Origin of the sequence: Larkinella fluvii (assembly GCF_051857545.1) — a bacterium.
Lineage (GTDB): Bacteria > Bacteroidota > Bacteroidia > Cytophagales > Spirosomataceae > Larkinella.
Genome location: NZ_JBPZHB010000001.1, coordinates 980,418 through 1,038,088, shown reverse-complemented (window position 1 = coordinate 1,038,088; position 57,671 = coordinate 980,418). Strand labels below are relative to the sequence as shown.

Sequence of the window (57,671 nt, the reverse complement as noted above, 5' to 3'; positions counted from 1 at the left end):
CCAGAAATACCTGAAAAAAGAACTGGGGGAAGGGGTGAATTACCGCATGGAACTCCAGCCGCTCAGGTCGATTCACCTCCACTCGCAGCTCGACTATGAAATCAGCCCGAACGGCAACGCGCGGACGGTGTCCATATTTGCGGTCGTGGCGGCCCTGATTCTGCTGATTGCCTGCATCAACTACGTGAATTTATATACGGCCCGTTCCCTGAAACGGACCCGTGAGGTCGGTGTTCGGAAAGCGATCGGCTCATTTCGGCAGCAGCTCATCGGGCAATTTCTGACCGAGTCAATGCTCATGACGTTCCTGGCAGGTTTGGTTAGTACGGGCGTGGTGATGATCGCCTTACCTCTTTTCAATCAATTGGCCGATAAGTCGCTGTCGATTCCCGATGGACCGACTACGGTCCTGGTGGTTGGTGGCCTTTCGCTCGCTCTGGGTGCGTTGAGCGGTCTCTATCCCGCCCTGATGCTGTCGGGTTTTCGGCCTACAGCGGCTCTGCGGGGGCAGGTTGGGTCCCAATCGGGCAGCAACTTTTTTAAGCAATCGCTGGTCGTGTTTCAGTTTGTGGCCACGATTGCGCTGATTGCCTGCTCCGGCATTGTGTACCGGCAAATGGAATTTGTGATGCACAAGGATTTGGGGTTCAACAAAGAACAGGTGCTCACCTTTCACATCAGCAGTGACGAAACCCGCCAGCGCGTCGAGGCACTCAAAGAGGCTCTGCTACGGAACCCGTTGATACAGAGTGCGTCGGCCGCCAGCAATCCGATTGGTAACAATAACATCGGTGGTAACGGGATGTTTTTTGAGCAAAACGGGGCGATTGCAGCCAGTACGCAGGTTGTCCAGAAATTTTCGGTCGATTCGGACTACCTCAAGACCCTGGAAATTAAACTGCTGAACGGACGAAACTTCTCCGAATCGTTCAAAAGCGACCTGTTCGGTGCGGTTTTAGTCAACGAAACGCTGGTGAAGCAACTCGGCTGGAAGCAGCCCGTCGGCAAGCGGGTAAAATACTACATCGATCAGGAAAAGCACACCGCCGAAGCCCGGGTGGTGGGCGTTGTCAAGGATTTTCATACCTATTCGCTTCAGCATAAAATCGAGCCGCTGGTGCTGCAGATGCCCGCTCCTTTTGAGAAAGACAATGTCTATGTTCGGATTCAACCCACGAAAGTAACCGAAGCCCTGGCCTACATCCGGTCGGTCTACCAAACCTTCGATCCGGCCAATACGCTTGACTTTCATTTTCTGGATGAAAACTTTTCGCAGCAGTACAAAGCGGAACAGAAACAGGGCCAAATCCTGCTGACCTTCACGATTCTGGCGGTGTTGATTGCCTGTCTGGGGCTGTTTGGTCTGACGGCTTTTGCCGCCGAGCAACGCACCAAAGAGATTGGCGTTCGTAAAGTGCTTGGTGCATCGGTTGCCAGTATCGTGCTGTTGTTGTCGAAAGATTTTTTGAAACTGGTATTCATCGCCATCGTCATGGCTGCACCCCTTGCCTGGTATGCCATGAATCAGTGGCTGCAGAGCTTTGAGTACAAGCTTGAACCTGCGTGGTGGGTGTTTGCGCTGGCGGGATTGCTGGCCATCGCCATTGCCTTCCTGACGGTGTGTTTCCAAAGTGTGAAAGCCGCCCTGACCAACCCGGTGGAAAGTTTGCGCAGCGAGTAATTCAGAATCAAAGACGGATTTGCCCCGGAGGGGCTTCCTGTTTATAGAAAAAGGTGCTGAATAACGAGAAGCTCCGGAGGAGCGTTCTGTAGAAGAACGCTCCTCCGGAGCTTCCATCTGATCTGATCGCTACAAGACTATTAACAGAACGCTCCTTCGGAGCTTCCATCTGATCCGATCGCTACAAGAGACTATTAACAGAACGCTCCTCCGGAGCTTCTATCTGATCTGATCGCTACAAGAGACTATTAACAGAACGCTCCTCCAGAGCTTCTATCTGATCCGATCGCTACAAGACTATTAACAGAAGGACTCGCTGGAGCCTGATTAACTGGAACTGGAACTCGCATTCATACAATCATCGAAAACGCCGGGAGTTGACGAAGCCCGATCGGACATACCGGTCGGGCTTCTTGCTGTTACGATCCCGATTATTATCCAGTTTTAACGCGGAAAAGTCCGGAAAATTTGTAATTTTTGTAGTTCGAAACAGTACATTCCCTTTTCGACTCTTTATAAGGAGTCGAAACCCAGAAACCTGAACCTTTACTTATGAAACCTCAACTCCTGGTGGTTGGCGGGTTGGCCGTGGTGGTTGCGCTTACGCTTTCTTCGTTCCTCGGAATCTTCGAGGATAAGGTGGATTTTAATACCCAGATCAAACCGCTGCTCAACAAAAACTGCATTGCCTGCCACGGGGGCGTCAAAAAGGCGTCGAACTATAGCCTGCTCTTCAAACACGAAGCCCTCGCACCGGCCAAATCCGGGAAACTGGCCATTGTGCCGGGCGATGCCGATGCCAGCGAACTGATCCGCCGGTTGACGCTCACCGACCACGATGAACGGATGCCGCTGGAAGCGCCCCCGCTGAAACCGGAAGAAATCGAACTGCTGCGGAAATGGATTGACCAGGGCGCCGAATGGGGCGATCACTGGGCGTACCAAACCGTTGAAAAACCGGACGTTCCGAACATCGGCACATTCTGGTCGCGACTCGGCATCGTTGAAAACGACGAACTGAACTGGGCGAAAAATGAAATCGACCATTTTGTTCTGGATAAATTGAAACCGGAAGGGCTGAAACCATCGCCCGAAGCCGACAAAGCCACGCTGATCCGCCGGGTTTCGCTCGACCTGACCGGTTTGCCGCCAACGGAAAAAGAAGTGGCTGATTTTGTCGCCGATACTTCCCCGAATGCCTACGAAAAGGTGGTCGACCGGCTGCTGGCTTCTCCGGCTTACGGCGAACGCTGGACGGGCATGTGGCTCGATCTGGCCCGCTACGCCGACACGAAAGGGTATGAACGCGATCCGGGACGGACCATCTGGCGGTACCGCGACTGGCTCATCAAAGCCTTCAATCAGGACAAACCGTTCGATCAGTTTACCGTCGAACAACTGGCCGGTGATTTATTGCCCAACCCGACGGACGACCAATTGATTGCGACCGGTTTTCACCGCAACACGATGACCAACGACGAAGGTGGAACGCAGGACGAAGAGTTTCGCGTGGCTGCCGTAATGGACCGCGTCAATACGACCTGGGACGTCTGGCAGGGAACCACCTTTGGCTGTGTGCAGTGCCACACCCACCCCTACGATCCATTTGTCCACGAAGAATATTACAAGTACCTGGCGTTTTTCAACAACGCCCGCGACGAGGACGTGACGACCGAAACCCCGACCCTGCGGTTTTACAAAAAGGAAGATTCGCTAAAAGTTCAGGCCTTGAATAGCTGGCTGAAAGGGCATGTGAAGCAGCCCCGGCAGGCGCAGGACGTAATGAAATTCGTCCGGATTACCGAACCCAAAATCAACTCGCACGATTTCGATCAGTACGTCAACGCGTCGCTGATTGATGCCAAATTTTTCGGGGTGCAGGATGGCGGTTCGGGGCGGATCAAAAACATCGACCTGACGGGCAAAAACCGCCTGATTATGCAATGGGGAACAAAGGCCAAAAACGCCGTTCTGACCCTGCACCAGGACAGCCCGACCGGCCCGGTTTTGATGAACTCGCCGACGCCTACCGGCCGCGACACCACCATGATTTTTGCGCTTCCGCCGGTTTCGGGTCGCCATGATCTTTATCTGACGCTGAGCAGCCCGGAAACGCCGAAAGATTGGGTCCAGATCAGATGGGTATCGTTTCAACCCGCACTGCCCCATCAACCCGCAACGGAATTAGGCGAGATGGATCTGAAACTGGCGGAAATTTTGAATACCCGGCCCGAATCGACGCCCATCATGCAGGACGGAACCGGTGATCTGGCCCGGAAAACCCACGTTTTCGAGCGGGGCAACTGGCTGGTGAAGGGCAAGGAAGTGAAACCCGACGTGCCGAAATCGCTTCCGCCAATGGCAAAAGAATTGCCTAAAAACCGCTTAGGCCTGGCAAAATGGATGGTGAGCCGCGAACATCCGCTGACGGCGCGGGTGGCCGTCAACCGGTTTTGGGAACAGTTGTTCGGAACCGGAATTGTCGAAACCGTCGAGGACGTCGGAACCCAGGGCATTCAGCCGACGCACCGCGAATTGCTGGATTGGATGGCCGTTGATTTCATGGAAACCGATCACTGGAGTGTCAAGAAATTACTGAAGAAAATCGTGGTTTCAGCGACGTATCGCCAACATTCCGAAGTATCGCCGGAGTTGCTGGCGAAAGATCCCTACAACAAATTGCTGGCGCGTGGGCCCCGCGTCCGGCTGGCCGCCGAGCAGGTTCGGGATCAGGCGCTGGCGGTTACCGGCCTGTTGAGCAACAAGTTATACGGTCCCAGTGTGATGCCGCCCCAGCCCGACGGCATCTGGCAATCGCCCTACAGTGGTGAATCCTGGAAGCTGAGCGAAGGCGAAGACCGCTATCGCCGGGCGTTGTATACGTACTGGAAACGGACGGCTCCGTATCCGTCGATGATTACCTTCGACAGCCCCAGCCGGGAATTTTGCCAGCTCCGGCGGTTGCGGACCAACACGCCATTGCAGGCACTGGTGACGCTCAACGACCCGGTGTATGTGGAAGCCGCCCAGCGGTTGGCCGAAACGATGAAACTGCGCGGAAAAACGCCCGAACAGCAGATTCAGGCTGGGTTTCGACTGGTGATGCTGCGGGACCTGACGCCGAAAAAACTGGCGGTTTTGACCCGATTGTACCGCAATACCGAAACCTATTATCGCCAGCATCCGGAAGATGCCCACCAACTCTTGTCCTGCGAAGATGCGACGCCCCAACTGGCGGCTCTGACCGTGACGGCCAATACGATGCTGAATCTGGATGAAGTGATTACGAAAGAATAAAATCCGATGAACAAACTCCTCAAAGAACTCCAGGAAGCGGCTTTGCAACGCGAAACCCGGCGGCATTTTCTGCACACCTGCACCACCGGTCTGGGCGCGATGGCCCTGGGGTCGACCCTGACCAGTTGCGGTTTTTTCGGTGGCAAGGAAGAGAAAACGGCACTCAGCGCGTCATCCGCTTCGGCTGAACCGATGACGCCACGCCCCTCGCAGTTTTCGCCGAAAGCCAAGCGGGTGATTTACATCCACATGGCGGGGTCGCCCTCGCAACTGGAGTTGTTCGATTACAAACCGGAACTGGTGAAATACCACGGCAAAGACTGTCCGCAGGAATTGCTGGAGGGCAAGAAATTCGCCTTTATCCGGGGCGTTCCCAAGATGCTCGGGCCGCAGGGCAAGTTTGCACAACATGGACAGTCGGGTGCGTGGATTTCCGATTATCTGCCGCATTTGCAAACCGTGGCCGATGAGATCACGTTCATCAAGTCTATGCATACCGACCAGTTCAACCACGCCCCGGCGCAGTTGCTGATGCACACCGGCGCGGCCCGGCTGGGGCGGCCCAGCATTGGCTCGTGGGTGACCTACGGGCTGGGGTCCGAAAATGATAATTTGCCGGGATTCATCGTGCTGGCGTCGGGCGGAAAACAGCCGGATGCGGGCAAGTCAGTTTGGGGCAGCGGTTTTTTGCCGACGGTGTACCAGGGCGTGCAGTGCCGCACCGACGGCGACCCGGTTTTGTACGTTTCCGATCCGAAGGGCATGAACCGCGACATTCGGAAGCAAACCATCGAAGCGATCAACGACATCAACCAGCAGCAGTACGACGACGTGAAAGATCCGGAAATTCTGACCCGGATTTCGCAGTACGAAATGGCGTTCAAAATGCAGATGTCGGTGCCCGATGCGATGGACATCAAAAGCGAACCCGAGTACATTCTGAACGCCTACGGTGTTGACCCGAACAAAGGGTCTTTTGCCCGGAACTGTTTGTTGTCAAGACGATTAATTGAGCGCGGAGTACGATTTGTCCAGCTTTTCGACTGGGGTTGGGACACCCACGGAACCAGCAAGGACGGTTCGATTGAAACCGGTTTGCGGGACAAATGTACGACTTCGGATCAGGCGGTAACGGCCTTGCTGAACGACCTGAAACAACGCGGTTTGCTCGACGAAACGCTGGTGGTTTGGGGCGGTGAGTTTGGCCGCACACCCATGCAGGAAAACCGAGACGGTCAGACGTTGCCGTTCATGGGCCGCGACCATCACCTCGATGCGTTCACCGTCTGGATGGCAGGGGGTGGGGTCAAACGCGGTTTCAGTTATGGCGAAACCGACCCGATTGGCTATTATGCCGTGAAAGATAAAGTCCACGTACACGACCTACAGGCTACGATTCTACACCTGCTCGGCTTCGACCATTCCAAGCTGACGTACCAGTTTCAGGGGCGACCCTTCCGGCTGACGGATGTGGCTGGGAAGGTGGTCAAATCGGTTCTGGCGTAATCACTTAGGGTATAGGAACGCGGATGGAACGGATGAAATAGATCAAAACGGATTTTAATCTGTTTCATCCGCGTTCCTATCAATCTGGACTCCAGACTGAAAAAATTAAATTATTTATAGGGGTAAGATAGACACAAAGCCAAAACGCGGTATCATTGTGTTGAAAATACACATTAAGATTACGCCAGATACTTCACCCAATCGTCTATTTTATCGGAATCAACATGAATCGCAGAAACTTTCTTGGAACCTCCTTAGGACTCAGCGCGCTCACCGTGCTTGGCCTGAACGCCTGTTCGGCAAAAGCCAAAACCATAGGCTTGCAACTGTATACGCTCCGGGATGACATTCAGAAACAGGGAATCGAAACCGTACTGGCGGAGGTGGCCAAACTGGGGTATAAAGAAGTGGAAAACTTTGGCTATGGCGGTGGGAAATTCTTCGGAAAAACACCGGCCGAGTACCTTAAAATACTGAAAGACAACGGCTTGTCGGCTCCGAGTGGCCATACATTGACGGCGCGTTCAACCCAAATGGGCCCGATGGACGGCCTGACTAAAAACTGGCAGCAGGTGGTGGACGATGCCAAAGCTGTGGGTCAGGAATACATCATCATTGCGTATCTGGCACCCGACGAGCGCAAACCGGACGACTACAAACAACTGGTCGATCTGCTGTCGGCAGGGCAGGAAACGGCGAAAAAAGCCGGGCTGACGCTGGGCTACCATAACCACGATTTTGAGTTTACGGAGCGCGTGGACGGACAGATGCCGTATGAGTTGATTCTGAAAAATACGACGGTGCAGATGGAAATGGATTTGTACTGGATTTCGAAAACCGGTCAGAAACCCGCTGATTATTTTGCCAAATATCCCGGTCGTTTTCCCCTCTGGCACGTGAAGGATATGGCGAAAACACCGGAGCAGGAATTTGCGGAAGTAGGCACCGGTTCCATCGACTTTGCCGCTATTTTTGAAAAAGCCGAAGAAGCCGGTTTGAAGCATTACTTTGTAGAACAAGACATCTGTAAACGCCCTCCGCTGGAAAGTATCAAAATCAGCATCGACAACATTCAGAAAGCAAGCTGGGGTTGACATTGAGTCAGGGTCATGGTCGCGTAGCGACCGAATGTTTGTAGAAAAACGACGGGTTAAATCGCCCGCTGGTCGCGTAGCGACCGAACAAAACAGGAGCCTTTGTTTGATCGCTACGCGACCAGTGGACATCATAAGGCCATTTTAAGCTACAAACATTCGGTCGCCACGCGACCAAAAAAATACTCAAACTTTCTAAACCTTGATCGGTTCATGAATGAACCCCACCGCACATGATCCGTCATACCGTTGTCTTTAAACTCAAACATCCGGCTGGTTCGCAGGAGGAACAGAATTTTTTGAACGAAGCCCGGAAGCTAGTCGCGATTCCCGGGGTGCAACAGTTCGAGTGCCTGAAACAAATTAGCCCGAAAAACCCGTACGACTTTGGACTGTCGATGGAATTTGCCGGTCAGGAACAGTACGACGCGTACAACAACCACCCCAATCACGTCCATTTTGTGGAGCAGTTTTGGCTGAACAATGTTGCGGAATTCCTGGAAATCGACTATCAGATTTAATTCCTGCTCCAAAATTACGGTTCAAAGCAAAAAAAGCCCGGACAATCTGTCCGGGCGGTCGTTAATAGAGATGGTAAAATGGAACCGGTTCGTTCAGGCACTGTGCACAAAACACGTCATAATCTGTACAGAACCCGCAGCACATAAAGAGACGAAGGACCATTTCCTACTGACCGGAAATAAAAAACCGATACCGTGTTGGATCAGGTGAGAGAAGTAGGGGTCAGCTCTCCGATTTTTGAGTAGGATAACCCATTTTATAGAGTTCGTATTTCCGGTATTTTTCCATTCTCTTCGTCGAAGTATTGGCAAATTCAACGATTTATCCCAAGTTTGCACTCAGAAGCCAGCGTCACCACACTGGCTCTGTTTTTGCAGAATAAATCTATTTATTATATAGAATTAGTAGCTTGAAAGTAGAGTTACCAAACCGCTTTTTTTATTCACATTTATCTTTCAAATTGCATTAAAAGAAGGGCAATCGATTGACGATGCAACATACCGACGCTGAACTCTGGGAATTGTTTCGTACGGGCTGTCCGGAAGCCTTCGAAAAGTTATACCGGCGGTTCTATGCGGTTTTGTTTCGGTATGGACGAACGTTCACCCACGACGATAAACTGGTCGAGGATTGCATTCAGGATTTATTTCTGAACCTGCACCGGTATGGCAATAACCTGAAACCCATGACCGACGGGGTTGCTTTTTATCTGCTGGCATCATTACGGAACATGCTGTTCCGCCAGTTGACCCTTCTGAACCGACTGCGGGATGCTTACCCCCTGCCGGAAACCGGAGCGCAGGTCGAACTGTCGGTGGAAGATGCCCTGATCATCAGGCAACTGTCGGATCAACAAATTCAACAACTCAACCAGGCCCTGGAGCAGCTTCCCGAACGCCAGCGCGAAGCCATCGTTCTCAAATTTTATTCCGGTCTGTCTTTCGATCAGATTGCGCAGGTGATGGGCGTAAACCACCAGTCGGCCAAGAACTTCATCCAGAAGGGGTTGCAGGCGCTGCGTCAGCGCATTGGCCCGGCCATTCGTATCTCCCAGATCCTCTATGGAAGCCTCATCCCGCTTCTGCCGTATTTTTTCAAAAAATCTTCCAAACGGTAGGGTACTTTTTGCCTGAGCCAGACTGTATTCCAAAAAAGCAGGAAAGCTTTGGCAACGGAATACGAATTATTCTCTCCCGACGACTGGGTTTTTGATACCGCCTTCCGGCGTTGGGTGTTGAATCCATCGGCAGCAGAAGACCGGTTCTGGCAGCAGTACATCGCTGCGAATCCGGCCCAGCGGGAAGCCATTGCCCACGCCCGGATTCTCATACTGTATAGCCAGCAGCCGCCCGCCGTGCCTGCCGAACAACTCGATAATTCATGGCGGTCTTTACAAAACCGTCTGTCTGAGCCGGTTATCCGTCCGCTGTGGTCCCGTTCTTGGCTTTCAGTGGCGGCTTCTGTGGCCGTAATCCTGTTGTCTGGTCTGGCCTGGTGGCTGTACCAGAACACGCCAGAAACCTACCAGACGGCATACGGCGAAACCCGGCAGCTTACGTTACACGACGGAAGCCGGGTGACGCTCAACGCCAACTCCAGCCTGCGACTCGCCCGAAACTGGAAACCGGAGGCCGCGCGCGAAGTATGGCTGGAAGGGGAGGCTTTTTTCTCCGTGACCCACCAGCAAAACCACCAGAAATTTGTCGTCCACGCCCGCCAGCTCGATGTGCAGGTGCTGGGAACAGAGTTTAACGTTTTTACCCGCCCCAAAGCCGTTAAGGTGGTGCTGGAATCGGGAAGTGTGAAACTCAGCCAGCCCGACAAAGCGCCGGATCAGGGCATTACGATGAAACCGGGGCAGTTTTTTGAAGTAAAAGCCGACGGTACCCAGCAGTGGCGAACCATCCGCCCGGAACCGTATTCGGCCTGGAAAGAAAAACGGCTGGTGCTGGATCAAACTACCCTGGCCGATCTGATCGAAATCCTGCAGGATAACTACGGTCTGACCGTTCAGGTACAACAGGAAGAGCTGCTGCGGCTCCGGGCGTCGGGATCGATGCCGCTCACCGACGCCGACGATGTGCTCATCCAGATTGAAAGACTTTTCTCGCTGACTATCAAACGTTCCGGAACCACCGTCACCCTCCATAAGCTCTAATTCCTAACTCTTATCGTATGAACCTAAGACGCACTACTCCTAAACTCTATTTTATGGATAGAACAACTCTATTTTGTTTGGTTGTAATTGGGCTATTCATCCGGCAACCGGTCAGCGGTCAGGTGCTGGCGTGGAATCCCAACCGGCAACTGCCGGAGAAATCAGCCAGCCAGATGCAACGGCGCCTGCTGACCTCCGTGCTGAAAGACATCGAAAACCGGTTTCAGATTTCCATTGCCTATCGGTCGGACTTGCTGGACAACCGCACTGTAGAACTCAAAACCGACCGGTTTTCGAGTGCCGAAAAGGCGTTGAAGAAGGTGCTGGAAGGGCAACCGCTGCGCTACGAAAAAGTGAACGACGGTTTTTACCTGATTGCGCCCCTGTCGACCGAGAAGAAGGAGAAACCCCAAAACCCGGTTCCGGCTTCCAGCCCGATCAACGGAAACGATCGTTCCGGTGAAGCCTCTCAACTGGGTGGCAGCGGCATTTTCGCCCCGATCAGTCAAAAAATCGCGGCTGCGCTGGTGCCGGTAACCGGTCGCGTGATCGATCAGAACGGCCAGGCCATTCCGGGTGCCACCGTGCTCTACAAGGAAAATCCGAACCTCGGCACTTCCACCAACGCCGAGGGCCAGTTCAGTCTGAATCTGCCGGAAGTTCGGGGGAGTCTGGTCGTTTCGTCGATCGGCTTTCTGAGTCAGGAAGTCGCATTGGGGCAGCAAACGACTTTTACCATTACGCTGGAAGCCGACACCAAGGCGTTGCAGGAAGTCGTCGTTGTCGGCTACGGTTCGCAACGGTCGCAGGATTTGACGGGTTCGGTGGCGGTGGTCGACCAGAAAGCCATTCGCAGTCTGCCGGTTTCGACCATCGATCAGAAAATGATCGGGCAGGTGGCCGGGGTGCAGATTCAGCAGCCGTCGGGTGCGCCGGGGGGCGGAACGTCCATCAAAATCCGGGGCAGCGGTTCGCTGGGTGCGGGCAACGAGCCTTTGTATGTGGTGGACGGAATGCCGTATTCGGCGGGTATGAACCAGACACTCAACCCGTTGCTGTTCATCAATCCCAACGACATCGAATCCGTCAGTATTCTGAAAGATGCGTCGTCGACTGCCATTTACGGTTCGCGCGGGGCCAACGGGGTAATCCTGATTACGACAAAAAAAGGCAAATTCGACCGGACCGAGGTCAGTGTTTCGTCCATGCGCGGGGTGCAGCAAGTTCCGCAAAAAGGACGCCCCGAAATGCTGAACGAACGCGAATTTGCGGAATTGCAGCGGGATAAAATCGGTATTGTGGTTCGGCAACGCGAAAGACGGGCGGCTACGATCGACGACTATCCGCAGGAATACCGCAACCTCGACAACCTGACCGGCAAGGGAACCGACTGGTACGGTTTGCTACTTCGGCCAGCCGCCATCGAGGACCACAACGTCAGCATTCAGAAAGGCTCCAAAGAATCGCGGCTGAGTTTCAGCATGGGCTATTTCAAACAGGACGGCGTTCTGAAGCACACGGGCGTGGAGCGGTACAGCAGCAAACTGGGCATCGAGTCAAACCTGGGCAAACACGTCAAGGTCAGCGCGATTCTCCAGCCCACGTTTATTACCCAGAAGCGAACCAACACCAATTCCAGCCGGGAGGATATTCTGGGCGTGAGCCTGTGGGCCAATCCGTTACGGTCGCCCTATGACCAGAACGGCAACCTGATTCCGTACATCGTTTCTCCCCAAAGCAAATACCATTCGGCCTGGAGTTTCGCCAATCCGCTGTTTACGTTGCGGGAAACCATCCAGACCGAAAAGGATTTTCAGAACCTCGGATCGGCCTTTATCGAGTGGGAAATCATTCCGGGTCTGAAAGCGAAAACGTCCCTGAACACCATCTGGTCGACGGCCAAATACCAGCAGTACATCCCCGCCACGGTCGGCGCTTCCAACACGCCCCCGATCGTCGGCACCGGACGCTCGAACAACAGCCGCAGTGAGCGGTTCGACTGGCTGATCGAGAACACGCTGACCTACGATAAAACGATTGGCAATCACCGGTTCGATGCATTGTTGGGCTACACGACCCAGAAAAGCACGTCGACGGGCGTTAACCTCACCGCCAATCCGTATACAAACGATCTTATTCAGACCATCAATGCCGCGCAGACCATCAGCGCCTGGGGCGAAACCGTCAATCAGTGGGCCATGATTTCGTATCTGGGCCGCATCAACTACGGCTTCAAAGACCGATATTTACTGACGGCCACTTTCCGCTCGGATGGTTCGTCGCGGTTTGGGAGCCGGAACCGCTACGCCCTGTTTCCGTCGGTCGCGGCCGCCTGGCGGGTTTCGGAAGAGAATTTCCTGAAAGGCAACCGCGTCATCAACGACCTGAAACTGCGGGCAAGCTACGGGCGAAGCGGCAACAACAACATCGGTAATTATTCACACCTGGCGTCGATCAATGCCGAATCGTATGTCTTTGGAACCACGCAGGTGACGGCTTCCAGCGTGGGTTTGTCCAATCCATATCTGAGTTGGGAAGTATCGAATCAGGTAGATGTCGGTGCAGATCTTGAATTGTTCCAGAACCGCCTGTCGCTCTCGCTGGATTATTACTACCGGAAAAGCACGAATATGCTGCTCAACGACGTGATTCCGGCCATTACGGGCTACAACGCCCAGACGGTCAACAAGGGAAATGTCCGGAATACCGGGATCGAAATTGCGCTGGGCGGCACCCCGGTTTCGGGCGCGTTCAACTGGGATGTCAACCTGAACATGGCCTTTAACCGAAACAAGGTGCTCTCGCTCAACGACAACGGCGACCGGATTCTGGCAGGCAGCAACGACAACAATCCCACGCACGTTTCGGTAGTGGGCAAACCCATCAGTCAGTTTTTCGGGTATATTTTCGATGGGTTGTATACGGCCGCTGACATTGCCAATCCGGCCATCATCAAAACTCCACAGGTCTATGAGGGCAACGTCAAATACAAGGATGTGAATGGCGATGGCGTGATTACCGACCTGCTGGATTATACGATGATCGGCAGTCCGCACCCCAAGTTCATCTTTGGCGTTACGAACCGGTTTTCCTACAACCGCTTCGATCTGAACGTCATTGTGAGCGGGCAATATGGCGGGCAGGTCATGAACGGCCTGCGGCAGACCGTCGACAACCTCCAAGGCTTTTTCAACGTCAGCAAAGAGTGGACGGCCCGCTGGCGAAACGCCGATACACCGGGCGACGGCCAACACTACGGCATTCCCATTCTGACGCCCAGTCTGGGCCACCGGGTTTCGAGTTTGTGGGTCGAGGATGCGAGCTACCTGCGGATCGGCAACCTGACGCTGGGGTATTCGCTGCCCGAAAGCTGGGTGAAAAAAACCGGGTTTGTCAACAACTGCCGGTTTTACCTGACCAGCCAGAATCTGGCTACGTTCACCAAATACAAAGGTGCCAATCCCGAAGGGCAGTCGGTGACGGTCAACAACACGCTGGCCCCCGGCTTCGACATGTCGTCGTATCCGCTGTCCCGCACGACGTCCATCGGGATTAACCTGACATTCTAAAAACCAGTTTACGGTTTTCGGTTTACAGTTTTCGCCGGGCCGTCGCTACGGTGGGTTGACTGCATACTTTCCTTCTTCCACAGTTTAAAAATGTGGTGGCTAACCGTAAACCGAATACAGAAAACCGTAGACGCTAAACCCACTAATTCACAAAATGGTATGAAAAAGATAGTGTATGTGCTGGGCCTGTTTTTCCTGTCGGCCTGCTCCAACGATTTTCTGGAGATTTATCCGGAAACCGCCCTCAGCGAAGGGACCTTTTACAAGTCGGAAACCGAATACATTCTGCTCGCCAACGGCTGTTACGTACCGATGCAGACGTACGAAAAAGTGGAACACTGGGTGATGGCCGAACTCATTTCTGACAACGGCAGCTTTCAGTACAGCACCGTGACCGGCGAAGCGTCGAAGGGCGTGATCGACCAGTTCATTCTGGCCTCCAACAACGTTGCCTACGCCAACTTCTGGAATTTTTCGTACAACGGCATCACGCGTTGCAACAAACTGCTGGCCGAAATCGACCGGACGGGCGTAACCTGGTCGAAGGAATCTTTCAAGAAGCGGTGTGCCGGTGAAGCCCAATTTCTGCGGGCTCTGTATTATTTCAACCTGGTGCGACAGTTCGGGGGCGTTCCGCTGGTGCTGACCCCCATCGAATCGCGGGAAGCTGTCGGCATCAAACGGTCGACAGAAGAGCAGGTGTACGAGAACATCATCAGTGATCTGAAAGCCGCCGTCGAGAATTTCAACGGAGCCACCGACGTCAAAGAAAACGGACGCGCCAACGAAGGAGCGGCCCTGGCGTTGCTGGGAAAAGTGTATCTGACGCAACGCAAGTATGCTGAAGCCGCTGCGGCCCTGAAAACCGTGATCGAATCGGGCAAATACAGTTTGTTGCCCAATTACGCGGATGTCTTCAATCCATCGAGCAAAGATTTTAAGGAGACGATTTTTGCGGTGCAGTATTCCGAAAACAGCGCGGCATTGTCCAACCGGTTTCTCTTCTGGTTTGCGCCCTGGACCTCGGCGGGGGCCATTACCGGGCGTCCCGGCATCAGCCTGGTCGGTGGGGGCTGGAACCAACCTACTGACGATCTGATCAATGCGTTCGAAGCGGGCGACAAACGCAAGGAGGTGTCGATCAAATTCTGGAATGGCGCGGACTGGGACGGCGTCGTGCGGCCCATTCCGTATTGCGCCAAGTACAAGGCCCCGCTTTCGTCGCCCGTCGATCGGAGCAGCGACAACATGCCGGTGTTGCGGTATTCGGACGTGTTGCTGCTGTATGCCGAAGCGCTGAATCAGCAGGGCAACACCGCCGAAGCGATTCCGTACGTACAGCAGGTTCGCAACCGGGCCGGGTTGACGCAGTCACTGGCGGGTACCGGCAAAACCGCCCTGGAAACGCTGATTGCCAAAGAACGCCAGGTGGAGTTCTGTTTTGAAAACCAGCGCTGGTACGATTTGAAACGAACGGGCAAGGCGGTGGAAGTGATGACTGCACACGGCCAGCGCGAGAAGGCGAAAAAATCGTTTCTTTACAATACCGCCTACGAAGTGACGCCCACCAAACTGCTCGCTCCGATTCCGGAAGAACAGGTCCTGGTCAATAAAATTAACCAGAATCCGGGGTATTAAACACGTCAAAAAACCTGACAATAGAATGAAAAGAGCCCTGCAACTCCTTGGTTTCCTTCTGATTGGCGTGAGTCTGCTCTATTGCACGACCCGGCCGAAAACCGCGGTAAAAACCGAAAAACCCAATGTGATCTTTATCTTCTCGGATCAGTGGCGGGCCGATGCCGTGGGCTACGCGGGCAATCCGGATGTAAAAACGCCCTACGCCGACCAACTGGCGAAGGAAAGCGTCAACTTCAAAACCGCCATTGCCACCATGCCCGTTTGTACGCCCTACCGGGCGACGTTGCTGACGGGGCAGTATCCGCTCAAGCACGGCGTTTTTTACAACGACAAACCGTTGCCGAACGAAGCCCTCACGATGGCCGAAATCTTCAAAGAGAATGGCTACCAGACCGGCTACATCGGCAAATGGCACATCAACGGACATAAAAACGGCGAACACCCGTATAGTGCCCGCGACAAGCCGATCACCCGCGACCGGCGGCAAGGTTTCGATTACTGGAAAGTCCGGGAAGTGTCGCACGATTACAACGACTCGTTTTATTTTGATGAGAACGATCGGAAACACCAGTGGCCGGGCTACGACGCGTTTCCGCAGACCGACAGTGCCATCGGGTTTATCAAGCAATCCAAAGAGAAGCCGTTTCTGCTGGTGTTGTCGTGGGGACCGCCCCACAATCCGTACCACACCGCTCCCGAAAAATACCGGGCGATGTATGATCCGAAGACGCTGACGATCCGGCCCAATGTGCCGAAAGCCATGCAGGACAGCGCCCGGCGGATTTACGCGGACTACTACGCCCACTGCACCGCTCTGGATGATGCGCTCGGCAAGCTGCTCAAAACCCTGGACGAGCAGGGCATTGCCGACAACACGATTCTGGTATGGACCTCCGACCACGGCGACATGCTGCTGACGCAGGGCGTACTGCGGAAACAACGCCCCTGGGACGAATCCATCCGGGTGCCGATGCTGGTGCGGTATCCGAACGGATTCGGGAAGAAAAGCATTGAGATCACCAAACCGATCAACACGCCGGATATTCTGCCGACACTGCTGGGGATGGCGGGGTTGAAAATTCCGGCGACCATCGACGGCAAAGACGTTTCGAAGGGTATTCTCAACCCGGCAGTTTACCCCGTTGATGCCGCGCTGGTGGTGCTGCCGGTTCCGTTTCACGAATACAATTTCCAGAACGGGGGCCGTGAATACCGGGCCGTTCGCACCGAGCGGTATACCTACGCCCGGCGGCTGGCCGGTCCCTGGCTATTGTATGACAACCAGACCGATCCGTATCAGTTGAACAATCTGGTCAACAAAGCCGAATACGCTGCGCTGCAAAAGCAACTCAACACCCTGCTGGACCAAAAACTGAAGGAAACCAATGATACATTTTTGCCGGCCGACGAGTATATGAAGCGCTATAATTACACTTATGATAACAAGGATAGTTTGCGGCCGCCGTCGTATTATGCAGAAATTCGTCCCAAGTGAAATTAACGTCTGTTTCGATGAATAAAACACTGTCAATAGTCGCCGGAGTGCTTGGAATGGCCGGTTTGGTTCTGATGGGAGCTTCCTTTATCCCTCATCTATCTGAGAATGTGAGGGCAAAACCGCCCGAAAAACCCAATATCATTTTCCTGCTGACGGACGACCACCGCTGGGATGCGCTGGGCGTGATGGGCAATCCGATCATCCGGACGCCAAATCTGGATGCGCTGGCGAAGGGCGGTGTGCTGTTTCCCAACGCCTACGTCACCACGGCGATCTGCTGCGTCAGCCGGGCCAGTATTCTGAGCGGACAGTATGAATCGCGTCACAAGATCAATGATTTTGTAACGGATTTTTCGCCGGAAGCCGTTGCCAATACGTATCCGTTACTGCTCAAAAAAGCCGGGTATAAAATCGGGTTTGTTGGGAAGTATGGCGTGGGCGATAACCCGCCCGAAGACCAGTACGACTTCTGGGCCTGTAACCGCAAGGGCCAGCCGCCGTATGAATACACCAACCAGAGCGGGAAGAAGATTCACCATACCGACAGCGTGGCGCATGGCGTGCAGAACTTTCTAAATGATTTTGCAGGGAAAGGGCCGTTCTGTTTGTCGGTGAGCTTCAAGGCCCCGCACGAACTGGATGGCAACCCGCCGACGTATCCGGTGCAGGAACGGTTCAAGGCATTGTATGAAGATGCCAAAATGCCGGTGCCGGAAACCGCCGACCCGAAATACTGGGCCAGCTTCCCGGACTTCTTCCGAACCGACAAAAACATTGGCCGCGAACGCTGGAAACCGCTGTTCTCCACCCCCGAACTGCACCAGAAAACCGTCAAGGATTATTACCGGCTGATCACGGGCGTCGATGAGGTGGTTGGCAAGCTGAGGGCGCAGTTGAAGCAACTGAAACTGGATCAGAACACGATCATTGTTTTTATGGGCGACAACGGTTTTTACCTCGGCGAACATGGCATGGAAGGCAAATGGTTTGGCCACGAAGAGTCCATCCGGGTGCCGCTCATCGTCTATAACCCGGCTTTACCCGCCAGCCGGAAAGGAACCAGACCGGCCCGGATTGCGCTCAACATCGACGTCGCCCCCACCCTGTTGTCGTTCGCCGGGGTTCCGGTTCCGAAAACCATGCAGGGAACGGACTTGATGAAGCCGAACGCGCCCGCCCGAACGGATTTTTTCTACGAACACACGTTTATGGGCAGTCCGCGGTTGCCGAAAGTGGAGGGCGTGGTCACGCAGGATTTCAAATACATGAAATTCATCGAGCACGGTTATGAGGAGTTGTATTCGATCAAAGCCGATCCGCACGAAACGAAAAACCGGGCGACCGACCCCGCTTTTCGCAAAAAACTGGACGAATTGCGAAACCGCTATCAGGTTTTGAAAGAAACCGTTCAATGAATACGCGTCGCCCGGATCTTTACTGGGTTTTCCAGTGAAGACCCAGGCGAATGCGGAACAGGGTGCCTTCGCCCGTTTTGGTCTCAATTTCCAGGCTGGCCCGCAGGAGTTCGCACAATCGTTTGACAATCGACAGGCCGATGCCTTCGCCTTTGGCGGTTTTGGGTGCCTGAATGACGGCTTTTTCCCGGGCGTCGGCTTCTGGAGTTGGCACGCCAAAAGCGGCACTGGACTCTGGGATAGGGGCCAGCGCCTGCGAATAGGAACCGGCATCCTGGTTGGGAAGGCCCGGCCCGGAATCCTGAATGCCGATGAGCCAGCGGTAATCGCTTTCGCGAACCCACGACACCGATACCCAGCCAGATCGGGTATGTTTCAGGGCATTTAGAACCAGATTTTGTACAATGCGCTGTAGCTGAAGAGGATCACTTTCGACCAGCAACTCCGCCGGGCCGTCGGCTTTCAGCATCAGGCCTGCTTCTTCGGCCAGCGGCTGGTAGCTGTCGATCAGTTGATGCAGGAGTTGTCCCGCGTTGAACGACTGAATGTTGAGGGATTCCTGACCGGCTTCCAGCCGGGCCAGATCCATCAATTGAATGACCATCTCCCGCACCGTCGTCAGGTTGCGATTCAGCATTTCGAGCATTTGTTTCCGCTCCGGCTCCTCCGCTTCCACCAGATTTAAGTACGAAGCGGCTCCCTCGATGATGCCAAAACTGCCCCGCAGGTCGTGAGAGGCTGTTCGCAGCAGATCGCCCCGCTGACGTGTCAGTTCGTTCAGGTCGTCGAGGGCTTGCTGCAGGAGTTGAACCCGGTTGCTGGCGTCCAGTCGTTGCAGTTCCGTATATTGCCCGACGCTGCCGCTGATGCTGAGCGTTTTGAACCAGGATAAGTATTCATACGATTCGGCGACCCAATCCATTTCAGGTGCCGGGTGGCGTTGCCAGTAGTGACGCAGTTCATCCAGCAGCACCTGATTCAGGTGATGGATTTCCGTCAACAGTTCCTGCAACGTATACCCTTTTTGCCAGCGGTGCAGACCATGCTCCTCCGACAACTGCTTAATATCTGCATTCAGAGCGAGTTGCCGCAGCCGCTGATCGAAAACGTTGAGAATAAAAGGAACCTTGTTGTTGAACTCTTCCCGGCTTAAACTGGCGATGGTGTTGCAGGCCGGATCGTTTTGACAGGCTGTTCGCCAGGTGTTCAGGATGGCTTCCCGCCGGGCGGTCAGGTAGTTTGCCAGTGTAGCCAGCGAAGGATCGATCGGGGTATTCATAACGAGCGGGACAGGTGAAACTTCCGTTGCCTGAATAACCCGTTCAGGAAAGAATGGTTAAAAAATGCAGGTTGATTCGGGGTTTGGCATAGGCGGAAACGTTGCTAACTTTTTGAAAACAACTCCGGCCCGCTTCTGTTGATACGCCAACTAGTCGGGCTGTTGAAGCGGTTTATTTCAGAACCGACAGTTTGTAAATCTTAACAAAACAACGTTTAAAATCATGGCAAAGGCAAAAGGAAACGGAGAAAGCGAATTGAAGGAATTGTTTGTCGATGAGTTGAAAGACATCTACTGGGCGGAAAAACATTTGACCAAAGCACTGACCAAAATGGCAAAATCAGCCACGTCGGACGAATTGCAAACCGCCTTCGAAAAACACCTGACTGAAACCGAAAACCACGTAGCCCGGCTGGAGCAGGTCTTTGAGGCTGTGGGTGAAAAAGCATCGGCCAAAAAGTGTGACGCGATGGCAGGGTTGATCGAGGAAGCGGAAGGGTTGATCGAAGACACCAAAGAGGGAACGCTAACCCGGGATGTGGCCCTGATTTCGGCAGCACAAAAAGTGGAGCATTACGAAATTGCTTCCTACGGAACGCTGAAAACCCTGGCCGGTGTGCTGGGCTATCCGAAGGCCGCTCAACTGCTGGAAGCAACCCTGGCCGAAGAAAAGAAAACCGATTCCTTGCTGACGGAAATCGCCGAAGGCTCCATCAATGAGTCAGCGAAGACGGAGTAGTTAATTTTTTGAAAACGTGCAGGCAGGACTGGTAGTAAGCCGTTATTGTAAACCGGCTTACTACCGTTTTTTTTGTTCCGGAAAACCGGGTGTTCTCCAAAACGGCGCATAGATGAATGGTGTATCAAGAGGATGAAGACTTAAACGGCAATGAGCCGTTACGAACTCCCATTTAAAGATCGAAACATTCCATTACGGTCATTGCTTATTATAGAGGTGCTCATCCCGGCACGTCCGTTTGCCGACCAGCCTGGCGGTTGACAAGCGGTTCTTGGAACGTACTTTATCCGCAGGCTTTATCTGATACTCATGACTAATCCGGTTGCTACCTATCGCATCCAGTTTCACAGTGGATTTACCTTTAGCGATTTTGAAAAAATACGGCCGTACCTGAAGAAACTGGGTGTTGGTACGCTCTATGCCTCGCCCGTTTTTGAATCCGTACCGGGTAGCCAGCACGGCTACGATGGGGTCAATCCGCACCGCATCGACCCGGAAATCGGCACGGAAAAGCAACTGAAAGCGCTCAGCAAAAAGCTACGGAAGGAGGGCATCGGCTGGTTGCAGGACATCGTTCCCAACCACATGGCGTTTCATCCCAACAACCCGTGGCTGATGGACGTGCTGGAAAAAGGCCCGTTGTCGCGGTTTATGCCCTTTTTCGATACCGTCTGGACGAGCCAGCTTTTTCACGGACGGCTGGCGGTTCCTTTTCTGGGTGCGCCCCTCGACGACGTCATCAAAAACCGGGAACTCAAGGTTGCTTACCAGGACGGACGGCTGGTGCTGCGGTATTTCGACACGGCCTATCCGTTGCGTCTGCGGTCGTACCCAACGGTTTTGCAGGCGCTGGATGAGCAGCCGATGCTGGAATCGGTTCAGCAACTGCTCGACCAGATCCGCCCCCTTCAACTGGTGGAAGAACCCGAAGCCTACGCGCTGGGCATGAATGAGTTCCGGCAGCAGCTCGCGTCCTTACAGAAAAATCAAGTCGTTAAAGCCTACATCAAGTCGCGTCTGAGCGCCCTCAACCGCGACCCGCAGCGACTCCGCCAACTGGCAGACGAGCAGGTGTATCAGTTGAGCCACCACCAGGAAACCGACCGCCGGATCAATTTCCGGCGGTTTTTTACGGTGAGCAGTCTGATTGGCCTGAACGTGCAGAATGACGCGGTGTTTTCATCCGTTCATCAGGGAATCAAGGACCTGGTGGTCGAGGGCGTGTTTACCGGGTTGCGCGTCGATCACATCGACGGACTGTATGACCCCGGCCCGTATCTGGAACAACTCCGCGAACTGGCCGGAGAAGAAACGTACCTGATCGTCGAAAAAATTCTGGAACCCGGCGAACCGCTGGAAACCGCCTGGCCCATTCAGGGAACCACGGGCTACGAGTTTCTGGCTCAGGTCAATAACCTGTTTACGCAACCGGCCAGCGAGCCGGTTCTGACGCACTTCTACCAGCAGCTCGTTTCCGATGCCACGCCCGTTCACCAGCAGATTCTGAACAAAAAGGCCTTCATTCTCGCCCATCACATGAAGGGAGAACTGGATAATCTGTACCGGTTTTTCCTGGAACTGAATCTGGTGGAAGAAAATGCGCTGGCTGTTCTGCCGCCCGACAGTCTAAAGGCGGCCCTCGGCGCATTTCTGGTGTATTGTCCGGTTTACCGGTATTATGGCAACTCGTTTCCGTTGGAGGAGCGGGAGGCTACCGCCGTGCAGGCGATTCTGACCGACCTAAAAAACCAGAAACCGGAGCTGGCCACGGCGGTCGATGTGCTGGAAGAAATTCTCCTGCAAAAACCGGCCGATGGCGACGATGCCTACAACCAGCGGGTTTCCCATTTGTACCGGCGGTGTATGCAGTTTACCGGCCCGCTGATGGCCAAAGGGGTGGAAGACACGCTGATGTATACCTACAACCGGCTGATCGCGCACAACGAAGTGGGCGATTCACCGGAAACCTTCGGGTTGTCGCCGACCGATTTTCACCGGGCCATGCAGGAACGCCGGCAGCAGTGGCCGCTGGCCCTCAATGCCACCTCGACGCACGATACCAAGCGCGGAGAAGACGTCCGGGCGCGGCTGAACGTGCTGACGGATTTGCCCGACGAATGGCTGAAAACCGTACAGGAGTGGCAGCAGCTAAACGCCAGCTTGAAGCAGAAGGGCGCGCCGGATGCCAACGACGAATATTTCATTTACCAAACCCTGGTGGGGGCCTTCCCCATGCCGGACCAGGACGACGACGATTTTGAAAACCGGCTTCAGGACTATCTGGAAAAAGCCTTGCGGGAGGCCAAACGGCATTCGAGCTGGAACGAGCCCGACGCTGCGTATGAGGAAGCCACCCGGAATTTCGTTGCGCAATTGCTCAACCGGAAACGACCTTTCTGGAAAAGCTTTCAGAAATTTCACCGGCAACTGGCTGATTTTGGAATTGTTAACTCGCTGGCGCAGGTTGTTCTCAAGGCCACCTGCCCCGGTGTTCCCGATGTGTATCAGGGGTGTGAGCTGTGGGACCTGAGTCTGGTCGATCCCGACAACCGCCGACCCGTCGATTATGACCAGCGCCGGCAATGGCTGGACGAACTGACCAATCCCGATTCCGCCCCGTCGGATGCGCTGTTGAGCGATCTGTGGGAAAACCGGTATGACGCCCGAATCAAGCTCTGGTTGACCCACGCCTTGCTCACCGCCCGAAACCAGGAATCGACCGAACTCTTTGCCGAAGGAGACTACATTCCGCTGGCGGTGGAAGGGCGATACCGGGAGCATGTGCTGGCCTTTGCGCGCCGGCACCGGCAAAACTGGCTGGTGGTCGCCGTTCCGCTGCACCTGGCCGAAATGAGCCGCCAGCAAAATAAAAGCGTTCCGGCCCTCGACTGGAAAGACACCCGGATCGTTCTGCCGCCGGAGGCACCGGATGAATGGAAGCACATGCTGCTTCCGACCAGCGGCAAAACAACGGACGGCATCGCACTGAAAGAGGTTTTTAAAATACTGCCGCTGGCGGTTTTGAAACTACAACCGGCTTTTACCGACCGGAGTGCGGGCCTGCTGCTGCCCGTTACGTCACTTCCCTCGGCTTTCGGCATTGGTGATTTGGGGCCGGAAGCGCGGGCTTTTGCCGATTTTCTGAGCCGCAGCCGACAACATTACTGGCAAATTCTGCCGCTCAATCCCACGGAACCGGGCGCGGGCCATTCGCCCTACAGCACCTATTCCAGCATGGCGGGCAACACCCTGCTGCTGAGTCCGGAAGCCCTGGCGCAGGACGGTTTGCTGGATTGGGACGCATTGCGCACCCACCAGCTTCCAACCACCGGGCAAGTGGATTATGCCGGCGCCGAGCGGGTTCGGCATGTTCTTCTAGAGAAGGCCTACCGGAATTTCTCCCAACTGAAAGCCAGCCCGTTGCAAAGCCGGTTTCAGGAATTTTGCCGGCGCGAAGCCCACTGGCTCACCGGTTTTGTGCTGTATATGGGCCTGAAACAGAAATTTCAGGGGCAGCCGTGGTATGAATGGCCGGAAGAATACCGTCTGCGCCAGCCGGAAGCGTTGCGGGCGTTTGAAGAGGCCCACCATGACGAATTGGAAAAAGTGCGCTGGTTGCAGTTCATTTTTGACCGGCAGTGGCAGAACCTCAAAGCATATTGTAACCAGCGGGGCATTCACCTGCTGGGCGATTTGCCGTTTTACGTGAGCTATGATTCGGCGGATGTGTGGTCGCACCCGGAACTGTTCAGTCTGGATGAATCGGGGAAACTGATTACAGTGGCCGGGGTGCCACCGGATTATTTCAACGCCGACGGTCAGCTTTGGGGCATGCCGGTTTTTCGCTGGGACCGGCTCAAAGAGCGCGGCTACGACTGGTGGATTCGGCGGATTCGGAAAAATACGGCGTTGTTCGATCTGGTGCGCATCGACCACTTTCGCGCGCTGTCGGAATACTGGGAAATTCCGGCCGGGGAGAAAACCGCCATCCGGGGCGAGTGGAAACCGGGGCCGGGAGCCGATTTTTTCCGGGTTCTGCACCAGGAACTGGGCACCCTACCCCTGGTGGCCGAGGATTTGGGCGACATCAGCGAAGGGGTTTATCAGCTACGCGACGCGTTTCAGTTGCCGGGTATGAAGGTCGTTCAGTTTGCTTTTCAGGAAGCGTTGCCGCTCTCTCCGCACATTCCTCACCAATACACGCCCAACTTTATTGCCTATACTGGCACGCACGACAACAACACAACCCGGGGCTGGTACCGGCAAAGCCTGAGCCCGACCGAACAGAAAACCGTAGCGGAATACGTCGGGAAGCCGGTTTCCGAAAAAACCGTGCATCTGGCGTTGGGACAACTGGTGTATGCCTCGGTGGCCAGAACAGTGATTCTGCCGGTGCAGGACGTGTTAGGGCTGGACGAAACCGCCCGGATCAACACCCCGGCCGCCACCGCCAACAACTGGCTCTGGCGGCTGCTGCCGGGACAGTTGACCGACGAAGCCGAAAACCGGCTCCGGGCGTGGGCGACGCTCTATAACCGCTGGTAAGCCTGTACCTGCCAGCGGTTGACTGGCTTCATTGATGGAAATACAACCTTGTGACCACAACGGACACAAATGTTTCCATTATTTTCAATTCAGCTCTGTAGGAATGCTTTTTTACCGCTTTTCGAGTAAGTTTGTGCTCAGGCGTCGGTGACGAATGATCTTTCTTCGCTTTCACCCTACAAAGTTCATTCGCCGTGTCTTTTCGATGGGACTTCAAAGCGTTTCTTACATTAAATAACCGCCGAATTACTCGTTGGGCTTATCAAACCCATCAGCAAACCAGCAGGCATCCGTTTCCTCGGTTCGTTAGTTTAAGTCAGTAAAGGAAACTTTTAGCATCTGCATGAAGCAGCATCCAAACGCTGTAGGAACAGACAGCAAAAGTGCAACCTAATTATCAGACACAAGTCCTCTACCATTGAAATGACGCATAAAATTCTGATTTCCTTATTCCTCTGGCTTAGTTCCCTTCCACTTTTTGCCCAAACAGCCGGCGATTCCATTCCCACCGAACGACGGTTTCCGCTGACATCTTTTATTGTGCCGGCCACGCTGGCAGGGGGCGGAGCAGCATGGCTCGGCCACCCTACGCGGGAGCCCTTTCGTTCGACGGGTCACGTCAGTTCGGCGGATGACTACCTGCGTTTCGGGCCGTATGGCCTGCGAGTCGCGCTGCAACTGGCGGGCGTGAAACCGGCGGTCAACCTGGGCGACGAGATTGCCGTGACGGTTTTGTCGAACGTGGCCATGGGGGGGGTCACCGAGGTCTTTAAACGCACGATCAACTCCACGCGCCCCGACGGCTCCGACCGCCGATCGTTTCCGTCCGGTCACACGGCCGTGGCCTTCACGGGGGCGGAATTACTGCACCAGGCGTATAAACACAAGAGTCCGTGGATCAGCATCGCGGGCTATGCCATGGCGAGTGCCACGGCGGTGCTTCGGGTGGCCAACGAAAAGCACCATTGGGCCGATGTGCTGGCCGGCGCCGGCATTGGGATTGCATCCGTAAAGATAACGTATGCGGTTTACCCCGTTATTAAACGCAAGTTACAACGCCACCGCAAGCACTCGACAAGCTAAATACAATCACCTGTTAATCAATTAATTGGTTAAGTATTTTAAATGAGTAACCACCTGTCAATCACCGGTTTTCAGCATTACGTCCGTATTAAATTCGTTTTTCGTTGAACACATTTGTCGGTTTGTCCAAAAATGAAAATAAATTTGCGGTTCGCGAGCAAAAGGCAGACGAATATTTTTTTGCACATAGGAAATTTAAAATAGACTTTTAATATGAAGCGCTTAGCTGTTTTTACTTCCGGCGGTGACGCACCTGGCATGAATGCCTGTATTCGGGCGGTTGTCAGGGGAGCGGTTTACCACGGCGTCGAAGTTTTCGGCATCCGTCGGGGGTACAACGGAATGATCAACGGCGATATTTTTCCCATGACGTCCCACTCGGTGAGCAACATTGTTCAACGCGGTGGAACCATCCTCAAATCCGCTCGCAGCAAAGAGTTCATGACCCCCGAAGGCCGTCAGAAAGCGCACGCTCAACTGGTTAAACACGGTATCGAAGGCCTGGTGGCCATCGGCGGAAACGGGACGTTTACCGGAGCTTTAAAGTTTTTTGAAGAATATCAGATTCCCACCGTTGGCGCACCGGGCACCATCGATAACGATCTGTACGGTACCGACTATACCATCGGTTTCGACACCGCCGTTAATACCGCCCTGGAAGCCATCGACAAAATTCGCGATACGGCCGATTCACACGACCGGATTTTCTTCATCGAAGTGATGGGACGCGACTCGGGCTACATTGCCATTCAGTCGGGCATTGCCGGTGGCGCCGAAATGGTGATGGTGCCGGAAGTGCTGACGCCGATTTCGGAAGTAGTCGAGACGCTGAAACAGGGCTGGAGCCGTTCCAAATCCTCCTCCATCATCATTGTGGCCGAAGGCGACGAAGAAGGCAATGCCGCCGAAGTAGCCGAAAAAATCCGCTCGCAGGTGGGCGTCGACGTCGACATGCGCGTGACGACCCTGGGCCATATCCAGCGCGGAGGCATTCCAACGGCCTACGACCGCATTCTGGCCAGCCGCCTGGGTTTGGGAGCCCTGGAAGGCTTGTTAAACGGGGAGAAGAACGTCATGGCCGGCGTTGTCAACAACCAGCTTCTCTACACGCCCTTCATCGACACGATCAAACTGCCCAAACCGATCAACGAGGATTTGCTGCGGATGGTGCGGATTCTCAGCGTTTAGAGATACCCTGCAACCCGGTACGCCGTGTAGCCCACCAGTTCGTGGATCAGCCAATAGGAGCTAAACAGGGCTTTTTCGGAAGGCAGCAACAGGTGGTTGGGCGCAAACTCGCGTGGTCCGCCGATGAAAGCCGCCGGGTAAGGGGTTACGGTAATGTGCTGTTTCGAGAAACAGCCGATCGCCCGGCGCATGTGCCAGGCCGACGTGATCAGCACGTATTCATACCCGTTGAACCGTTTTTGAAGTATTGGGGCTGAGAAAAGTGCGTTCTCATGCGTGTTGCGGGACCGGTTTTCAAGAAGCACGTCCTGCGCCGGAACGCCCGCCAGCATCAGAAATTGCCGCGTTAGCTGGCCTTCGTTGGCAACGTCGCTCCGGAAAATACCGCCAATGCCTCCGCTAATCAGGATTTTCTGTATCTGCCCGGCTTTATACAACAGCAACGCCTGCCCCATCCGGTCGGCCTGATCGCCCAGATAAATGCGGTTGCGTGGCTCCCCATCGACTTTCATCATCCCCCCCGTCAGCACCACCCCAATGCGGGGACGCGTCGGTGCGGGCAGCGTAACCGGCGGAATCTCCCACCAGAGCGAGATCTCATTGGAAATAAACCCATTTCCGGTAATCAGCAGCAGCACAATGGCCGCAAGCAGGGCTTTTCGTCGACGGGCATGATTTTTGGTGAGGAACGCTACCAGTAAAAGGATGGTCAACAGCCCCAGGGGCATGAGCAGAAAGGAGAATACTTTGGAAAGAAAGTAGAACATCGTGTATGCGAAGGCCAACGCCCCAATCGTTATAAGTAGTATCTTTGTATGACAAACTCTGGTCAACCAACCACGCAATTCATGAATCGACGGTTCTGTTTTACGGCGTTCCTGCTGCTCCTCTCTGCCCCGTTTGTGCGGGCGCAATCGTCCGAAGGTCACCTGGTTACGGCCAAAATCAAAGGACTGGCCAACAAAACCGCTTATCTGGCGCATTTCTACGGTCAGACGCAGTTTACGCCCCGCGACACCGCCACCGCCGACGCTGAAGGACGTCTGGTGTTCGACGGGCCGAAAGAGCTTCCCGGCGGGTTGTATATGATTGTGGTGGATGCCAAACCCGTTCTCCAACTGGTGATTGGCGAACAGCGGTTTTCGATTGAGGCCGATACGGTAAACGTCATTGAATCCATGAAAGTGACCGGTTCCCGCGAAAATGAGCTTTTTTACGGGTACCAGAAATTCCTGAGCAAAAAGTACGGAGAAATCAGTGCTTTGCAAAAAAGCGGGGGATCGGCCAGCCAGATTGCCGCCGGTCAAAAAGAAGTGGAAGCCTACCGCAAAGACTTCATGGCGAAAAACGCCAATACGCTGACGGTTAAACTGTTCCGGGCGGCCGAAGAACCCGAAATTCCGGAAGCGCCGAAGCTGGCGAACGGACGCCCGGATTCGAATTGGGTTTTCAATTATTATCGAAATCATTATTTCGATGGTTTCGACTTTTCGGACGAGCGATTGCTACGGACTATTTTCCTGCAAAGCAAAATAGATCGTTACCTCAAGGAACTGACCGTGCAAACCGTCGATTCGCTGATTCCGGCGGCTGATTACCTGGTGAATAAAGCGAAAGCCAACAAAGACATTCTGCAATACACGATCTGGTACATTACCAACCAGTATGAAGAGCAAAAGAAGGTGCTGAACACCGACGGTTTGTTCATTCACATGGCCGAGAAATACTGGTTAACCGGGGTAATGCCCGTTAGTGATACGTCAACGCTCACCAGCATGCGCGACCGGGTGAAGATTTTGAAACCGCTGCTGGCCGGCAAAACCCTGCCCAACGTGAGTTTGAAGGATACGCTCGGGCGGTTTCAGCCGTTGCACAATGTCAAAGCGGAGTATACCATTGCATTTTTCTACGATCCTGAATGCGGCCACTGCCGGGAGTCGGCCCCCGCGCTGAAGAAATTCTACGATAAACACAAAGCCAAAGGCGTGCAGATTTACGCGGTAGCCATCGGCAAAACCGAAGCGGTCTGGAAGAAATTTATCCGGGAATTCAAATTGCAGAGTCTGCTGAATGTCTACGGGCCGAGTGCGCCCGTCGATTACAAAACGAAATACGACGTGTATTCCACCCCGACGGTGTATGTGCTCGACAAAGACAAGAAAATCCTGGCCCGCCGATTACCCGTCGAAGATCTGGAAGGCTACTTCAATTTCCTCCAACAGCAGAAAATGACCAAAAAACCGGCCCCGATGAAGGATGCCAAGGCGAGTGTAAAGGGGAAATGATTGACGGTTTACGGTTTTCAGTTTACGGTAGTTGACGCATTGCTACTTCGTTATTCAATATTCGGTATTCATTATTCGATATTTTAAGAATGCATCAGCCATCGAAACCCTGGCCCGGCGAAAACCGTATACCGAAAACTGAAAACCATTACTTCATCTTCGTCCGTTTCACCAGATAGCTCGTCAGGATCTGGTCGAATCCTTTGGCGATATCGGCCTCGATGAAGTCGATCCGGTACTGACCGCAGCGGAGTTTGAGTTCGTGGTAAAAATTCTTGATGGCCGTTTGATAGTTGTCGCGCACCTGGTTGGGCTGCACTTTCACTTTTTCGCCGGTTTCCAGGTCGATGAATTCGTAGGGCCGCTCGTCAAAACTGAAATCTTCCTCGGTTTTCTTATCGATGACGTGAAAAATCAGCACTTCGTGGAGGTTGTGGCGCAGGTGTTGCAGGGCTGAAAACAGGTGGTCGACATCCGAAACATTCTCGAACATGTCGCTGAAAATCACCACCAGCGAACGTTTGTTGATTTTTTCGGCCAGTTGGTGAATTACTTCGGCCGCCGACGTTTTCCGCAGCGGGGGCGGTTGTTGCAGCAGCGTGTTGAGTTGCTGGAATATTTTATGAACGTGCGAAGGCGTCGATTTCGTTTGCGTCTGAATGTCAATTCCTTCGGCGAAGGTGGTCAGGCTAACGGCATCTTTCTGGCGTTGGAGCAAATAGGCAATGCAGGCAGCGGCCAGAATGCTGAACGTAATTTTCCCATAGCCCGGTTCGGGGTAATACATCGTCGACGAGGTGTCGAGCAGCAGGTGACAGCGCAGGTTGGTTTCTTCTTCAAACCGCTTGACAAACAGGCGTTCCGATTTGGCAAATACTTTCCAGTCGATGTAGCGGGTGCTTTCGCCGGTGTTGTAGAGCCGGTGTTCGGCAAACTCGACCGAAAAACCGTGGAAGGGCGATTTGTGCAAACCGGTAATGAATCCTTCCACCATTTGGCGGGCCAGAAACTCCACATTACCGTACTCCCGGACTTTCAGTAAATCTACTTGCGTTGCCATAGTCGTAAAAATACAGATCGCGGCCGGATCATCAAAAGGATTCGAAGGGTAGTTTAGGCATCCGGCACATCAAATTTGCCTTGTGTCTGAAATGCGCCTGGCGCAAACTACGCTTTGATTCAGTGATCCAACCGCGATATGAAAACGTTTCCCGCGCTTAAATGGTATCGATGGGGGCAAGCAACGGTTCTAAACGGTTCGTAAGCGGAAACAACACGGCGGTGGCAGGCTCGGTTATTTTCCGGTTATGACCGACAACCCGGATGGCCACATTGGCGATGCCGGTTTTAACGATTCCCAGGGTTTTCGCGGCTGCATAGGCCAGATCGATGATGCGGCCTTTGCCGTGCGGCCCCCGGTCGTTAATCCGAACGACAACGGATTGGTTATTGGATAAATTGGTCACTTCGACCATGGTGTTCATGGGCAGAGAAATGTGTGCCGCCGTCAGTTTGTCGTTCTGATAACGTTCTCCGCAACTGGTTTTTTTCCCATGAAAGCGTTTTGAATAGAAAGAAGCCTTTCCTTTCTGTATGAGACCCGACTGGGCCTCCGTTGATTTCATGCCGCCGAAAAGCAGCATGATCGTGACGATTATACTCATACAGTTTGAGGTTTGGTGGAAAACAAAAAAAGGTTGAGCGCCAGACACTTACGCCCCACCTTTAGCAGAAATTTAACAATTCCCTCATTACAAAGATAACAGCAACTGCTTAAGAAGCAAACTGTTTTCTTTCTTTATTCTAGTGTTCTCTTAAACCTGTCCAGTTTGGGCCGTACGCTATGAAAATTAATTTGAGGCAATATTTTTGCTAGTTATACTAATCCGCTTATTTTAGCGTTTAAATCACCTCAAACCACCAGAGATTGTGGAAGAAAAAGAGAAAGAAAAAATCTTTTCCAAGCGCGTCAGAGCTGGAAAACGTACCTACTTCTTTGACGTCAAATCCACCCGCGCCAACGACTATTATCTGACCATTACCGAAAGCCGCCGACATCCGCAGGGCGACGGTTTTATTTATGAGAAACACAAAATGTTTCTCTACAAAGAAGATTTCGACAAGTTCTCTGATGCGTTGCACGATACGATTCAATATATTAAATCCGATTTGATGCCTGAATTCGACTTCTCCCAGTATGCCGTGAAAGACGAACTGGAAGATGTGGGCGGCAGCGAATTGAAATGGGAATAACCCCTCTATCTCTTCTTCCACAACTTAGCCTCTGATCCCCGGAGGCTTTTTTGTTTTTCGCCCCTGAATGTCCGAACTTTGCGAGACAATTGTGAATGAGTGAATGAGCGAATGAGTGAATAACCTGCCGGATTCTTGTCAAACTATTCACTCATTCGCTCATTCACTCACTCACTCATTCAAAATTAAAAATACATGAGTCTTCAATGCGGTATTGTCGGGCTGCCTAATGTTGGGAAGTCCACGTTGTTTAATGCCATTTCGAGCGGAAAGGCCGAAGCTGCCAACTATCCGTTCTGTACCATAGATCCCAACGTCGGCGTCGTAACGGTGCCTGACGAACGGCTGGACACGCTGGAAAGCCTGGTGAAACCCCAGAAAGTGGTGCCAACCATCATCGAATTTGTCGACATCGCCGGGCTGGTCAAAGGCGCGAGCCAGGGGCAGGGTCTGGGCAACAAGTTTCTGGCCAACATCCGGGAAGTCGATGCCATCGTCCACGTCATCCGGTGTTTTGAAGACGATAACATCGTCCACGTCGAAGGGCGCGTCAACCCGATTTTTGACAAGGAAATCATTGACATCGAGCTTCAACTGAAAGACCTGGAGTCGATCGACCGGAAACTGCAACGCACTGAAAAAGCCGTTCGCGCCGGTAGCGACGCCAAAGCCAAAGCCGAACTGGAAATTCTGATTCGCTACAAAAAAGCACTGGAAGCCGGACAGAACGCCCGCGCCGTGGATGTGACGCCCGAAGAACGATTTGCCGCCGTGGGCGAACTCCAACTGCTGACCGTCAAACCGGTAATTTATGTCGCGAACGTCGACGAAAAATCGCTGCCGGGCGGCAACCAGTATTCCGATCAACTGAAAGAAATGGCGAAAGCCGAGGGCGCGGAAGTGGTCATCGTGTGTGCTGCCATCGAGGCCCAGATTGCCGAAATTGAAGAACCCGACGAACGCCAGATGTTCCTGGAAGAATACGGTTTGCAGGAGTCCGGTCTGGATCTGCTCATCAAAGCGTCGTACCGCTTACTAAATTTAATTACTTATTTTACGGCGGGTGTGAAGGAGGTTCGCGCCTGGACGATTCAGCGCGGCTGGAAAGCCCCGCAGGCGGCTGGCGTGATTCACTCGGATTTTGAAAAACACTTCATCCGCGCGCAGGTCATCAAGATTCCGGACTTTGTTCAGTACAAATCACAGGCGGCCGTCCGGGAAGCGGGCAAACTGTCGGTCGAAGGCAAGGAATACGTCGTGGCCGACGGCGATGTGATGGAATTTCTGCACAGTGCCTAACGAAGGAGAAGAGCGGGCCAAATCCCGCTCTTCTCCTATACAATCTCCGCTTGATGCCTGCTGCTACTTCCGCTTGTTGTAGCCAATCCGTCGATAGCCCACCAACTGATCGGCCCGCGACGCCGGGGGGCGGTGGTAGACCAGAATTTCGTAGTCGTTTTCCGTGTCCGAGTAATTCCCCTCGATCAGGGTTTCGTTGCCCGTGAGGTTCATCCCGGAGCGCGACACGGGCGGAGGAATGCCTTTCACGGAATAATTATAGTTATAAACACCTTGCTTCAGTTGAATATCGGCCCGGTAGGCGCGTAAATCCGGCACGTAGCTCATCCGGTTGAGATCGTCTAAATGCCAGAAATTGAACGCACTGTTCACGAACAATTCGGCATTCGGAACCTCATCCATGCGCAGCGTAAAAACCGTCGTGATGTAGTCGGCCTGCGTGGCTCCAATGCGGGTTTCGAGGTGATCGATCACGTATTGTCCGTTAAAATCGTCGGTTTGAACATACGCGCCCACACTTCGAATGCCGTCGGCGTTCACAAAAACCGTGTTGCGGTCTTCCCGGCGATCGATCCGTTCGATGTAATTGCCACGCGACAAAACCGTTCGGGTGTCGAAATACCGGTACTCGTTCCCACCCGGAAACGTGTTTTTCAGATCGAAAAGCCGGTATTCCAGCAGGTTGTCGAACGCCCGGACGTTGGTCGGCCGCAGGCCCGTGATCACACGGTCGTCACGAAAATTCTGGCGAATGACAATTTTCAGGTCGTCCTGGGGCGAAATGAGCGGATAGCCCCGGTAACTGATTTCGAAATTGATCTGCTGGTCGGTAAAGCGAAACTGCGGATCGTTGGCAAACTGTGCTGTGGCGGACACGCCCACGCGGTTGAGGTAGGTACTGAACCGGCGGCTGAAAAAAATCTGGTTCGGATTCCGCTCGTTATAGACCACCAACACGTAATTCCCCGGCAATTTGACCTTCGGCACCGGAAACCGGTAGTGGTAATACGGTATTTTGGTGTTCTGCGAAATCTGATAATCCTGAATGGGATAGTCGTTGTATTCGTACGTAAACTCGATGTCATTCAGAATCGACCGTTGCCAGTCGGCGTTGCAATGCACGAATTTGGCGCGAAACGGGCGAAAGGTAGCCGTCAGATCGTCAAATTCCAGCATGAGCTGCGTCTCGACGGATTGATCGATGATGGGTGGATTGAGCGTTTGCGCCGGATCGGTTGGATCGTTGCCGAGTACCGGATACAGCAGCACGGTTTTGATGGCTGGATCGACAATCCGATCGTCGGTCGGCAGATTTTGGGCGGAAGCCTGAACCAGCGTGATGCAATGTAGGAGCAGGAAAAGTCGGAAAAATGAAAGCATTTAGAATAGATAAATCGGTATAGGTAGGAACGAAATTTTAGGGAAAGGCAGTATAAAAAACATTTCAGGATGTATTTTTGAACTCAGCAAGATGTAACTCAGGCGAAGATGGTCAATTACGATACAAAAGAGTGGGTCCGGTTTCTGATTAATTTCCCCAAAGCCGACACCGTCCGCAAGCTGATGCCCTTTTTAGGCCTGATGACGCTCTATTCTTTTTTGGTGGCCTTCATTCTCCTCTACGTCTTTAATATGAAAGACAATTCGGATTTGAGGCACATTTCGGTGATGCACTCACTTCTGGGCTTTGTTATTTCGATGTTGCTGGTTTTCAGGACCAACACCGCCTATGACCGCTGGTGGGAAGGGCGCCGGATGTGGGGGGCGCTCACCAACAACAGCCGCAATCTGGCCCTGAAACTGGAACCCCTATTGGATCAGGCGGCCACCGATGAGCGGGACTTTTTTCGCGTGATGATCCCCAACTTTGCCTACGCGATGAAAAACCACCTGCGGGCGCATTTTGTCGAAAAAGAATTTACGGAATGTTCGCTGTTTCCCTTATCTGCACTGAACCGGCACGAGCACATTCCTTCCCAAATTTCGGCGGCTCTTACCCGCAAAGTCTATGAACTTCAGCGAAAGGGCGTCTTTTTACCGGAACATTTGCTGTTTTTGAATGGCGAATTACAAAGTCTGATGGACATCTGTGGCTCCTGCGAACGGATCAACAAAACACCGATTCCGTTTTCCTACAGCTCGTTTCTAAAAAAATTCATCTTCATTTATTGCATCACGCTCCCGTTGGGCTACGTTTTCAGCCTGCATTACTTCGTCGTCCCGTTTGTCGTGTTCATCTTCTACGTTCTGGCCAGTCTGGAGGTCATTGCCGAAGAAATTGAAGACCCGTTTGGGACAGATGCGAACGATTTGCCCGCCGAAACGATCTGCAAGAACATCCGGCAATCGGTTCGGCAACTCATCCCGGTTCCGGAATCGGTCAAAACGCCCTCCAATTCAGGCCTTCTTTGAGTTGGAGCTTTCTTACAAAATGAAGTGTCTTACACCAGCATTTTTTCTGATTTTATTCGACCTGATCGATGGCAGGACGAGATAAGTAATATTCATTAAAAGCTTCCTGAACAATAACGCGTTGTCCTGATTCCAGTCGGGGCAAAATTACGGTATTGAAATTGACCGCGTTCAGCATCACAAACCGACGTAGCAAAGTATGTTCAAAAGTAGAGTTGACTTTGTTCGCATCCATTTGACGAAAGCAAATCTGTAAGGCATCCCGTAACTTTTCAGGAGACAAAACATTTTCCACTAAAAGCGCAAACATCGCGTTGATGCTATTGATGAAATCGTCTACGATCTGTAACCGTTTTAATTTCAGATCTTTTCGGTTCAGATTGCATATTCGAATCGTTTGTTCTCCTCGTTGATGGACTCCATCAATGCCTGTTAATCGTAATCCTTCACCGCTCGGGTCTATAATTACTCCCAGAAATTCAAGTGGTTCATCAATTTCCGGGTGCAACAGGTATGGTTTTTCGCCACTTAATTCGTCAGAATGAGCGAGAGATTTAGCCTTGTTTAATTTTCCGTCTGTTCCAAAAGACGGTTTTGAAACCCGTATTCCCGATACGGGAAATTGGTTGCCTTTTCCACCTGCCGTATTGCAGTCATGGCACGAAGGAACCAGGTTCGACCATTCATAACACAACCAGTAATAGCCATTCACTTCACCTTTTACAGCTTTCTTCGGTCGGTAATGTTCAATTTCAGCCTTACAATACGTTTCACAATAAGCGCACTTTTGAAAATAGTACTCATTGAGTTTATCCCGAACCCGTGATTGGATTCTGCCATCTGCGTCTTTGTAAACGTCTTGATAATAACTTTCTGAAATTTGCAGCGGATCGGCTTCCCGGCTCAGCTTTTCCAGCAAGTCCAGCGTACGTTGATCCGTAAGAATGGCTGGTTTGTCATCCAGATTTTTCCGCACCAGACGCATTCTATTTCTCTTTAATAAGCTTCAGTAATTCCTGCTGGTTTTCCGGCGAAAGGAACTGGTTGATTTGACTCCGTAACTCCCGGTTCTCGGTCACTTCATCATACGTAGTTTCGGAATGGATCATCCGATCCGGTTCTTTGCTATCCGGAATTAGGTCCTTAAACCCGAAAATTGGGGACGACAGAATCGCATTCGGTGTCAAAACGGAAAAGTCCACATCCAGCCGATCTACTTCAATGCCTTTGTCATCGTTTCGGGTAACGTGCAACAAAACCGTATCTTTTGGTACGCCGAGCAAAGGAATTGGGCTATGTGTAGAAGCAATGAACTGAATCCGGGGGAAGTGTTTCGAAAGAACTTCAGGTAATAATTTCTGGTAGGTTGGATGAAGGTGTAATTCCAGCTCGTCAATGATAACAATTCCTTCCAACTCACTAAAGTTATCTACATTTTGCTTTATAGACAACCGATAAATTAAGTCGCCAATCATGGCGATGATGTTCTTAAAACCGGATGCTAATTGACTGAATAACAAACCAGCCGTTAACGATTTCCCTTCTTCATCCTTTTCAAAATATCGAACCTCTGGTATTTTATTTTTTACTACAATATCTATATTCAACAATGCAGGAAGTAGTTCTTTAAATAGACTAACGGCCTGATCGAAAGCAGGTTTGTCGGTATAATAACTATCTTTCAAGTATTGTTCAACATTAAGAAGAAGCCCATCTGAATTGAATAAGTGATAAGTTGTAGGAGCCTGTTGTTCAATCATTTCTTTCGTTACAGATGCGCTAACCTGCAAACGTGACGAGCCATAAGTAGCCAATTCGTTGGTCAACTTAAGGGGAGCAGCATCCAGACGTGGAGTACGCGAATTGGTTTCTACTACTGTGTCATTTGCATAGTACTCAACGCCGATAAACGAACTATCGGTCACTAATTCGGCCCCACTTTCATCCTTGTTACCATACAATCCAGCGGCAATCGCTTGCAAAACTGACGTTTTTCCAAAACCGTTTTCGCCCGTCAAGATGATCCATCGCATTGAAGCAGGTAAATCATCAATTACCAATTGTTTGATTCCTTTGAAATTTTGAACCCGTAAGGATTTTATAGCAAGATTTTTTTTAATGATAATTACTTGTGGAGAATAGAACGGTTCTGTTTTCAAGTAGTCTTCAAACTGCTGGCGGTTTAAGAAGTAATAACTATATTTTGTATCTATTTTAAGGGGGTAAACAAAAATATTAATTTCAGGCCTTATTGTGTCAAGGAAATAATCTAATTTTTCCTTAAAATATGTTGAATTAACAATTTCAAAACTAAATTCAAAAGAATAACCTATAATATGCCCATCTATCAGATGAAGTTCAGGATAGGTACTAACTTGGTCAGACAAATGTAATGCAAGCCTCCGCGACACAGAATTTTCTGTTTCATCAGATGCATTATTGAACTGAGCTATCAAGAAAATTCGTTCTTTCTCGTCTATTATCAAGTAGGTAATTGGAGACTCGCCCCAATTACCATAAAATGATAATTTAATGAACTCTTTTCCTATTAATTCTTCATAAAGTATAGAAGTATCTTGAACAACTTCAACTGTAAAATAAAACTCCCTTCCAGCTTCTTTCTCCTGAGAATGCCGTTCCAGTAAGAACTTTACCACTTGCTCCCGTATTTCCAGTAACGTGCTCATTGGATTTCGTTAAGTCAGTGCAAGTACAGTACAAAAGAAGCTGGGCGGTATCGAGCCTACCCCAGCTTCTTTTCCAATTTTTCCGCTTCCAGCATCACATCCTCCCACTGCGCCTGAAACGAATCGAGTTGCGTACCAACCCGTTTGTAGTCAGCGGTTTTCGACTGAAAAAGCTTTCCGTCGGCCACCACTTTCGGCTCGGCCATTTCGGTTTCCAGTTGCTTTTTCTGTTTTTCCAGCCGGGCAATCTGCTGCTCAAAATCTTCGGCCTGCTGCGTCGCTTTTTTCAACGCCCGCTGCCATTCCTTGCGCTCTTCGTCATTGGCGATACTCTTGCCGTTGGCAGAACCGTTAGACCGGTTTTGCCCATTCTTATCGGCCGGTTTGCCGGTTTCGGCCAGTTTACCATTCGAATTCGCAGCCGGTTGCGGAGAACTGGCGGGCGTCTCGACCGGATTCGACTTCCGTTCTTCCATCCACCATTCGTATTCGTCGTAGGTGCCGGGGTATTCCTTGATCTGCTCGTCTTCGATGTACCAGATTTTGTTGGCAATCTGCGAGACGAAATACCGGTCGTGGGAAACCACCACAAACGTACCTTCGTACTGGTCCAGCGCCTGAATCAGAATATTCACCGACTGCATGTCGAGGTGGTTTGTCGGTTCATCCAACAGCAGGAAGTTGGCCTGCGACAGCAGCACTTTCGCCAGCGCCACCCGCGATTTTTCGCCCCCGGACAGCACCTTGATTTTCTTGAAAACATCGTCGCCCGAGAACAGGAAACAGCCCAAAACCGTCCGTAATTCCGATTCAGATTTGGTTGGATTGGCCGATTTCAGTTCCTCCAGCATGTTATCTTCCACGTTCAGCGACTCCAACTGGTGCTGGGCGTAGAAGCTGAACGAGACATTATGACCCAGCCGCCGTTCGCCCTTCGTGGTCGGTTCAGTTCCCGCAATAATCCGCAGCAACGTCGATTTCCCTCGCCCATTGGCACCGATCAGGGCCACGTGATCACCCCGTTCGAGTCGGGCGGTGGTGTGCGTCAGGATTTTTTTCTCGTCGTAATTTTTCGTTACCTCATCGAGGTGCAGAATGTGCCGACCGGGTTGCGTCGAAAAGTTAAACCGGAAGTTGACGCGGGCATTTTCATCGATCACCGCATCGACCCGATCCATTTTTTCGAGCATTTTCACCCGGCTCTGGGCCTGCTTGGCTTTGGTAGCTTTCGCCTTAAACCGCTCGATAAACCGCTCGGTTTGCCGGATTTTAGCCTGCTGATTTTCGTAGGCCCCCTGTTGAATTTCGTTGCGGAGCGCCTTTTCTTCAATGTAGAACGAATAATTCCCCGCGTAGAAATTCAGCTTGGCACCTGAGACTTCCACAATGCTATCCACCACATTATCAAGAAATTCACGGTCGTGGGAAACCACGATAACCGCGCCTTCGTAGTTCAGAATGTATTTTTCAACCCAGACAATGGAAGGTAAGTCCAGGTGGTTGGTCGGTTCATCGAGCATGAGCAGCGACGGTTTTTGCAGCAGCAGTTTTGCCAGCATCACGCGCATCCGCCAGCCCCCGGAAAACAGCCGCAGCGGTTTGTCCAGATCGTTGGTCGAGAAGCCCAGCCCTTCCAGGATTTCTTCGGCTTTCGACTGGATCGTGTAGCCGTCCAGGGCCGCAAATTCGTCCTGCGCCCGCGCCAGTTTGTCGATCAGTTCGTCGCGGTAGTTGACTTCCATCTCGTGTAGCAGTCCGTCGATCCGTTTTTGCAGGTGGTTCTGGCGTTCAAAAGCCTGCATGGCCACCGACAGAATCGAGTCATCGGTTTGGTAGGAAAGCAAATCCTGGTTCAAAAATCCGATGGTTACATCGCCCGCTTTGGAGATACTTCCGCCGTCGAGTTGGTATTCACCCATGATCAACCGCAGCAGAGTCGATTTTCCGGTTCCGTTGAGGCCAATGAGACCAATTTTCTGACCGGGCTTGATGTGCATCGACGCATTTTCGTAGAGCGCCCGGCTTCCGAGATAATAAGACAGGTTTGTAAGAGAAATCATACCGGCAAATTTACGCATTTTTGCCGCGTTTGCTTGCATGGTTTGTGAAGAACCCGCTATATTTGCACCCACAAAAACGGTAAAAAATCGTTTTTGCCTCCTTAGCTCAGTTGGTAGAGCGACGCATTCGTAATGCGTAGGTCGCAGGTTCGAGTCCCGTAGGAGGCTCAGTTTTCAAATAAGGGTTAATCAGTTTTCGAGCGTAAAGCCTCAAAATCAACTGATTAACCCTTTTTCTTTACCGAAAGAAATACAGAATAATCAAGTAAATCCGTGTATTAACTATAAGTCGTCAGTGCCTGGCAATCCACGTCGGACAGTCGTTAAAGTGGGAGGATGTCGTTGCGGGATGAATCGGCTAAAAACGTTACATTTAACAGTGCTTGGACGCATTCAACGGGGCCGCCCGGCGGTGGATAACGGCAGTCATCTGCAAAGGTGGCCTATATTGGCTACCGGATGTTCCCACCCGGATTGAGACCACTGGGAACATGAACCGGGATAGTCTTATTAAAACTAGGATCTGTCAGGGATTTTAGAAATGAAATAAGTTGCTCCTGCTCGAAGTCGCGCAAGGCAACTCGCTGTATTTTTACATCCAATTGCTGCACTGGCACATGCGGATTTTGCGAAATTGGCTCGCCGATATCGTCATAAAACTTTAGCACCTGTTGCAGAGTCTGAAAAACCCCATTGTGCATATACGGAGCTGTCATTCCTACGTTTCGCAACGAGGGAGTCCGGAAGGCATAGGTTCCCCCAGCACCCGTGTCAGAACTGGCCAGTTGGGTATTATCAGGCACCGACATCACGTGCAGTTGGTAGTCGGAAAACATCGGTCCTGAATGGCAAAGAGGACAGCCTTCGTCCTTGAAGAGCTGCATTCCCTGAATTTGTTGTTCAGTAAGGGCCGCTTTATCCCCTTTTTGGTAGCGGTCGAAGGGTGAATTCATCGCAATTAAGGTACGTTCGAAAGCCGCAATGGCTATGCTGATGTTTGCCGCAGTAATGGCTTTGCTGGTCCCGAAGACGGTCTGAAACCGTTGTCGGTACTCCGCAATCGTTGACAAACGCGCCACCAGGCTGTCTAATGTTACGGCTTCACCAAAGGCATGACCGCGCATTTCCTCAAAGCCAATGATCGGGCTGATCACCTGATTCTCCAGACTTTGAATACGCGAATCCCAAAACATCGGCGCAGTCAACGGCTCATACTTTCCGTTAACATCCATACCATTAAAGGCCGTATTGAGTATGGTTTGCGAGTTTCGCTTCGTCAGGAGCACGTCATTGGGCCGCACAAACCGGCGGTTTTGTCCATAGCCCACGGCATTGGGACCCAGTGACAGGTCCAATCCATCAGTATAGGCATTGTTGGGGTGATGGCAGGTGGCACAGGCGACGTCTTTACCGCCTGACAGAATTGGGTCCCAAAACAGTGCCTGGCCAAGCGCAGCTGTATCATTAGTAATTGTGTTACTGATTGGAGTGCTGGTTGAACCGGGCTGAATAGGTGTACTGACTGTAGGACCAATGGCCGTACTGCGATCGTCTTTAGAACAGGCTTGGATTACGACGGTGAATAAAACAACTACCGTGAGCAGGGCGTATAAATTATTGCTCATAAGTAAAGCGGCTAAAATATAACTAACAGAATTTTGATCTGACCAAAGCTATTTCCTTTGCTTTTAAGCCATGTTCATTGGATCAAGCTAAGCACAATAAACGCCATTTTACGCATAGCATCCTGAATATTCATTTGCGTGTTAACAAAAATAACGAAAGGCGAATGAAAAATACATTGTCGAAAAAAGTAGGGCTAGTTAGTAATCTTCAAATCGGTGAAATAGCCTTCAGTACCCACATCAACCCACAGGCCGATACCACCAGATACACCAGCGCCGTGTTTTAGATCCTTTACGATCAAAGCGGGTTGCTTCGCATCGTTCAAATACAATTCCGCTTCTTGACCCTGGACAACAATTTTCAGGGCAATCCACTCATTCAGCGCCATGTCGGCATACGATTCATACCGTTCCGGGGCTTCTTTCCGCAAGCGATCAAACTTGTAATCAGGATACGAATAATATTGAATGGCGTGGTTGCGCCTGACCTGATCGTCGGACCGGCCGTTGGTGGGACGGATATAGATGCTTTCGTACCGGGAATTGGTTTCGTTGATTCGGAACGCAAGGCCGATAAAGCCCCGGGCCAGTTCCGGTGCATTGTTCAACAGACGGCTCAATACCTTTACTTCAATCGTGCCGTTGGTGAACGGTAAGTCCTTTATTCTGACAAAGGTAGGTTCGTCCACAGCCTTCACGGTCGAGTCTTTGACAACCCGCAGGGCCTGCTTCCCCAGGATGGAACCGACCGACATTGTCACCTGATTGGGCATCAGGTTGGCTTGATCCAGTTTGATGACCTGCGCCTGTACGCTCAGGCTACTCAATAGCCAGCCGCTTACCAGGGCAAATAAGCTACGTCTCATACCATTGGAGTTAGGTGATCGGAAGAAAATAAAATTCGTTACGGCAGAACCACCAATTTACCGGTTCCCTGATTACGGTCCATGAATTGATGGGCGGTCACGATTTGATCGAGCGTAAAGGTACGGCTGATGGCCAGCGTCACGTGACCGGCTTCGACCCGGCGAATGAAATCCTGAAAAACGGGCGTCGAACTCGTGATCTGACCACTGTCGTAGGTAGTGAGCCGAACCGTAGCGGGAATAAATTCCATGGGCGCAAATTCGGGAATTGTCCAGTTTTCAGCCAGCATACCACTCATGCAGCCCAAGCCGCCGGGCTTAAGACACTGCAACGAGTCATGCAGGGTCGATGTCCCCACCAGTTCCAGCACTTTATCGATACCCTCCGGAAAAATAGACCGTACGGATTCGCTAAGACGCCCTTCATCGATCAGTACATGCGTAGCGCCATTGGCCCGTAAGGCACTTTCTTTCTGCGGGTTGCGGGTTGTGGCCAGCACCTTCAAGCCCGCCAGACTGGCCAATTGAGTTGCCAGCATGCCGACGGATGAACTCCCCCCGCGAATGAGCAGCGTTTCACCCGTTTCGATGGCCAGGGCAGGATAGAGCGAACCATAGGCCGTTTGGAACATTTCCGGTATGGCCCCCAGGATTTCCCAGGGAAGGGTGCTTTCAAACGGATGCAGCAGTGCTTTGGGAAGCAGCGTGTACTCGGCGTAACTCCCATCGAAATCCCGACCCATTCCACCCATCAGGGCCAAAACCTGTTGCCCTTTTGGGTACGCTCCGGACGGGTCAACTTCCACCTGACCAACACACTCAATGCCCAGCACCCGGGGAAACCGGACATGGGGCGATAAGCCTTTCCGGGTCATCAGCTCCGAGCGGTTCAGGCCAAAGGCTTTTACCCGAACCAATACATGCTCTTCACGGAGCGTGGGGATCGGACGCTCCTCAATGCGTAGCACATCAGGTCCACCAGGTTGATACACAACGGCCGCTTTCATGCTTTTTATTTAGTTAAAGAGTATCATCTCCCTATCTCAGATTCGGGCCAGGGAAGCCTGATCGTCCGCACGGCTGGAAGATTGAACAGCCTGATCGGGTTTAACTGACCCTGCAAAATTCCGGCGAATCCCGTGAATGTACCAATAAGGTTTCTTAAGAAATAGGCTTAAGAAAGTTTAAGAATGGCGTTGGGCGGTAGCGAGGTCTTTTCGGATTTTACTCAGAAACTCCGGAGTAATGCCCAGATAAGAGGCAATTTGTGTATTGGGGAGCCGCAAGGCCAGGGCGGGGTATTGTTCCAGAAAGGTGAGGTAACGTTCCTGGGCGGTGGAGCTGATCGTTTGCAGGACGCGGGTTTGCAGTTCCACATACTTGTTCTCAATAATGACTTTGAAAATGCGGTCTAGTTTAGGAATGTTGGTATAGAGAAAATAGAGATCCTGTTTCTCGATTTGGAGAATGCGAGATGGCTCAATCGCTTCAATAAAAAGACCGCTGGGTTTCCCCGAATGAAAGCTGCCAATATCGGCAATCCAATTCGTTTCAGCCGCGAATTGGATCGTATGGTCGACACCTTTGCGATCGACCGCAAACATGCGAAAGCAACCGTCCAGGACAAACGAATAGTGTTGACACGGAAACCCTTCCTGAAGGATGGCTTGCCGACGTTTGATTTGCCGTTGCGAAACCCGGCCTTCAAAAAGCTGCACTTCTCTTTCAGTCAGGGGTAAGTAGGCTTCAAAATGCTTTATGAGTAACTGGAATGACATGCTCAAGGGAGTAGTTTAATGGAAAAACAACCGGGCCGGAGAAACCATCTGCCGGGTTGCACCATTCGTCCCGTAGGGATGATCCATTTTGTAGCAACCACGTCCGCAGAAAACCCGAAAAGTGTGTCAAGTTAGCGAATTCCAACTTGACACACGCACGGCTTAAATCCTGCAACGTACATTAGTTGAGTGCGATCAACCGACCCGTCACAGCAGGCTGTTGGGTAGCAAGCACCAGGTTGTTGACCTTGGTATCAAACCCGTCGGTAACGACCACCTGATAGGCTCCATCGGGTAACGCATCGATATCCATCTTGATGCGTGCTATTCGTTGCCGCCGTCCGACGCGCTGAACGAAAAACTCCTTTCCGGTGCTGTTGACCAGCCGGACTTCAACGATACCGCCGACCAGTTTATCGACCGCGACGCGGATTTTACCCTCGGTATCGGTGTAGAGACTGCTTTGATACGATTGCACTTTTCCGGTGGGTTTCGGTTGGCTGGCATTGGTTACTGCGAAAGAAACCGTCAGGCTCGTGAACAGGAAAGCTATGATCAGGGATTTAGTGAGCGTTTTCATGGCGTGAGAAGTTTAATTTGGTTGTCCGTTTTGGATAAACCAAAGGTCCGCTTCCGGGCAAAAAAAACCTGTCCCAGATGAGTCAATCCCTGCTACTTTTGGGAAATGTCCTATAAATCGGGTGATCGGCTTACTGTTCGAGCGAGTTGGCCAGATTAGCAGAAGCGTTCAGCATCCCCATGAGTGTGTCGTAAAACCAGACGGTGTAGGCTTTGACGGTGCGGAAATACAAATCGAAATTGCCTTTGTTTAAGAAAAGCACAAACCGATCAAAAGGAACAGCCTCGCCCTGGTCAATGGCGTAGCGAACCACGGCTTCAACAACCGGGATGAACCGGCCGGGATCGGCGGTGGCAAACCGTTCGTTCCAGTAGACAAGGTGGCTCCCCTGGATAAACCCGAAGTCGGTGAAGGTTCTCAGGAATTCGTTTAACGCGTCTTCAACTGGTAACTGAATCATGATTTGGTAAAGCCGTTGTTGGTTAGTGCGTCCCTGAAAGTTTGCAAAATGCCCGAAAAGCAAAGTCCGGTGGATTCTGCCATGCCTTCGCCAAAGCCGGTGCTGACATTTGCCCGAGAAATTCAAATTAATACAAAAAAAGTGCCAAAATATGCGGAGACAATGTACAAGGGATCCCCGATTTCACGGGTACGCAAAAACGCCCGATCAGAATCCGGCAAACGCGTAGCATTTCTTACCTTTATTTGGAAATTGGGTATGATCCTGATGGCCTAAACCCCTATCCAGTTTGTTTCCTGTGCGCGATTTCCACCTTAAAATAGGCTTTTTTCTCTCTCTGGCAGTCGCCATGCTGGTGTCTGTCCCACGGTTTATTCGACTGGAAAACAATGACTTTACCCATTATGCAGCGACCATGTCCTACACGTTCGCCCATGGTTTCAGTTGCTGGGTCTTTCATCAATATGTGCTCAACCAACCGCGCATCCTTTCTTTCTTTCGTCCCCGCTGGATCGTCGGCCCGGGAAGTGTTCTCTTTACACTGGCTCTTTACTTGCCGTATGATTACCTGATGGCCTCTGTATTTAATCTCAGTGTACTCTGGAAGGAGATCCCGGCTTCCAGACGTTTGGCCTGGGTTCTGCTGCGCGGCAGTGTACTGTCTTCCTTCATGTTTTTTGTGGCCTATTACCTGAAACAAAATCAGGAATCACAGGCGGCTAAATTGGAAAACGAGCGTCTCAAGCAGGAAAATCTGAAAGCCCGTCTGGAGGTTTTGAAGCAACAGATTAGCCCACATTTTCTGTTTAATTCCCTGAATACGCTAAAAAGCATCAGCCAGGAAGAACCGGTGAAGGTCTTCACGATTCAACTGGCCCAGGTATATCGTTATCTGCTTCGTCATACGACCGCCGATGTGGTCATGGTACAGGATGAACTGGCCTTTGCAGAAGCGTATTTGTCCATTCAGAAGGCCCGGTTTGGGGATAGCATCCGGTGCGATATCGCCATTGCACCCTCCGTGTATCTCCGGTCTGTTTTGCCCTTCGTGATCCAGCTTCTCCTTGAAAATGCGATTAAACACAATACGGCCACGTTGCATAAGCCCTTGTTCATCCGCATCTCCAGTGAAAAGGATAGCCTCATCGTCAGCAACAACCGGCAGCCTAAACATACGGTGGAGCCGTCGACGGGATTGGGTTTAAAAAATATTCAGATGCGTTATGAGACGATTGCCCGGCAGAAAATCGATATTATCGCCGATGAATTCACCTGGACCGTTAAAATCCCGTTGCTGAGGGTATGAGAGTAATCGTCATTGAAGATGAACTCCCGGCCGCCCGCGAACTAACCGGTTTGCTCGCCCGCTTGCGCCCGGACTGGACAGTCGCTGCGATTCTGCAGTCCATCGATGAAGGAATCGGCTGGTTGAACGACAATCCGCAACCGGATCTGATCTTCGCCGATATCCAACTGGCCGATGGCCTTAGCTTTCAGATCTTCTCAACCGTTGCCATCACATGCCCGGTTATTTTCTGTACGGCTTTCGACCAGTATGCCATTCAGGCGTTTGAAACCAACGGCATCGATTATGTTCTGAAACCCGTTGAGCCGGAGCGACTGACGACGGCCCTGAAAAAATACGAGAATCTGACTCGGGCCGCCCCGCAGCCGCTTCCGACCCTTCCTTTTTTTAAACAGTTACTCGAGCAACTCAGTCTCCCCTCCTTTCCGACCTCGCTGCTGGTATACCACCGCGATGCGATTATTCCGCTGCCCGTGGCCAACATCCTGTTCATTCATTACGAGTCCGGGGTGGTCTCGGCAACCAGTCAATCCCATCAACGCTTTGTACTTACCCAAACACTGGATGAGTTGGAAGCCTTATTGTCTCCGCAACCCTTTTTCCGCGCCAATCGACAGTATATCATTCATCGACAGAGCATCGTGAATGCGGAGCGGTATTTTGGCCGGAAACTAGTCGTCAAATTAACCGTACCCGTACCCGAACCGGTGATCATTAGCAAAGCAAAAGCCGGAGAATTCCTGACCTGGCTGCAACAATAACCCATCGTTCTGTCCGTTTCAGGCTTCTCTTTGTCTGTTTCACGTCAAGTTCCCCAACAGCCCGCATCTGGAACGGCTAGGTTTGTCCCGATTTAACACCAGACACGATGAACCGCAGTTTCTTTCTGAAGGGCCTGACTATTCTTTGCTTTATTGGCATGGCCGATAGGGCATCAGCAGCGTTTGATCCATCAGTCCGCTTTTTGACGAACCTCTGCGCCCAGCAAAATTTCACCATCAGTGGGTCGGTTAAAGACGCCCAATCAGGAGAACTGATGATTGGTGCCACCATTCGGGTGAAGGAACGGCCCGGAACCGGAACGGTTAGCAATGAATACGGTTTTTATTCGCTTACCCTGCCACAGGGCCACTACCGGCTCCAGATATCCTTGCTGGGTTTTGCCGATGAGGTCGTGGCCGTTGACTTAACGTCCAGCCGACAACTGGACCTGGTCCTCACCGAATCGTCCCAAATGCTTGAGGAAGTCGTCGTTAAAACCACCACGGCCAATGAAAACATCACCAACCCGACGATGGGAATCGAACGACTGGCCGTCAGGGACATCCGAAACATTCCGGTGTTGATGGGAGAACGCGACCCGCTCAAGGTGTTGCAGTTGTTGCCGGGTATCAAATCGGCAGGCGAGGGCAGCAGCGGTTTCAACGTGCGGGGCGGTAACAGCGATCAGAACCTGATTCTACTCGACGAAGCCCCGGTTTACAATGCCTCACACCTGCTGGGTTTCTTTTCCACCTTCAACGCCGATGCCATCAAAGACCTGGCCCTCTACAAAGGCGGAATGCCCGCACAATATGGCGGGCGGTTGTCATCGGTGCTGGACGTCAAGATGAACGATGGCAACAACCAGGATTTCCACGCCAGTGGCGGTATTGGCCTCATCTCGAGTCGGCTGGCACTGGAAGGACCTATTCAGAAGGGGAAAAGTTCTTTTCTGCTGACGGGCCGCCGAACCTATGCCGACGCCTTTCTGAAGCTTTCCAACGATCCGGATCTGAACAAAAATACGCTCTACTTCTACGACCTCAACGCCAAACTCAACTACACGATTTCGCCCAAAGACCGAGTCTACCTCTCCGGTTATTTTGGACGCGACCAGTTCGGACTGGGCGATTTATTTGCCATCAACTGGGGCAACGCAACCGGCACCCTCCGCTGGAATCACCTCTACAACGCGAAACTATTTGGCAATACTTCCCTGATTTACAGCCAGTATGATTACGAGGTAGGGGTCAACAACGGCAGCAACCAGTTCAATCTCAAGTCGTCCATTCAGGACATCAATCTCAAACAGGAATTTAGCTATTTCCCGAATCCAAAAAATTCGATGCGGTTTGGCGTCAACATCATTCACCATACCATCACCCCCCGCACCCGAACGGCTACGGGCGAAAACTCCAGCATCAACAACACCCGTGATCCAGCCCGGACGTCCTTCGAAAGTGCCCTTTTTTTTACCAATAAATGGCAACCTGCCGATCCGTTTACGATTGAATATGGCCTGCGGCTGACCGCTTTTTCGGTTATGGGTGGCAGCCCTTATTACACCCTGGATGCCAGCAAAACCATCGTCGACACCCTCCGGTATGGCCGTAGCGAAGTCGTGAAGCAGTATCTGAATGCCGAACCCCGCGTGTCGATGGCGTATGTGATCCGACCGGATCTGTCCGTCAAAGCGTCGTATACCCGGAACGTGCAGAACCTGCACCTGCTCTCAAACGCCAATGCGTCGACGCCCAACGACCGCTGGGTGCAGAGCAGCAACGTCATCCGCCCCGAACTCGCGGATCAGGTGGCCCTCGGCGTCGTCAGGAACCTGAACGACAATGCCTACGAATTCAGCACGGAGGTGTATTACAAAACCATGAAAAACCAGATCGATTACCGCAATGGTGCCGATTTTACGTACAGTGACAACCTGGAAACCCAGTTACTCTTCGGGAAAGGGCGGGCCTACGGAGCCGAATGGTTGTTCCGCAAAAAAACCGGGACCCTCAGCGGATGGATTGGCTACACCCTGTCACGGACAGAAAAACAGATCGAAGGCATCAACAACGGTTCCTGGTATGCGGCCAAACAGGATCGCACGCATGACATTTCGATCGTTGGCATCTACAAACTATCCCCGACCTGGACCCTGTCAGGAACCTGGGTCTACAACACGGGCAATGCCGTAAGTTTTCCGACGGGAAAATACCGCATCGACGGGGCCGTCTTTTTCAATTATACCGAACGGAACGGTTACCGGATGCCCGCCTATCATCGGCTGGACCTGGGAGCCACCGTGAACTTTAAGAAACGCCGACACTTCGAATCGGATCTGGCATTTGGCCTTTACAACGCCTATGGACAGGCCAATCCGTATGCGATCAATTTTGAACAAAGCCCCGACGATCACGCGATCACGCAGGTACAACGCGTAACGCTGTTCCAGTTTGTGCCCTACATCACCTACAATTTCAAATTTTAATCGCCGACGATTCCCGTCCTCCTTTTCGTTTGCTCATGCGCTCCTTTTCTCTCTTTCTTTTGATAGCCCTCGGCCTGACCGCCTGTGTCGAAACCATCCAACTGGATTTGAGGGCGGTAGGCAAGCAGCTTGTCATTGAAGGCAAACTCACCGACGACTCGACAGGTAACGAAATTCTGATCACGTCAGCGGTCGATTTCCAACTCAAAAATGAGTTCCCGCCCGTTACGAACGCAACCGTTTCCGTCCGCGATGCTTCCACCCAGCAGAATGAAGTGCTTTCCCAATCGTCCCCCGGCGTGTATGCCATCCGGAAAATCCGTGGCATTCCGGGCCATCAGTACGACCTAACCGTGGTGGTCGACGGCCAAACCTATACCGCCACTACCTCGATGCCCGAAAGGGTTCATTTTGATTCGTTAACGCATGAAGAGGTAACCCGCTTCAATACCGAAACGAAGATGGTAGCGGTTTATCAGGATCCCGCTGCCGTCGCTAATTACTATCGCTGGACTTTGTCCCGAAACGAGCTACCCTCTCCGGACGTCTTTGTCCGCTCGGATGTGTTCATCAATGGCAATCAGGTTCGGCAAACCATCCTGAATTCAGAAGAGATTCATCCGGGCGATACCATTACCGTCGATATGCAATGCCTGCCGAAGTCTGCTTTTGATTATTTCAACGGTTTAATGAAGCTTCAGGGCAATAACATCAACCAGGGCACATCGCCGACCAATCCCGAAACAAACCTTTCGGGTGGTGCGCTGGGCCATTTCAGTGCTTACACATCGCAAAAACGGACGGTTGTGATCCGATAGGAAGCCCCGGCCCTGTTTTTTCAACGGCGGTTTTCGTTCGCCTACTCAACGAATGCTTCGGAGTGAGGGATGTTCAGTCCTGATGGTTGCCACAAAATCGTCGTCGTTCAGGTGCGGATAAGCCGCGTATACCCGGTCGATTTCGTCCATCTGCCCCGGCGACAACTCCTCCGCCGGATTCAGACACCAGCGTCCCTCGAGCAGTCCCTGCCGACGCAGCACCTCGTGAATACCGGCAATGCAGCCGTGGAAACCGTGGGCCGGATCGAAGAAAGCCGCGTTGCTGTCGGTGACTTCGACGTTGCGTGTCAGCAGGTCCGCCAGCCCGTCGTTTCCGTTGTTAAGGCAGGTTTTGATTTCGTCCAGCAGTTCGACGGCTTTTTTCGTCCACACGGCCCAATGCCCCAGCAAACCGCCCACGAACCGCTTTTCAACGGTTTTACCGTCGATCGTAAACCGGTATGTCGTCAGTAAATCCGCCACAATGTTGTCGTCGTTGCCGGTATACAACGCAATCGCATCCCGGCGGCTGGAATGGCAAACCGCCCGCACCACATCCAGCGTCTGATACCGGTTGAAACTGGCTACCTTAATGGCTTCAACATTCGGAATTTCGGCGAACTGATGCCAGAAATCGTAGCTAAAAATGCGCCCGCCGACCGATGGCTGCAAGTAAAAACCGAAGACCGGAATCACCTCAGCTACCGCTCGAACGCGGTCCAGAATGGCCGCTTCGGTCCAGTTTTGCAAACCGCCCATGCTCAGCAGCCCCAAATCGTACCCGTATTTCAGGGCGAGTTCGGCTTCCTTCAGTGCCTGTTCGGTGGGTCCGACCATACCGGCGACTTTGATGAACGGACGATCCAGGTGGGCTTCGGCAATTTCTTCGGCGGCTACTTTCAAAACCGTTTCGTAGAGGTTGATTTTCGGGTCGCGAATTTCGAACTGGGTGGTGTGAACCCCCACCGCCACCCCACCGGCTCCGCTGGCCATATAGTAACGGGTTAAACCACGTTGCCGGTTTTCGTCAAACTGCCGGGACGCGTTCAGGGCTAAGGGATGCGCCGGAATCACCGTACCCGCGTGCAAGAACTGCTGGATATCAGAACGTAATGCCATGTTGCTGTGGGTTAAAATTTGCCATCCCGCTCCTGAAAATGCGTTGGTTTGTTCAGAATCGTGCCGCCACCCTGCAACCACGCGACGGTGAGTTCCATCATCTGGCGCAGCGTGACGCGCGGGTAGCCGAACAGCTTATTGGCCTGCGACGAATTGCTCAGCAAAGCCGTTGACTGGGCTTCATTGACAAAAACCGGAGCCTTGCCGAGCATTCTGCCGTACTCCTGCGCCAGCCACTGAATCGAGACGGTTTCGGGGCCGGTGACGTTGAGAATTTTGGCCGGCACGTCGCAATGCCGCAGCGACCGGAGGGCAATTTCGTTGGCGTCGCCCTGCCAGATGACGTTGGCGTTGCCCATCGCCAGGTTGATCGGTTTTTCGGCGATGACGGATTTGGCAATTTCCAGCAACACGCCGTAGCGGAGATCGATGGCGTAATTCAGGCGGTAAATCAGCGTCGGCGTGTTGTTTTTCTCCGCGAAATACTGAAAAATCCGCTCGCGGCCCAGACACGATTGTCCGTATTCGCCGACGGGTTCGGGGGCGGTTTCTTCCGTTGCGCCCCCGGATGTTACCGGTGTAAACGGGTAGACATTGCCGGTGGAGAACGCCACAATCCGGGAGTTGCGGTATTTCTCCGCCACCCGGCCGGGCAAATACGCATTCATCGCCCAGGTGAAGGCTTCTTTGCCGGTGGTGCCGAATTTGGTTCCGGCCAGATAGAGCACATTTTTCACGGACGGCAAAGCCGCCAGATCCGTTTCGTTGAGTAAATCAGCCGAAATCGTTTCGATGCCGTCGGCTTCGAGTTCGCCCTGGAGCTGCGGGTCCGAAAACCGGGAAACACCGATGACGCGTTTCTGAATTCCGGCCTGATCGATGGCCTGTCTGGCCAGTCGCGCCAGACTCGGCCCCATTTTTCCGCCAACCCCCAGAATGAGGATATCGCCATCCAGTTCGTGTAAATCGGAAACCAAAGCCGTCGAGGGCTTGATCAGTTCCTGTTCCAACGCGTGTAAATCGTTCATTCTACTGCTTAAGGCGTTCTTTATTTGAAAAACAATTGATTGACATTGCTCAGCGCCAGCCCGAAAATGACCAGCAAGCCTAATGCCCCGGCCACTTTGACGGCGGTCGAATTCGCGTAGCGGCCCATGATCCGGCGGTCGTTAGCAATCGTATACATCGCCACCCCGATGAAAGGCACCACCAGAATGGTAATGCTTTGGGCAAAAATGATCAGGTCGAGCGGCAATTTTCCGAAAATCATGGCAATCGAAGCGCCAAAAACCATCACCAGCGCAATCAGGTATTTGACCCGTTTGGAACCCAACTGACTGCCGTAGCCCAGCGCATCGCCGAGGAGCGTTCCGCCGACGGTGGCGTTGCCGACCAGCGACGAAAACGAAGCGCCGAACAACCCGATCAAAAACAGCACCGAGGCATATTGCCCAAAAATCGGCTCCAGCGCTTTTCCCATGTCGGAGGCACTGGTCACTTTGATGCCCTTCGGATGCAACACGGCCGCAGCACAAACCAAAACCGTCGCGCTCATCAACCCCATCAGCGTCATGCCGGTGACGGTATCCACCTTTTCATCCCGCACCTTCGGATTGACCCGCACCCGCTCCTGCACCAGATAAGACTGGTAAAACGCGCCGACAATCGAAAAACAGGAGGCCGTAAACGCGATGACCAGCCCCAGCGAACCCACGGGCAGCGACGGTACGAAACCGGTCACGACCTCGGCATAATCCGGCCCCGAAAAGGTCAGCGTGGCGATGAAAGCCACCAGCATCACGCCAACCAGCAGAATCATGAGTCTTTCGAGTACTTTATAAAACGACTTCAAAAAAAGCAGACTGATTCCCAAAACCGTAAAAATACCAATCCAGACGTTCACCGGGGTATGCGTGGCTTCGGCGATGGAAATCCCGACCCCGACGGAGTTGCCGGCCTGGAACGAGGTGGCTACCAGAAAGACCCCGATTCCTACCGCCACCGCCACCTGATTGCCCCACTTCTGCCGGATCGTCGCCAGCAGGGACTGGTTCGTTGCCAAACCGATTCGGGCGGCCATGGCCGTGAAAACGATCATAAAAAAGATGGCCATCACAATGATCCAGAGCAACGAATAGCCGTATTCGGCTCCCATCTTTGAAGTAATCGTCATTTTGCTGGGGCCGAAAACCAGCGCGGCTGTGATGATACTGGGACCCAGCGACGACAGCCAGGCTTTTACCGTCCGGGGTGACGTGCGGCCCGGCCCCGGTTGCGCAGGCATTTCATTCGGTGAATCAGCTGTTTTGGGGTGCATGAGTTTCAGGAAAGCAAGGTTTTTCGAAGATATACTTCCTGCGTCAATATCCTTCATTTGGCGCCAAAATACCGGGGGCCAACTTTTTGCCCGGCCGAATATGCACTACTTTTGGGAATGGATTACTTTAAAAATCTTCTCGACGTCTTAAAAATTGAACGGGAAGAAGATCGCAATCAATACCGCCGACAGACGGAAAGCACTTCCGTTGCCGAACGCCGGGCCAACGGCCTGACCTGGTATCCCATCGCCATCCGGGGTTCCGAGATGAGCCGGGGCGACTACCTGACGGTGGAGGTGGAACGAACCACACACCAGGATGTTTCGCACCAGTTCCGGTCGGGCATGCCCGCCGTGTTTTTCAGCAACCACGATCCGAAAAACGACCGGGTCGAAGGAACGGTTTCCCACCAGAGCGGCAATCGGCTCAAAATTACCCTGCTGACCGACGAACTGCCCGACTGGTCGCGGGATGGAAAACTGGGCGTTGAACTGCTTTTCGACGACAAGAGCTACGACGAAATGCAGGACGCGCTCAAGCTGGCGAATTCGCTGAGCGAAGGGCCGCAACACCGCCTGGTGAAGATCCTGACCGGCCAGTCGTCGCCCACCTTTCAGACCGATTTGCCTCCGCTGCCGATTCCGCAACTGAATGAAAGCCAGAACCGGGCGGTTGAAAAAATCCGGGCCGCTAACGAACTGGCGATTGTTCACGGCCCTCCGGGAACCGGCAAAACCACCACGCTGGTGCAGGCCATCAAAGCCCTGCTGAAACAGGATAACCGAAAAATTCTGGTGGTCGCGCCCAGCAACACGGCGGTCGATCTGTTAAGTGAAAAATTGCACGAACAGGGGCTGAACGTATTGCGGGTGGGCAATCCGGCGCGCGTTTCGGAGCGGTTGATGGCGCTTACGCTGGACCACAAAATGGCAGAGCACCACCTGATGAAAGAGGCCAAAAAACTAAAAAAGCAGGCGAATGAGTTTAAAAACATGGCGCATAAGTACAAGCGGAATTTTGGCAAAGCCGAGCGCGATCAACGAAAAGCTCTGTTTGATGAGGCTCACCGGATTATGAAGGAGGTGGGAAACACGGAGCAGTACATCATCGACGATCTGGTGGCCAAAGCGCAGGTGATTACGGCCACGCTCGTCGGTTCCAACCAGTACATGATCCGGAACCTGACGTTCCATACCGTGGTCATCGACGAAGCCGGGCAGGCCCTGGAACCCGCCTGCTGGATTCCAATTCTGAAAGCGCAAAAGGTGGTGCTGGCCGGTGATCACTGCCAGTTGTCGCCGACGATCAAATCGAATGAAGCCGCGCGGAAAGGCCTGAGCACGACTTTGCTCGAAAAATGCGTGGCGCTGCATCCCGAAGCGGTCAGTGTACTGGAAGAACAATACCGGATGCACACGCACATCATGGGCTATTCGTCGCAGGTTTTTTATGCGAATCTTCTCAAAGCGCACGCGTCGGTGGCGGCTCATTCGCTGTTTCCCGGCGACAGTGCGCTGCGGTTTATCGACACGGCGGGCTGCGGTTTTGACGAAAAACTGGAAGGTACCAGCTCCACCAACCCGGAGGAAGCCGCTTTGCTGATGAAGCATTTAACGCAACTGGTGGCCGAGCTGGGGCCATTTTATAGTCCGCAGAATTTCCCGACCATTGCGATCATCTCGCCCTATAAACAACAGCTCGCCGTTTTGAACGAGCAACTGGCCCACACCCCTGATTTACAACCTTATCTGGGTAAAATTGCGGTTAACACCATCGATAGTTTTCAGGGGCAGGAGCGCGACATTGTCTACATTTCGATGACCCGGAGCAATGCCGAAGGCGAAATCGGTTTTCTGGCCGACATTCGCCGGATGAACGTCGCCATGACGCGGGCGCGGAAGAAATTGGTCATTGTGGGCGACAGTGCCACGCTGGCGAGTCTGCCGTTTTATGCCGACTTCATTGCGTATTCCGAAAAACTCGATGCCTATCAGAGTGCGTGGGAATGGCTGTAAATCTTTCTAATAACAAAAACCGCCCGAATGACGTGTCCGGGCGGTTTTTGCTTGATGCTGTTTGAATTTATTGCGTCAACACTTTCAAGGTTACGGATCGGGAGCCGCTCTGAATCTGTAAAAACAGCAGGCCCGGCATCGGATGCAAAACCGGCAGGGTCAGTTGTTCCACCGCAGCCGCTTTTTCCACCTGCCGTTCATTCAGCAGTCGGCCATTGACATCCGTCAGTTGCACCCGCAACGGTTGACCTTCGGCGCCCCGGATTTCGACACACACCTGATCCGACACCGGATTGCCCAGCAAAACCGCCTGAAGGTCTTCCCCACCTTCCGCCGACAACCGACCGCCGGAGGACACACAGGTCAGGTTGATCGGTGAGCCTTTCAACACATACGTGCTGTTCTGGACTTTGGCACTGATTTGGTGATTGACGTTGTCTTTCACCTGCGCCGGGGTCGCAAACACATACCCGTGGGCACCGTTGCCTTTCTGGGCGTCTTTCAAATCCTGTCGGTAGTTCTTCGCTTCGGTGGTACCGATTGAGATGCCGTCGGCGAAAAACTCCACCAACATCGGCGTGTTGGGCTTGTTGCGGTCCCACACCCAGCCCCGGATTTCCTGACAATTGACCACAGACAAATAGCCCTCGAAGTTGCCCGTCACCACCGGCGGTGGCGTTGTCGGTCCCGCCACTACCGTCAGCACCACGCTGGTCGGCATTGCATTCGTTCCGTCGCTGGCCGAGTACGTGAGCACATACGAACCGGCAGTTCCCGTGGCCGCCGTGCCGCTGATCTGGCGGTTGCTGGCCGCAAAACTCAGCCCGGAAGGCAAACCGCTCAGCGAATAGGTCAGCGATTGATTTTCAGGATCGGTAAAAACCGGTAGCGTGACGCTGAAGGCTGAGCCAATCGTGGCGGATAAAGGCGTTGTCGGTGGGGCTACCGGTGGCAGATTGATTGGTTCCCCGCTTCCCTGACAAATCAGTGCTTTGGGCGGATTTTTCAGCATGAAACTGCTGCCCGCTACCCGTGCCGTGAGCAGATGCGGGCGACCGTCTTTCAGGCTGGAGGGAATGGCAAGACTAAAGGCATGTTTGCCATTGCCTTTGCCCGCGTTGAGCAAATCCTGCCGAAAATCACCCGCCGGGAGTGTGGCAATGACAGTGGCTCCATCCAGAATGTCCACCGAAATAACGGTGTTGACTTTATCGCGATTCCAGGCCCAGCCCCGAAAGGTTTCGCAGTCGACGCCGTAGACAAAACCGTCGAAACTGCCGGTGGTGGTGGGCGCACTGATCACCACCGAAGCCGTTCCGGACGGA

The 57,671-nt window shown here is 52.6% G+C and carries 43 protein-coding genes and 1 tRNA gene (2 of these 44 cut by a window edge); 26 read left to right on the top strand and 18 right to left on the bottom strand.

Annotated features, from left to right (window positions below):
• The 11 genes from ACS5NO_RS04080 to ACS5NO_RS04030 all read left to right on the top strand — a co-directional run.
• Nucleotides 1-1,681, top strand: the 3' portion of a protein-coding gene (locus ACS5NO_RS04080; RefSeq protein WP_439413957.1) for an ABC transporter permease. The gene continues 707 nt to the left of window position 1, outside the view; the window shows 1,681 of its 2,388 coding nt (coding positions 708-2,388); its start codon lies beyond the left edge, outside the window; the stop codon is at nt 1,679-1,681.
• Nucleotides 1,682-2,233: 552 nt separating this feature from the next.
• Nucleotides 2,234-4,978 carry a DUF1553 domain-containing protein gene (locus ACS5NO_RS04075; protein WP_439413956.1) on the top strand — a complete coding sequence of 915 codons (2,745 nt, stop codon included), beginning with the start codon at nt 2,234-2,236 and terminating at the stop codon, nt 4,976-4,978.
• Nucleotides 4,979-4,984: 6 nt separating this feature from the next.
• Nucleotides 4,985-6,484: a DUF1501 domain-containing protein gene (locus ACS5NO_RS04070; RefSeq protein ID WP_439413955.1), complete on the top strand. Its 1,500-nt coding sequence runs from the start codon at nt 4,985-4,987 to the stop codon at nt 6,482-6,484.
• Between the two features lie 224 nt (nt 6,485-6,708).
• Entirely contained in the window at nt 6,709-7,578 is an 870-nt protein-coding gene (locus tag ACS5NO_RS04065; RefSeq protein WP_439413954.1) for a sugar phosphate isomerase/epimerase family protein, read from the top strand.
• Nucleotides 7,579-7,811: 233 nt separating this feature from the next.
• A complete protein-coding gene (locus ACS5NO_RS04060; RefSeq protein ID WP_439413953.1) occupies nt 7,812-8,099 on the top strand; it encodes a Dabb family protein in 288 nt (95 codons plus the stop codon).
• A 491-nt stretch (nt 8,100-8,590) separates the two neighbouring features.
• Nucleotides 8,591-9,217, top strand: coding sequence for an RNA polymerase sigma factor (locus tag ACS5NO_RS04055; protein WP_439413952.1), 627 nt, complete (start codon nt 8,591-8,593; stop codon nt 9,215-9,217).
• 48 nt (nt 9,218-9,265) lie between these two features.
• On the top strand, nt 9,266-10,258 hold the full coding sequence (locus ACS5NO_RS04050; RefSeq protein ID WP_439413951.1) for a FecR family protein: 993 nt from the start codon (nt 9,266-9,268) through the stop codon (nt 10,256-10,258).
• Between the two features lie 53 nt (nt 10,259-10,311).
• Nucleotides 10,312-13,827: a SusC/RagA family TonB-linked outer membrane protein gene (locus ACS5NO_RS04045; protein WP_439413950.1), complete on the top strand. Its 3,516-nt coding sequence runs from the start codon at nt 10,312-10,314 to the stop codon at nt 13,825-13,827.
• Nucleotides 13,828-13,986: 159 nt separating this feature from the next.
• The gene (locus tag ACS5NO_RS04040) at nt 13,987-15,465 is read left to right on the top strand and encodes a RagB/SusD family nutrient uptake outer membrane protein (protein ID WP_439413949.1); all 1,479 of its coding nucleotides are present in this window, start codon (nt 13,987-13,989) and stop codon (nt 15,463-15,465) included.
• A 25-nt stretch (nt 15,466-15,490) separates the two neighbouring features.
• Entirely contained in the window at nt 15,491-16,963 is a 1,473-nt protein-coding gene (locus ACS5NO_RS04035; protein WP_439413948.1) for a sulfatase family protein, read from the top strand.
• 17 nt (nt 16,964-16,980) lie between these two features.
• Nucleotides 16,981-18,381: a sulfatase family protein gene (locus ACS5NO_RS04030; protein ID WP_439413947.1), complete on the top strand. Its 1,401-nt coding sequence runs from the start codon at nt 16,981-16,983 to the stop codon at nt 18,379-18,381.
• Nucleotides 18,382-18,400: 19 nt separating this feature from the next.
• On the opposite strand, the gene ACS5NO_RS04025 is transcribed toward ACS5NO_RS04030, so the two are convergent.
• Nucleotides 18,401-19,660 (bottom strand): sensor histidine kinase, encoded by a 1,260-nt coding sequence (locus tag ACS5NO_RS04025; RefSeq protein WP_439413946.1) that lies wholly within the window; start codon nt 19,658-19,660, stop codon nt 18,401-18,403.
• Between the two features lie 223 nt (nt 19,661-19,883).
• Between ACS5NO_RS04025 and ACS5NO_RS04020 the strand changes: the two genes are divergently transcribed.
• The 4 genes from ACS5NO_RS04020 to pfkA all read left to right on the top strand — a co-directional run bounded on the left by ACS5NO_RS04020 (nt 19,884) and on the right by pfkA (nt 27,215).
• Complete coding sequence (locus ACS5NO_RS04020; RefSeq protein WP_439413945.1) at nt 19,884-20,399, top strand: YciE/YciF ferroxidase family protein; 516 nt, start codon at nt 19,884-19,886, stop codon at nt 20,397-20,399.
• A gap of 309 nt (nt 20,400-20,708) precedes the next feature.
• Nucleotides 20,709-24,944 (top strand): malto-oligosyltrehalose synthase, encoded by a 4,236-nt coding sequence (gene treY, locus ACS5NO_RS04015; RefSeq protein WP_439413944.1) that lies wholly within the window; start codon nt 20,709-20,711, stop codon nt 24,942-24,944.
• A 423-nt stretch (nt 24,945-25,367) separates the two neighbouring features.
• Entirely contained in the window at nt 25,368-26,027 is a 660-nt protein-coding gene (locus tag ACS5NO_RS04010) for a phosphatase PAP2 family protein (RefSeq protein ID WP_439413943.1), read from the top strand.
• A 213-nt stretch (nt 26,028-26,240) separates the two neighbouring features.
• Nucleotides 26,241-27,215, top strand: coding sequence for a 6-phosphofructokinase (gene pfkA / locus ACS5NO_RS04005; protein ID WP_138993423.1), 975 nt, complete (start codon nt 26,241-26,243; stop codon nt 27,213-27,215).
• On the opposite strand, the gene ACS5NO_RS04000 is transcribed toward pfkA, so the two are convergent.
• Entirely contained in the window at nt 27,212-27,982 is a 771-nt protein-coding gene (locus ACS5NO_RS04000; protein WP_439413942.1) for a YdcF family protein, read from the bottom strand. The genes pfkA and ACS5NO_RS04000 overlap by 4 nt on opposite strands.
• A gap of 81 nt (nt 27,983-28,063) precedes the next feature.
• Here ACS5NO_RS04000 and ACS5NO_RS03995 point away from each other — a divergent pair, with 81 nt between their 5' ends.
• Nucleotides 28,064-29,500, top strand: coding sequence for a redoxin domain-containing protein (locus ACS5NO_RS03995; RefSeq protein ID WP_439413941.1), 1,437 nt, complete (start codon nt 28,064-28,066; stop codon nt 29,498-29,500).
• Between the two features lie 148 nt (nt 29,501-29,648).
• Here the strand turns inward: ACS5NO_RS03995 and ACS5NO_RS03990 are convergent, their stop codons facing one another.
• Both ACS5NO_RS03990 and ACS5NO_RS03985 read right to left on the bottom strand, forming a co-directional pair.
• On the bottom strand, nt 29,649-30,560 hold the full coding sequence (locus ACS5NO_RS03990; protein WP_114407975.1) for a DUF58 domain-containing protein: 912 nt from the start codon (nt 30,558-30,560) through the stop codon (nt 29,649-29,651).
• A gap of 157 nt (nt 30,561-30,717) precedes the next feature.
• Nucleotides 30,718-31,164, bottom strand: coding sequence for a septal ring lytic transglycosylase RlpA family protein (locus ACS5NO_RS03985; RefSeq protein ID WP_114407974.1), 447 nt, complete (start codon nt 31,162-31,164; stop codon nt 30,718-30,720).
• A gap of 265 nt (nt 31,165-31,429) precedes the next feature.
• Between ACS5NO_RS03985 and ACS5NO_RS03980 the strand changes: the two genes are divergently transcribed.
• Both ACS5NO_RS03980 and ychF read left to right on the top strand, forming a co-directional pair.
• Nucleotides 31,430-31,753 (top strand): DUF3276 family protein, encoded by a 324-nt coding sequence (locus ACS5NO_RS03980; protein ID WP_114407973.1) that lies wholly within the window; start codon nt 31,430-31,432, stop codon nt 31,751-31,753.
• Between the two features lie 195 nt (nt 31,754-31,948).
• Nucleotides 31,949-33,052 (top strand): redox-regulated ATPase YchF, encoded by a 1,104-nt coding sequence (gene ychF / locus ACS5NO_RS03975; protein ID WP_439413940.1) that lies wholly within the window; start codon nt 31,949-31,951, stop codon nt 33,050-33,052.
• A gap of 63 nt (nt 33,053-33,115) precedes the next feature.
• Here the strand turns inward: ychF and ACS5NO_RS03970 are convergent, their stop codons facing one another.
• Nucleotides 33,116-34,432: a type IX secretion system plug protein gene (locus ACS5NO_RS03970; RefSeq protein WP_439413939.1), complete on the bottom strand. Its 1,317-nt coding sequence runs from the start codon at nt 34,430-34,432 to the stop codon at nt 33,116-33,118.
• A 108-nt stretch (nt 34,433-34,540) separates the two neighbouring features.
• Between ACS5NO_RS03970 and ACS5NO_RS03965 the strand changes: the two genes are divergently transcribed.
• On the top strand, nt 34,541-35,464 hold the full coding sequence (locus ACS5NO_RS03965) for a bestrophin family protein (protein WP_439413938.1): 924 nt from the start codon (nt 34,541-34,543) through the stop codon (nt 35,462-35,464).
• A gap of 52 nt (nt 35,465-35,516) precedes the next feature.
• On the opposite strand, the gene ACS5NO_RS03960 is transcribed toward ACS5NO_RS03965, so the two are convergent.
• From ACS5NO_RS03960 to ACS5NO_RS03950, 3 genes are read right to left on the bottom strand one after another with little or no spacing between them, the layout of a single operon-like run.
• Entirely contained in the window at nt 35,517-36,449 is a 933-nt protein-coding gene (locus ACS5NO_RS03960; protein WP_439413937.1) for an HNH endonuclease family protein, read from the bottom strand.
• 1 nt (nt 36,450) lies between these two features.
• The gene (locus tag ACS5NO_RS03955) at nt 36,451-38,151 is read right to left on the bottom strand and encodes an AAA family ATPase (protein WP_439413936.1); all 1,701 of its coding nucleotides are present in this window, start codon (nt 38,149-38,151) and stop codon (nt 36,451-36,453) included.
• 56 nt (nt 38,152-38,207) lie between these two features.
• The gene (locus ACS5NO_RS03950) at nt 38,208-40,211 is read right to left on the bottom strand and encodes an ABC-F family ATP-binding cassette domain-containing protein (protein ID WP_439413935.1); all 2,004 of its coding nucleotides are present in this window, start codon (nt 40,209-40,211) and stop codon (nt 38,208-38,210) included.
• 95 nt (nt 40,212-40,306) lie between these two features.
• On the opposite strand from ACS5NO_RS03950, the gene ACS5NO_RS03945 reads away from it, so the two are divergent.
• Nucleotides 40,307-40,379: transfer RNA gene (locus tag ACS5NO_RS03945), tRNA-Thr, on the top strand.
• Nucleotides 40,380-40,663: 284 nt separating this feature from the next.
• Here the strand turns inward: ACS5NO_RS03945 and ACS5NO_RS03940 are convergent.
• The 6 genes from ACS5NO_RS03940 to ACS5NO_RS03915 all read right to left on the bottom strand — a co-directional run bounded on the left by ACS5NO_RS03940 (nt 40,664) and on the right by ACS5NO_RS03915 (nt 45,520).
• Nucleotides 40,664-41,836 carry a cytochrome-c peroxidase gene (locus ACS5NO_RS03940; protein WP_439413934.1) on the bottom strand — a complete coding sequence of 391 codons (1,173 nt, stop codon included), beginning with the start codon at nt 41,834-41,836 and terminating at the stop codon, nt 40,664-40,666.
• Between the two features lie 194 nt (nt 41,837-42,030).
• The gene (locus ACS5NO_RS03935) at nt 42,031-42,702 is read right to left on the bottom strand and encodes a hypothetical protein (RefSeq protein ID WP_439413933.1); all 672 of its coding nucleotides are present in this window, start codon (nt 42,700-42,702) and stop codon (nt 42,031-42,033) included.
• Nucleotides 42,703-42,740: 38 nt separating this feature from the next.
• Nucleotides 42,741-43,709 carry a zinc-binding alcohol dehydrogenase family protein gene (locus tag ACS5NO_RS03930; protein ID WP_439413932.1) on the bottom strand — a complete coding sequence of 323 codons (969 nt, stop codon included), beginning with the start codon at nt 43,707-43,709 and terminating at the stop codon, nt 42,741-42,743.
• A gap of 177 nt (nt 43,710-43,886) precedes the next feature.
• Entirely contained in the window at nt 43,887-44,480 is a 594-nt protein-coding gene (locus ACS5NO_RS03925) for a Crp/Fnr family transcriptional regulator (RefSeq protein WP_439413931.1), read from the bottom strand.
• A gap of 181 nt (nt 44,481-44,661) precedes the next feature.
• Nucleotides 44,662-45,060, bottom strand: coding sequence for a hypothetical protein (locus ACS5NO_RS03920; protein WP_439413930.1), 399 nt, complete (start codon nt 45,058-45,060; stop codon nt 44,662-44,664).
• Nucleotides 45,061-45,190: 130 nt separating this feature from the next.
• On the bottom strand, nt 45,191-45,520 hold the full coding sequence (locus ACS5NO_RS03915; RefSeq protein WP_439413929.1) for a hypothetical protein: 330 nt from the start codon (nt 45,518-45,520) through the stop codon (nt 45,191-45,193).
• A gap of 48 nt (nt 45,521-45,568) precedes the next feature.
• On the opposite strand from ACS5NO_RS03915, the gene ACS5NO_RS03910 reads away from it, so the two are divergent.
• The 5 genes from ACS5NO_RS03910 to ACS5NO_RS03890 all read left to right on the top strand — a co-directional run bounded on the left by ACS5NO_RS03910 (nt 45,569) and on the right by ACS5NO_RS03890 (nt 50,894).
• Entirely contained in the window at nt 45,569-45,796 is a 228-nt protein-coding gene (locus ACS5NO_RS03910) for a hypothetical protein (RefSeq protein ID WP_439413928.1), read from the top strand.
• A 139-nt stretch (nt 45,797-45,935) separates the two neighbouring features.
• On the top strand, nt 45,936-46,826 hold the full coding sequence (locus ACS5NO_RS03905) for a sensor histidine kinase (protein ID WP_439413927.1): 891 nt from the start codon (nt 45,936-45,938) through the stop codon (nt 46,824-46,826).
• The gene (locus ACS5NO_RS03900; RefSeq protein WP_439413926.1) at nt 46,823-47,587 is read left to right on the top strand and encodes a LytR/AlgR family response regulator transcription factor; all 765 of its coding nucleotides are present in this window, start codon (nt 46,823-46,825) and stop codon (nt 47,585-47,587) included. The genes ACS5NO_RS03905 and ACS5NO_RS03900 overlap by 4 nt, the downstream gene beginning before the upstream one ends.
• 107 nt (nt 47,588-47,694) lie before the next feature.
• Entirely contained in the window at nt 47,695-50,076 is a 2,382-nt protein-coding gene (locus tag ACS5NO_RS03895) for a TonB-dependent receptor (RefSeq protein ID WP_439413925.1), read from the top strand.
• A gap of 35 nt (nt 50,077-50,111) precedes the next feature.
• Nucleotides 50,112-50,894 (top strand): DUF4249 family protein, encoded by a 783-nt coding sequence (locus ACS5NO_RS03890; protein ID WP_439413924.1) that lies wholly within the window; start codon nt 50,112-50,114, stop codon nt 50,892-50,894.
• A 45-nt stretch (nt 50,895-50,939) separates the two neighbouring features.
• Here the strand turns inward: ACS5NO_RS03890 and ACS5NO_RS03885 are convergent, their stop codons facing one another.
• The 3 genes from ACS5NO_RS03885 to ACS5NO_RS03875 are packed head-to-tail and all read right to left on the bottom strand — an operon-like array spanning nt 50,940 to nt 54,330.
• Nucleotides 50,940-52,013, bottom strand: coding sequence for a dihydrodipicolinate synthase family protein (locus ACS5NO_RS03885; protein ID WP_439413923.1), 1,074 nt, complete (start codon nt 52,011-52,013; stop codon nt 50,940-50,942).
• 11 nt (nt 52,014-52,024) lie between these two features.
• A complete protein-coding gene (locus ACS5NO_RS03880) occupies nt 52,025-53,041 on the bottom strand; it encodes an NAD-dependent epimerase/dehydratase family protein (protein WP_439413922.1) in 1,017 nt (338 codons plus the stop codon).
• Between the two features lie 20 nt (nt 53,042-53,061).
• A complete protein-coding gene (locus tag ACS5NO_RS03875; protein ID WP_439413921.1) occupies nt 53,062-54,330 on the bottom strand; it encodes an Nramp family divalent metal transporter in 1,269 nt (422 codons plus the stop codon).
• 117 nt (nt 54,331-54,447) lie between these two features.
• Here ACS5NO_RS03875 and ACS5NO_RS03870 point away from each other — a divergent pair, with 117 nt between their 5' ends.
• Nucleotides 54,448-56,346 carry an AAA domain-containing protein gene (locus tag ACS5NO_RS03870; RefSeq protein WP_439413920.1) on the top strand — a complete coding sequence of 633 codons (1,899 nt, stop codon included), beginning with the start codon at nt 54,448-54,450 and terminating at the stop codon, nt 56,344-56,346.
• A 67-nt stretch (nt 56,347-56,413) separates the two neighbouring features.
• Here ACS5NO_RS03870 and ACS5NO_RS03865 read toward each other — a convergent pair whose 3' ends face one another.
• Nucleotides 56,414-57,671, bottom strand: partial view of a putative Ig domain-containing protein gene (locus tag ACS5NO_RS03865; RefSeq protein ID WP_439413976.1) — the 3' portion only. Its footprint extends 299 nt past the window's final position; the window shows 1,258 of its 1,557 coding nt (coding positions 300-1,557); the start codon falls outside the window, past its right edge; it ends in the stop codon at nt 56,414-56,416.

Coding starts and splice junctions, on each gene's coding strand:
- ACS5NO_RS04040 (WP_439413949.1), top strand. CDS start 13,987: ATGAAAAAGATAGTGTATGTGCTGGGCCTGTTTTTCCTGTCGGCCTGC.
- ACS5NO_RS03970 (WP_439413939.1), bottom strand. CDS start 34,432: ATGCTTTCATTTTTCCGACTTTTCCTGCTCCTACATTGCATCACGCTG.
- ACS5NO_RS04000 (WP_439413942.1), bottom strand. CDS start 27,982: ATGTTCTACTTTCTTTCCAAAGTATTCTCCTTTCTGCTCATGCCCCTG.
- ACS5NO_RS03875 (WP_439413921.1), bottom strand. CDS start 54,330: ATGCACCCCAAAACAGCTGATTCACCGAATGAAATGCCTGCGCAACCG.
- ACS5NO_RS04060 (WP_439413953.1), top strand. CDS start 7,812: ATGATCCGTCATACCGTTGTCTTTAAACTCAAACATCCGGCTGGTTCG.
- ACS5NO_RS03985 (WP_114407974.1), bottom strand. CDS start 31,164: ATGAGTATAATCGTCACGATCATGCTGCTTTTCGGCGGCATGAAATCA.
- ACS5NO_RS03915 (WP_439413929.1), bottom strand. CDS start 45,520: ATGATTCAGTTACCAGTTGAAGACGCGTTAAACGAATTCCTGAGAACC.
- ACS5NO_RS04030 (WP_439413947.1), top strand. CDS start 16,981: ATGAATAAAACACTGTCAATAGTCGCCGGAGTGCTTGGAATGGCCGGT.
- ACS5NO_RS03895 (WP_439413925.1), top strand. CDS start 47,695: ATGAACCGCAGTTTCTTTCTGAAGGGCCTGACTATTCTTTGCTTTATT.
- ACS5NO_RS03955 (WP_439413936.1), bottom strand. CDS start 38,151: ATGAGCACGTTACTGGAAATACGGGAGCAAGTGGTAAAGTTCTTACTG.
- ACS5NO_RS03905 (WP_439413927.1), top strand. CDS start 45,936: ATGTCCTACACGTTCGCCCATGGTTTCAGTTGCTGGGTCTTTCATCAA.
- ACS5NO_RS03890 (WP_439413924.1), top strand. CDS start 50,112: ATGCGCTCCTTTTCTCTCTTTCTTTTGATAGCCCTCGGCCTGACCGCC.
- pfkA (WP_138993423.1), top strand. CDS start 26,241: ATGAAGCGCTTAGCTGTTTTTACTTCCGGCGGTGACGCACCTGGCATG.
- ACS5NO_RS03880 (WP_439413922.1), bottom strand. CDS start 53,041: ATGAACGATTTACACGCGTTGGAACAGGAACTGATCAAGCCCTCGACG.
- ACS5NO_RS03885 (WP_439413923.1), bottom strand. CDS start 52,013: ATGGCATTACGTTCTGATATCCAGCAGTTCTTGCACGCGGGTACGGTG.
- ACS5NO_RS04025 (WP_439413946.1), bottom strand. CDS start 19,660: ATGAATACCCCGATCGATCCTTCGCTGGCTACACTGGCAAACTACCTG.
- ACS5NO_RS04045 (WP_439413950.1), top strand. CDS start 10,312: ATGGATAGAACAACTCTATTTTGTTTGGTTGTAATTGGGCTATTCATC.
- ACS5NO_RS04035 (WP_439413948.1), top strand. CDS start 15,491: ATGAAAAGAGCCCTGCAACTCCTTGGTTTCCTTCTGATTGGCGTGAGT.
- ACS5NO_RS04075 (WP_439413956.1), top strand. CDS start 2,234: ATGAAACCTCAACTCCTGGTGGTTGGCGGGTTGGCCGTGGTGGTTGCG.
- ACS5NO_RS03960 (WP_439413937.1), bottom strand. CDS start 36,449: ATGCGTCTGGTGCGGAAAAATCTGGATGACAAACCAGCCATTCTTACG.
- ychF (WP_439413940.1), top strand. CDS start 31,949: ATGAGTCTTCAATGCGGTATTGTCGGGCTGCCTAATGTTGGGAAGTCC.
- ACS5NO_RS03925 (WP_439413931.1), bottom strand. CDS start 44,480: ATGTCATTCCAGTTACTCATAAAGCATTTTGAAGCCTACTTACCCCTG.
- ACS5NO_RS03900 (WP_439413926.1), top strand. CDS start 46,823: ATGAGAGTAATCGTCATTGAAGATGAACTCCCGGCCGCCCGCGAACTA.
- ACS5NO_RS03950 (WP_439413935.1), bottom strand. CDS start 40,211: ATGATTTCTCTTACAAACCTGTCTTATTATCTCGGAAGCCGGGCGCTC.
- ACS5NO_RS03995 (WP_439413941.1), top strand. CDS start 28,064: ATGAATCGACGGTTCTGTTTTACGGCGTTCCTGCTGCTCCTCTCTGCC.
- ACS5NO_RS03870 (WP_439413920.1), top strand. CDS start 54,448: ATGGATTACTTTAAAAATCTTCTCGACGTCTTAAAAATTGAACGGGAA.
- ACS5NO_RS03965 (WP_439413938.1), top strand. CDS start 34,541: ATGGTCAATTACGATACAAAAGAGTGGGTCCGGTTTCTGATTAATTTC.
- ACS5NO_RS04055 (WP_439413952.1), top strand. CDS start 8,591: ATGCAACATACCGACGCTGAACTCTGGGAATTGTTTCGTACGGGCTGT.
- ACS5NO_RS03935 (WP_439413933.1), bottom strand. CDS start 42,702: ATGAGACGTAGCTTATTTGCCCTGGTAAGCGGCTGGCTATTGAGTAGC.
- ACS5NO_RS03920 (WP_439413930.1), bottom strand. CDS start 45,060: ATGAAAACGCTCACTAAATCCCTGATCATAGCTTTCCTGTTCACGAGC.
- treY (WP_439413944.1), top strand. CDS start 20,709: ATGACTAATCCGGTTGCTACCTATCGCATCCAGTTTCACAGTGGATTT.
- ACS5NO_RS04020 (WP_439413945.1), top strand. CDS start 19,884: ATGGCAAAGGCAAAAGGAAACGGAGAAAGCGAATTGAAGGAATTGTTT.
- ACS5NO_RS03910 (WP_439413928.1), top strand. CDS start 45,569: ATGCCCGAAAAGCAAAGTCCGGTGGATTCTGCCATGCCTTCGCCAAAG.
- ACS5NO_RS04065 (WP_439413954.1), top strand. CDS start 6,709: ATGAATCGCAGAAACTTTCTTGGAACCTCCTTAGGACTCAGCGCGCTC.
- ACS5NO_RS03990 (WP_114407975.1), bottom strand. CDS start 30,560: ATGGCAACGCAAGTAGATTTACTGAAAGTCCGGGAGTACGGTAATGTG.
- ACS5NO_RS04070 (WP_439413955.1), top strand. CDS start 4,985: ATGAACAAACTCCTCAAAGAACTCCAGGAAGCGGCTTTGCAACGCGAA.
- ACS5NO_RS03930 (WP_439413932.1), bottom strand. CDS start 43,709: ATGAAAGCGGCCGTTGTGTATCAACCTGGTGGACCTGATGTGCTACGC.
- ACS5NO_RS03940 (WP_439413934.1), bottom strand. CDS start 41,836: ATGAGCAATAATTTATACGCCCTGCTCACGGTAGTTGTTTTATTCACC.
- ACS5NO_RS04010 (WP_439413943.1), top strand. CDS start 25,368: ATGACGCATAAAATTCTGATTTCCTTATTCCTCTGGCTTAGTTCCCTT.